A 56,678-nucleotide genomic window follows, 5' to 3' on the forward strand; every position below is an offset into this window, starting at 1 on the left:
TTCCTGCGCCCGGTCTCCTATCAGGACTTTCCAATAGATCTGCTTCCCGAGCCGCTCAAACTATTCTAAGCGCGTTTAGCCTCGGGCAACAGAATGTCGTGGATGCGATCGATGCATCCACGACGCAGGTCAGACTGCCGCTGTTCTAGCGGCCATCGTAGCTTTTTGCCCGCCACCCGCGATGATCTGCGCGGTGCCTGTGACTAGGCCCAGCGGCCGCCCAGTCGAAGGGGAAGGCTTATCCGCATCGTAGGCTGTTGCGAGACCGGTCGCCAGTTCATACGTTCTGTCATCCAACCTCACAGGAGCACAAGATGCAGATCGACCTCACAGGCAAGACCGCTCTGGTTACCGGATCCACTGAAGGCATTGGATACGCAATCGCCCGCCAGCTCGCGAGGGCGGGGGCGGACGTGGTGGTCAACGGCCGGTCCGAAGAAAAGACCGCAAAAGCCGCCGTCCGCCTGAAAGGCGAAGGCGCCAAGGGAAGCGTGACCGCGGCGGCAGCGGATCTCGCAACCGCTGGCGGATGTGACGCTCTTGTCGCCCAAGTTCCTCACGTGGACATCCTCATCAACAACGCGGGCATCTTCCAGCCGCTAGACTTCTTCGATGCGGGCGACGAGGTATGGGACCGCCACTGGCAGGTGAACGTCATGTCCGCCGTCAGGCTTTCGCGCGCATATCTTCCGGGGATGCAGAAGCTCGATTGGGGCCGCGTCATCTTCATCGCGTCTGAATCCGGCTTTAACATTCCGGTCGAGATGATCCACTATGGTGTCAGCAAGACCGCAGACATTGCGGTTGCCCGCGGCCTTGCCAAGCGCATGGCTGGCACGGGCGTCACCGTGAACTCCGTCCTTCCCGGCCCCACGCTTTCGGAAGGCGTCGAGGCGATGCTCGCCGAGGAACGTGTGAAGACGGGGAAACCGATCGAGGAGGTGGCGGCGGACTTCGTCAAGAAGCACCGCGCCGGTTCGATCATCCAACGGGCCGCGAGCGTCGAGGAAATTGCCAATCTCGTAACCTATCTGGCCTCCCCTTTGGCGTCCGCAACGACTGGAGCTTCGATGCGCGTGGACGGAGGCCTGATCGACACGCTCTGACTGACGCCACCGACCGGCCACTGCACCGTCTTCGTCGGAAGTTGTCTCCGCGATGCGCTGCGGTGGCGGGCTATTCGGTGGCCTTTCCAAAGCCCTCCAATTCTCACTCTTCGCAGACCAGTAGCTTATCGAAAAGACGGCACGTCAAGGAACCGCTGGCGACCGCCAAGGTTTAGCCTCGAGAACATCAGCGCAGATGAGTTCAATGGAAGACGCAGCGAGAGACTTGGGCGAACAACGTCGACGACTCGATCGCCGTCGCGTCGCGGCAATCGGCGACTAGCTTGGGAATTCAGCATGAACATCGAGACGATCATTTTCGGGCCGAGCGACTGGGTCCCGAACAACCCGCATCTTCCTGTATTGCTTTACAAAGGGCTGTTTGCCGACAGCGGACCGACCGATTTCGAAGGTCGCTTCGCGGCAAACGGTTGGACAGGCATCTGGAGAAACGGTGTCTTCGATTATCAGCACTACCATTCCGGTGCCCATGAAGTGCTGGGAATTGCAGTTGGTAGCGCCACGCTGCTGATTGGTGGTCCCGAGGGGCAGGCAATAGCGGTGGCGGCCGGAGACTGTCTAGTGCTTCCTGCCGGGACAGGGCATCAGAATCTCGGCTGCACGTCGAACTTCCAGGTCATCGGCGCTTATCCTAAGGGACAGCATGCCGACATTCAGACTTCGGCTGCTTCAAGCGAAACGCTGACGAAAATCTCGTCAGTACCCCTACCCCACACCGATCCCGTTCAAGGACCATCGGGATTTCTCGTCGAGAAATGGCGGTAGCAGGCTTGCCGCGTTCGCTGATCTGATCGACTCCACCTCCATCAGCACCACGCCGGCAGTAAAAAGCCAGGCCTGCACCTATGCCGTGGTATGGCTTGTCCTGTCCCTCGGCCCCACTCGTCCTTGCCCCTCGACCAATCGATCGCAAACACGCCTCCATGTAGCGTCGTCGATGCCGTGTTTGAGGCGGCGGTCAGAAGGAGACGAACATGAACCTTGAGACAAAGATGAGCCTGGAAAACACCGCACACACCGGCAGACCTCAGCTCGACGAATTGGTTCCGTCGCGCTACGCGGTGCGGGTCGGCGAGATTGAGGTGCTGGTGGTCAGCGATGGAGTGCTACCGCTGCCTACCGCGATGCTGGGACACAACATCGATCCCGCCGTCCGAGCGGCCTGGCTGAAAGACATGTTCCTGCCGGCGGATGCTTTCGACTGGGCGCTGAACGTGGTCGTGGTGCGCAGCGGCGACCAGACCATACTCCTCGACGCAGGGCTGGGGATCGACCCGGACCTGCATCTGCCGCGGGCCGGGCAGCTGATCAAACGGTTGGAAGCTGCCGGCATCGATCTTGCGTCGGTGACCGACGTGGTGCTGACCCACATGCACATGGACCATATTGGCGGGCTGCTCGTCGACGGGGTGAAGGACCAGTTGCGTCCGGACCTACGCATCCACGTGGCGGCGGCTGAGGTCAAATTCTGGGAGGCGCCCGATTTCTCCCGGGTCTCTATGCCACCGGGGTTCCCGGACGCGCTTCGGGCGACTGCCACGCGGTTCGCCGAAGAATATCGCAGCCATTTCAGGCTGTTCGATGACGAGTACGAGGTGGCGCCGGGCGTGGTCGTCCATCGCACCGGCGGCCACACCCCGGGGCACAGCGTGATCCGCCTGGCGTCCGGCGGCGACCGGCTGATGTTTGCCGGCGACGCCGTATTCGCGGTCGGCTTTGAGCACCCCGACTGGTTCAACGGCTTCGAGCACGACCCCGAGGAGGCGGCGCGCGTTCGGATCCGTCTTTTGCGGGAACTGGCGGAGACCGGCGAGCAGCTGGTGGCGACGCACCTGCCGTTCCCGTCCGTCGGCCGGGTGGCGGTCGACGGCGACGCCTTTCGTTGGGTGGCGGCCTTCTGGGACTACTGATCGCTTGTCGGGTTGGGATCTTAGAGCGTGTACTCATCGCGTGAATGAGTCCACGCTCTATCGATTTGTTTCTGCGCAATTCCGAACGCTAAACCACTACACACTTTTGCTGGAATTGCTTAAGTCAGATCCTGACCCGCCGATCATCCCCACATCCTGGAAGACCTCTTGGCCGATATCGTCAGCCTGCTATTGCCGTTCTTCGGCCTGATCCTCATCGGTTACATCGCCGCCAAGGCGACGAAGCAGCCTACCGAAGCGCTCGGCTGGCTGAACACCTTCATCATCTATGCCGCCCTGCCCGCTCTGTTCTTCAAGCTCGTCTCGCGCACGCCGATCGAAGAGCTGAGCCGCGTCGATTTCATCGCCACCGATATTGCGGCGACCTATGCAGTCTTCATCCTGCTTTTCGCCATCGGCCGCCTGCTGCGCGGCAATTCGCTTGCCGATTGCACCATCCAGTCCTTTGCCGGCGCCTACGGCAATATCGGCTATTTGGGACCGGGCCTGGCGCTCTTGGCGCTCGGCGAAGGCGCGGCGGTGCCGGTGGCGCTGATCATCTGCTTCGAAAACGCGCTGCATTTCGTCGTGGCGCCGGCACTGATGGCAGCGGCTGGCGACGACAAGCGTTCAGCCAGCCGGCTTATCGCCGACATCGTGCGGAAAGTCGGCCTGCATCCCTTCATCCTGTCGACGACGCTTGGCTTTGCCGTGGCTGCCTTGCATCTCGACCAGCCGCTGGCGTTTCAGCGCCTCGTCGATTATCTCGCCCAGGCGGCGGCTCCCTGCGCGCTGTTTGCCATGGGCGTGACGCTGGCGCTGCGGCCGCTGAAGCGGATCCCGGCCGAGATCTCCTATATCGTGCCGGCGAAGCTCATCCTGCATCCGATCGCGGTTTTTGTTGCACTGACGGCGATTGGTGGTTTCGAGCCGGTCTGGATTCAGGCCGCCGTGCTGCTGGCCTCACTGCCGACGGCGACCAACGTCTTCGTCATCGGCCAGCAATATGGCGTCTGGCAGGAGCGCGCCTCGGCGACGATCCTGGTCACGACGGTGTTTTCGGTGGTGACTGTTTCGCTCTGGCTGATCGTGATCCGATCAGGCCTTCTTCCGCTTCAGCTTTTCCCGTAGCGCATCGGGAATATCGCGAAAGCCGCGGCCGGGCTCGATGCCCTCGCGCATGACGATATTGCGCAGCGGCGGTATGGCCGAGAGGATATGCAGGCCGGCAGCCCGCAGCATCTGGACGGGCAGGAAATCCGAGAGCAGCGAGCGGTTGAGAAGATCGACACTGGCCGTGCGCGTCATGATATCGGCGCGGCGCCTGCGGTCGAAGCTTTCGCCGGCATCGGCCGGCACCGGTAATTCCGCCCTGTCGCAAAGGATATCTGCAAGCGCCATGATATCGCGAAGGCTAAGGTTCAGCCCCTGTGCCCCGATCGGCGGGAAGACATGGGCGGCCTCGCCGATCAGCGCGATGCGTCCCTTGCCGAAACGATGCGCCATCATGCCGGACAGCGGCCAGACCTGGACGCCCTCCTCGACGCTGACCTTGCCGAGCATGGACTGCATGTGCGCCTCGACAAGAGCGCCGAGCTCGGCAAGCGGCAATTCCAAGCGGCTCGCCGCCTCGGCGGGATCCTGCACCCAGACCAGGCTGGAGCGGCTTCCCGGCAGCGGCACCTGGGTGAAGGGGCCGTGTTTGGTGTGGAATTCGGTCGAGATATTCTGGTGCGGCAGCGAATGGGCGAAATTCAACACCATGGCCGATTGCGGATAGGACCAGTTGCGCACGGTAATGCCCGATGTTTCGCGCAGCTTCGAGCCGCGGCCATCGGCGCCGACGGCAAAATCGGCCGACAGCGTCTCGCTGCCGGCAAGCGTGATCGAGACCACTTCGGCTGAGATGTCGATCGATTCGGCCATATCGGTGAAGCGGTTGATATTGCCCTCGCCGGCAGCGGCCTCTTCGAGGATATCGATCAGCGCCCTGTTGGGGAAATTGTAGCCGAAGGCATCCAGGCCGACATCGGCCGCGCGGAAGGTGGTGGTCGGCGCGCGCAGCAGCCTGTCGGTGCCGTCGACGATGCGCATGCTGGTGAGAGGGGCGGCTGCGGGACGAAGCTTTTCCCAGAGCGCCAGGCGGTCGAGGAAGCGGATCGACTGATCCATCAGCGCTGTGGTGCGCCGGTCCTCCTTGGGAGCAACGGGGGCAACCAGCGCCACGCTGCGGCCGCCGCGCGCCAGCGCGATTGCGGCGATCATGCCGGCCAGACCGCCACCGACCACCGCCACTTCGAATGTCTTCATGCTATCGTTCCGCCATCGTAAAAAGGCGGATCGACCGCTTATGCGGCCGGCTTCGCCTGACGGCGCCAACTATAGCCCTTGCCGGCTTCGGCGTCACGCACCGCCGGCTGATAATGATGGGGAATGGCGGGAAGACGGTTTTCGGCCAGACGCTTCAGCGCCGTGGCGTTGGTGACCGAAAAGCTGTCGATGCCGACGCGCAGCATCAGCGGCACCTGATCGATCAGCACGTCGCCGACGGCGCGCAGCTCGTTGGTGTAGCCGAGGCGCTGGCGCAGCAACGAAGCATGGCTGAAGGCGCGGCCGTCGTTGAAAGCCGGAAAGGCGACGGCAATGATTTCGAGGCGATAGAGATAGGGCTCCAGCCGGCGCACGTCGTCGGCCGGCTTGATCAACACGCCGAGGCCGACATCGTTGCTTTCGTCGGCCTTGGCGATCAGTTCGTCGAGACTAAGCAGCGGCTTCTGCTCTTCGGACGCCTTCACCTCGTCGGTCTCGATCACCCAGGGATCGTTTTCGACAAAACCGGTTTCTCTCCAGATCTTCGTCATCATCCCCTCCTTATGCCGCTTCGGCCGTCGCGCCGTAGAGCGCGGTCTTGAAAGGCTGCGGTCCGACGCGGCGATAGGCGGCGAGGAAGTTCTCGGATGGATCGAGGCGCAGGCCGAGATAGGTGTCGACGATCGTCTCGATCGCGTCGGTCACCCGGTCCGGCTCGAAGCCGCGGCCGATGATTTCGCCGATCGAGGTATGTTCGTCGCCGGAGCCGCCGAGCGTGATCTGGTAGAGTTCGGCGCCCTTCTTTTCCACACCGAGCAGGCCGATATGGCCGACATGGTGATGGCCGCAGGCATTGATGCAGCCGGAGATCTTGATCTTCAGTTCGCCGATCTCTGCCTGACGTTCGGCATTGCCGAAACGCCGGGAGATTTCCTGCGCCAGCGGAATCGAGCGTGCATTGGCCAGCGCGCAGTAGTCCAGCCCGGGACAGGCAATGATATCGGTGATCAGGCCGGCATTGGCTTCGGCGAGATTGATGGCGACGAGGCCGCGATAGACGGCTTCGAGATCGGCAAGTGCCACATGCGGCAGGATCAGGTTCTGCTCATGGCTGACGCGGATTTCGTCGAAGGCATATTCCTCGGCGAGATCGGCAATCGCATCCATCTGCGCATCCGAGGCATCGCCCGGAATGCCGCCGATCGGCTTCAGCGAGATCGTCACCATGCCGTAGTCGGGGTTCTTGTGCGGCTGCACGTTCTGCTGGACCCAGCGGGAGAAACCGGAATCAGCCTTCTTCCAGCGGGCGAGGTTTTCCCAGCCTTCGGCGCGCTGGGGCAGATCAGGCGGCGCGAAATAGGCAGCGATCGACTGGACGTCCTTTTCCGGCAGCTTGAGCTCGGTATCCTTCAGCGCGACGAATTCGGCCTCCACCTGGCGCGTCAGCTCCTCGGTGCCGGTTTCGTGCACTAGGATCTTGATGCGGGCCTTGTACTTGTTGTCGCGGCGGCCGTGCAGATTGTACACGCGCACGATTGCCGTGGTGTAGGAGAGCAGGTCTTCCTCGGGCAGGAAGTCGCGGATCAGCTTGGCGATCATCGGCGTACGGCCCTGGCCGCCGCCGACATAGACGGCAAAACCGATTTCGCCCTTGTCGTTCTTCTTCACATGCAGGCCGATATCATGGACCTGGATTGCGGCGCGGTCACGCTCGGCGCCGGTAACGGCGATCTTGAACTTGCGCGGCAGGAAGGAAAATTCCGGGTGTACCGACGACCACTGGCGCAGGATTTCGGCGTAAGGACGCGGATCGGCGACCTCATCGGCGGCGGCACCGGCGAAGTGATCGGCGGTGACGTTTCTGATGCAGTTGCCGGAGGTCTGCAGCGCATGCATTTCAACGCTGGCGAGGTCGGCCAGCGCATCCGGAATATCGGACAGCTTCGGCCAGTTGAACTGCAGATTCTGGCGCGTGGTGAAGTGTCCGTAGCCGCGGTCATAGGTGCGGGCGATATGGGCGAGCATGCGCAGCTGGCGCGCGCTCAGCGTGCCATAGGGAATGGCGATGCGCAGCATGTAGGCGTGGAGCTGCAGGTAGACGCCGTTCATCAGGCGCAGCGGCTTGAACGCATCCTCGGCGAGTTCGCCGGAAAGGCGGCGCTGGACCTGATCGCGAAACTGCTCGACGCGCTCGGTAACAAAGGCATGGTCAAATTCGTCGTAACGGTACATCGTCTTCCTCAGACTGCAATGAATTCGGGATCGGCAGGAGCGTAGCCCGGGGCATATTCCATGGTCGGGCCCTGTGCGCGGATGCGCTCGCGAAGGCGAAGCGGCCAGAGAATGCCGTTGGTTTCCTGAACGTCGACGACGGCGACGTCGACGACCTCGTTGTCGGCATAGGATTTCTTGCCGATCGCCTCCAGCGCCGCGACGGCCTCGGCATGATGGGCAACGAGCGCCTCCTGCAGCGAGGTGGACCACTTCCCGTTCGCATCCAGCCAGACGGCAATGCCGTCCGTCAGCCGGTTGGCGGTCAGAACCTTGTCACCCATATTCAGCTCCTTGCAAGTTCCTCGAGCCGGGCATTTGCGCGCACTAGTGGCTCGGACAGTTCGAAATTGGCGCCGGCTACCGCATCGCCGATGATGACCATGACAGGCCCGGTCAACTCGTCGCGGCGCTGCAGATCGGGCAAATCGGCGAGCGTCCCATGCAGCAGGCGACGATCGGCGCGGCTGGCATTTTCGATTACGGCGACGGTGGTTTCGGCGGGAATGCCCGCCTGCATCAGCCGCTCGGCAACGGAGGCAGCAACCGTGCGGCCCATATAGACGGCGATCGTCGCGCCGGAAACGGCAAGGCTTGCCCAATCGGGCAGCACGTCGCCTGTGAGATCATGGCCTGTCGTAAAGACCAACGAGGAGGCGACGCCGCGCAACGTCAGCGGCAGCTCGAAATCGGCTGCGGCAGCGAAAGCCGAGGTGATACCGGGCACGACCTCATAGGTGACGCCCGCAGCACGCAATGCGGCCATCTCTTCCCCTGCCCGGCCATAGACCAGCGGATCGCCGGATTTCAGGCGCACGACCCGCTTGCCCTGGCGGCCGAGATCGACCAGCAGGTCGTTGATTTCTTCCTGGGACTTCGAGTGGCAGCCCTTGCGCTTGCCGACGGAAAGCCGCTCGGCATCACGGCGGCCCATATCGACGATCGCCTGCGGCACGAGCGCGTCATAGACGATGACGTCGGCTTCCATCATCACGCGCTGGGCCCGCAGCGTCAGCAGATCCTCGGCACCCGGACCGGCGCCGACCAGCCAGACGTGGCCTGCGACCTTGTCCATCGCGTGCAGCAGCCGGTCGGCGGCATGGTGGGCCTGCGGCAGGTTGCCGTTGGCGACCGCATCGGCAACGGCGCCGGAGAAGAAACGACGCCAGAAGACCCGGCGGGAGACGCCTCTCGGAACCAGTTGTTCGACGGCCTTGCGGTAGCTCGTTGCCAACCCGGCAAGGCGGCCGAGCGAGGGCGAAAGAAGCTGGTCGATCTGGGCGCGGATCATCTGCGCCAGAACCGGCCCTGCCCCTTCAGTGCCGATCGCAACGGCGACGGGCGCGCGGTTGACCAGCGCCGGCGTGAAGAAATCGCAGTAATCGGGCTGATCGACGGCATTGGCCGGAATTCTGGCGGCGCGGGCGGCATCGACGATGCTGCGGTCGTCGGCTTCATTGCCGGTTGCGGCGAAGACGAGCGCCGAACCCTCGACCTGTTCGGCTGAGAAGGCAACGCGCACGGTCTCGATACGGTTGCCGATCAGGAACGAGTGGTAATCGGCTTCCGGCCGATCGGCATAGGCGACAATCCGCGCCTTCGTGTTCAGCAGCAGCCGCACCTTAGCGAAAGCTTCGTCGCCATTGCCGAAGACAGCCGTCTTCTGGCCTTCCACGCGAAAGAAGGCGGGAAATACCGAAAGCTGTTCAGTCTTGGGAGGCATCATCAATCCACTTCAAGGTTGCCGGAATATGCCCTTGATCGACAAGGGATTGAAGGAACAGAAATTCGAAAGCCCAAGCAAGCGGGTATTCTTTTGCTCGTGCCGTCAATGATTTGAGAAAAGTCACCCGTGCGGCCAAAAAGCCGCATCTTCCCAGCCCGCTTGCTGCAATGCAGTATAAAGCTTGTGACAAAAGACGTCCACCGGTGCTTGACGCATTTCACTCGCGCCGCCAAGGCGATAGATTGAGGAAAACTGGAGCGCCCTCATGCCTGATAAGACCATTGCCTCCCGCCTGCTTTCGGTCATCGAAGGCGACATCCTGCCGCTGACGGAGCGTGGCGTTTCGCTTGGCAATAAGGTGTTCGGTGCGGCGATCTTAAGGAAATCCGATCTTTCGCTCGTCGTCGCCGAGACGAATAACGAGCTGGAAAATCCGCTCTGGCACGGCGAGGTCCATACGCTGAAGCGCTTCTACGAGCTTGGCGACAAGCCGCCGACCAAGGATCTGATCTTCCTTTCGACGCACGAGCCCTGCACGATGTGCATGTCGGCGATCACCTGGGCCGGCTTCGACAATTTCTACTATTTTTTCAGCCATGAGGATTCGCGCGACGCCTTCGCCATTCCGCACGACCTGAAGATACTCAAGGAGGTCTTCGGGCTTGAACCCGGCGGCTACCGCAGGCAAAACGCCTTCTGGAACAGCTTTGCCATCGCCGATCTCGTCGAGACCGAGGAGGGTCCGCTGAAGACCGCGCTGAAGACGCAGACCGCCCGCATCAAGGCGCGCTACGACGCGCTGTCGACCAGCTACCAATCGTCGAAGAGCGCCAACGATATTCCTCTGAATTGAGGCCCACCGAACTGAAGCCCGCTGAATCGAGGCAACATGGAACCTTCCAAAGAAATTTCGCGGCTGATCGAGATCATGGCGGCGCTGCGCCATCCCGAAACCGGCTGCCCCTGGGACATCGAACAGAACTTCGAGACGATCAAGCCCTATACGATCGAGGAGGCCTATGAGGTCTCCGACGCGATCGAGCGCGGCGATATGGACGATCTCTGCGACGAGTTGGGCGACCTGCTGCTGCAGGTGGTGTTTCACGCACGCATGGCCGAGGAGGCCGGCGAATTTTCCTTCGGCGACGTGGTCAACGCCATCACCGCCAAGATGATCCGCCGCCACCCGCACGTCTTTGCCCGCTCGGCGGCGGATACGCCGGACGCGGTGAAGAGACAATGGGACGAGATCAAGCAGGCGGAGAAACGCGAGCGCGCTGAGCGGCGGTCACGGCGTGGCATCACCGAGGATTTCAACAGCGGCTTCCTCGGTTCCGTGCAGCGTAGCTTCCCGGCTCTGACGGAAGCACTGAAGCTGCAGGAACGCGCCGCCAAGGTCGGCTTCGACTGGTCAGCACCGGAGCCGATCCTCGACAAGATCGAGGAAGAGATCGGTGAATTGCGGGTAGCCCTTCGCGAAGGCGATCAGGCAAAGGTCAGCGACGAACTCGGCGACCTGATCTTCGCGGTCGTCAATATCGGGCGGCATGTGAAGGCGGATCCGGAACAGGCAGTGCGCGGAACCAATACGAAATTCCGGCGGCGTTTCAGCCATATAGAACAAGTTCTTGAGGCAGAAGGCGAGACGCTGGAAGACGCGACGCTGGAGCGGATGGAGGAAATCTGGCAGGCGGCGAAGTCGATTGAAAGAGCTGTGACATCGGGGGCTGAGTGAGTTTTCCCTGAGCATTTCAAAGGGAACAGAGTTAGAGCGGAGGCTGGGCTTGCTCCCCTTCTCCCCAGCGTGGAGAAGGTGGCCCGAAGGGTCGGATGAGGGGGCCGCGCGGCACGCCTTCATTGTGCTCTTCGCTTGCGCTCAGCGCATTCGCTCCTGTCGTCGCTCACCCCCTCATCTGCCTGCCGGCATCTTCTCCCCGCTGGGGAGAAGGGGGATGTGGCAGCGCTCTTGCTTCCTCTCAGCCCAGTCAAACCATATGGTATTCGATCGGCTGCCCGTTACGCCGATTGAGCTGAGCTTATAAAGGGAGGCGAAAGCACATCCTTAAAGGGGCGATTACCGCTCCCAATCTTCCTTATCAGACTTCGGACCATTGCCGATGCGGCGTTCGAGTTCGGTTGCCTCGGTTTCGGAGAGGCGCAGATCGAGCGTGATCGTGCCGTCTTCATTATCCTCGCGGCTGTCGACGATCGCGTGATCGTAAAGCCAGGGCAGCAGCGCCAGCTTATCAACAGGAAGTCGGATCGTTGCCACGGTCATCACGCCTGACAGTCTGCGGCTGATCTCTTCCATCAGCGTGTCGACACCCTCGCCGCTGACGGCGGAAACCGCCACCACGTTGCTGGCGCCGGCCGATTTCTGCACCATGGTGTCGTGCACCTCGGGCTCCAGCCGATCGATCTTGTTCCAGACCTCGATCAGCCGTTTTTCGGCTTCGGCCTCGTCGATGCCGAGATCGTTCAGGATGCGCATCACGTCGGAGCTCTGCGCCTGGTTGTCGGCATCGGACATGTCGCGGACATGCAGGATGAGATCGGCTTCCAGCACCTCTTCCAGCGTCGCCCGGAAGGCGGCGACCAGATGGGTCGGCAGGTCGGAGATGAAACCGACGGTGTCGGAGAGGATGACGGTGCGGCCGTGCGGCAGCTTCATGCGCCGAAGGGTCGGGTCGAGCGTGGCAAAGAGCATGTCTTCGGCCAGCACGCCGGCGCCGGTGATGCGGTTGAACAGCGTCGACTTGCCGGCATTGGTATAGCCGACCAATGCCACGATCGGATGCGGCACCTTGCGGCGTTTGGCGCGGTGGAGCTGGCGGGTGCGGACGACCTGCTCCAGTTCACGCTCGAGCTTGATGATGCGGTCCTGCAGCATCCGTCGGTCGGCTTCGATCTGGGTTTCGCCGGGGCCGCCCATGAAGCCGCCGCCGCCGCGCTGGCGTTCAAGGTGGGTCCAACTGCGGACCAGGCGGCCCTTCTGATAATTCAGATGGGCGAGATCGACCTGCAGCGTGCCTTCCTTGGTGGAGGCGCGGCGGCCGAAGATTTCGAGGATAAGGCCCGTTCGGTCGATGACCTTGGCGTTCCATTCCTTTTCGAGGTTGCGTTGCTGCACCGGCGTCAATGGATGATCGACGATGACGAGACCGGAATCGCGCTCGTCGAGCAGCGCCTTGATCTCCTCGATCTTGCCGGTGCCAAGCAACGTAGCCGGTCTCGGATCATTGACCGGGACGATCGATCCATTGACGACATCGAGATCGATCGCCTGGGCAAGGCCCGTCGCCTCTTCGAGCCGGCTTTCCGGCGTGCGGGTCGAGGCTGATTCACCCTGCCCGCCGCGGCTGCGCGATTTCAGAACCGGCACGACGACAGTCGCGCGCATGTCGTCCCTGTGCTTGGCGGCCTCAGGGATGATCGAATCGTTCTTGGTATCGCGTGTCGAAATGACGGCTGATCCTGTTAGGACGCGGCTTCTTCGCTCTCAAACATCTGCATGGGCTGGCCCGGCATGATCGTCGAGATCGCATGCTTATACACCAGCTGCGAATGGCCGTCACGGCGAAGAAGAACACAGAAATTGTCAAAAGACGTAACAACGCCCGTGAGTTTCACGCCGTTGATCAGAAAGATTGTCAGGGAAATCTTTTGCTTGCGAACAGTATTGAGAAATAAGTCCTGAAGATTCTGAGAACGTTCCGCCATCGCGCCGCTTCTTTCTTTATTGCCGACCTGATCTGGCCGGTAGAATATCAATCAACCTCACCATGCGAAGACCGGTGGCATCCTCATTCCACCTGTCCAGCAAATCTTGGTATCAAATCGCAATCTTTTCCGCAACGTCGAAAAAGGCCTCGCGGACTTTCTGCGAAACGCTGCCTGGATGACCGTTGGCAATGGCCTGGCCATCGACGGAAACGACCGGAAAACAAATGCTTGTGGCTGCAGTGAGGAAGACCTCGCGGGCCGCGAGCATCTCGGAAACGGAGAAATTCCGCTCCGCTATCGTCAACCCCAGCTTGGCCCCGACATCCATCAGAGTGGTGCGGGTAATGCCGCGCAGAATGCCGTGTTCGGCCGGTCGCGTCACCAGCGTTCCGTCCGGATCGACGATCCAGACATTGGTCGCCGCCCCTTCCTTCACCATGCCGTCGCCGTCGACATAGATCGCTTCCTGGGCGCCGGCCTCCTTGGCCTGCTGGCGGGCCATGGCATTCGGCAGCAGGCCGATGGACTTGATGTCGACGCGGTCCCAGCGGTTGTCGACAAGGGTGATCGCCCGGATGCCGTTGGCATTCTTGGCGGCGATAACCCTGGCGTCGGTGCTTTTGGCGGTAATGACAAGCGAGGGCGGCGTTCCCTCGACCGGAAAGACATGATCGCGGCGGGCGACACCGCGCGTCACCTGCATGTAGAAAAGCCCGTTGCGGACATGGTTGCGGCGCAGCGTCTCGCGAATGACCTGCGTCAGTGCCGCCCGGCCCATCGGCCAGGCGATGCGCAACTCACCAAGCGAACGGTCGAGACGGTTCAGATGGCGCGTGAGGTCGACGATATAGCCGTGGCGCACCTCGCAGACTTCATAGACGCCATCGGCGAACTGGTAGCCGCGATCCTCGATATGCACGCTGGCATCGGAATGCTTGACGTAACGGCCATTCACATAGGCAATTCTCGGCATGGGAAACCTGGTCTTCCGGGAAGCAATATGGGACGCGGCGCGGCGTCGGCCGCGCCGGAAACGATCAGACGCCGAGCGACTTCAGCTTGCGGTGCAGCGCCGAACGCTCCATGCCGACGAACTCCGCGGTGCGCGAGATATTGCCGCCGAAGCGGTTGATCTGGGCGATCAGATAATCCTTCTCGAACATCTCGCGGGCTTCGCGCAGCGGCAGCGTCATGATGTGATAGTCGTTCTTGGCGGACACCTTCGGCAGCATGTCGCCGAGATCGGTCGGCAGCATGTCGGCGGTGATCGGCGCATCGGGGCCGTCGGTGCGGGCAAGGATCATCAGCCGCTCGATATTGTTGCGCAGCTGGCGGATGTTGCCGGGCCAATCATGCGCCTGCAGCACCGCCATGGCGTCATCGCCGATGCGGCGCGGACGGATGCCGGCCTGCTCGGATATCTGGCGCATCAGCTGGTCGACGAGGAAGGGAATGTCCTCGCGCCGTTCGGCAAGTGCGGGCACACGCACCGGCACGACGGCAAGGCGATGATAGAGATCCTCGCGGAACCACCCCTCGGCGATGCGGCTCTCGAGATTATAGGCGGTCGAAGAGATGATGCGGACATCGACCTTGACGCGCTTGGAACCGCCGACGCGCTCGAACTGCTGATCGACCAGCACGCGCAGGATCTTGTTCTGCGTCTCGCGTGGCATCTCGCCGACCTCGTCGAGATAGAGGATGCCGCGATGGGCTTCCTCGAGCGCGCCGATCTTGCGCGCCTGGCCGGGCGTGCCCTCGGTGCCGAACAGCGCCACTTCCATGCGTTCGGGCGTGATGTTGGCGGCGTTGATCGCAACGAAGGGGCCGTTGGCGCGAGCCGACTTCTTGTGGATCATCCGCGCCACCAGCTCCTTGCCGGAACCCGACGCGCCGAGGATCATGATGCGGCTGTTGGTCGGTGCAACCTTCTCGATCGTCTGGCGCAGCTGCGAAACGGCAACCGAGGTGCCGATCAGCTCCAGCGCATCGCCGGTGCGGCGCTTCAGATCGGAGACCTCGCGCTTCAGCTTGGAATTCTCCAGCGCGCGTTCGGCGATCAGGATCAGCCGGTCGGCCTTGAAGGGCTTTTCGATGAAATCGAAGGCGCCACGCTTGATCGCCGAGACGGCGGTCTCGATGTTGCCATGGCCTGATATCATCACCACGGGCAGTTCGGGATGGCGGGTCTTGATCTCGTCGAGCAGCGACAGACCATCGAGCTTGCTGCCCTGCATCCAGATATCGAGGAAGATCAGCCGCGGCACGCGATCGGAAATCGCCGCCAGCGCGCTGTCGCTGTCATGGGCCGTGCGCGTCTCGTGCCCTTCGTCGGAGAGAATGCCGGAAACGATCTCGCGAATATCGTGCTCATCGTCGACGACGAGAATATCAGAGGCCATAAACGCTTTCCTTGTCATTGGCTGCGGGAGCAGCAGGCGTCGGATCCAGGCGTGGCAGATGCACGCGGATCATGGCCCCTCTTCCCCGGTCAAAATCGGCGGGCGCATCATGCAGCTCGAGCTGCCCGCCATGTTCCTCGATGATCTTCTTGACGATGGCGAGGCCGAGGCCGGTGCCCTTCTCGCGCATCGTCATATAGGGTTCCAGAATGCTGTGGCGGTTCTCCACCGGCAAGCCACGGCCGTTGTCGATCACGTCGACGGTGAAGCGGTCGCGGCCGGTATCGAGTGCGGCGCGGACGAGAACCTTGCGTTCGTCCCGCTCGTCACTCGGAACGGCCTCGATCGATTCGACGGCATTCTTGATAAGATTTCCGAAAGCCTGGCCGAGCATGCGGCTGTCGAACAGACCCTCCAGCGGCTGATCGCCGAAATCCTGCTCGAAGGTGACGTGATGGTTGCCCATCTCGCGCAGGAAGATCGCGTCGCGCAGAATATTGCGCAGGTCGCTAGGCTCCTTGGTCGGCTTCGGCATGCGGGCGAAAGCAGAGAATTCGTCGACCATGCGGCCGATGTCGCCGACCTGGCGGATGATCGTATCCGTGCACTGGTCGAAGACCGTCCGGTCATCCGGGTCGATCTGCTTGCCGTAGCGGCGCTGGATGCGCTCGGCGGACAGCTGGATCGGCGTCAGCGGATTCTTGATCTCATGAGCGATGCGCCTTGCCACGTCGCCCCAGGCGGTCGAGCGCTGGGCGATGACGAGATCGGTGATGTCGTCGAGCGTGATCACGTAGGATTCGCTCATGTCGCGCACTTCCTCGCGGGTGACCTGCACGCTCAGCGTCCTGACAGTGCCGCCGCGCACCAGAGCAATCTGCTTGCGGAAATCGCCGCGATGACGCACCGCCGCCTCGGTCAGCACGTGATCGACCTCCGGCGCGATGTCGACCAGCTGCTTTCCGAGCATCTCGTCGGCCGACAGCGACATCAGCGTCTCGGCCGAGCTGTTGACGATGGCGATGCGGCGGTCCTGCTCGACGCCGATGACGGCAGCGGTGACGCCCGACAACACCGCCTCGATGAAGCGGCGGCGGTCGTCGACCTCGTCCTTGGCCTCGAGGATCTCGTCGCGCTGGGTGCGGATTTCCGAGATCATCTTGTTGAAGGTGCGAGAAAGATTGGCGACGTCGCCGTCAACGGCATGCACCGGCACGACAATATCCATATTGCCCGATGCAACGCTGTCGGCCGCCGTAATCAGCAGGCGGATCGGCCGGACGATGCGGTCGGCGACGGCGATCGCGGTCCAGATCGCTGCCAGCAGCACGATCAGCGCGAAGCCGATATAGAGCACGGCAAAGGCGACCTGCAGAGAGAAGCGGTTGGCTTCCATCGAGCGGTATTCGGTGGCGTTCTCCTCCATCATGCGCATCGCGCCCATGACCTTGGGATCGACGGCGCGCACCGTATAGAGAAAGGTGCCCTGAATGGCATCGAGTTTGATTATGGCGCCGACGAGATTGGTGACGCCGGGCGGGATCAGCGTCGGCTGGCCGGCGGCCGCCTTTTCCAGCGCATCCTGCGGAATGGCCGGCAGCGGCTTTTCGGTGGCGATATCGGCCTGGACGATCACCGAGCCGTCGCGCTCGACGAGGAAGGCTCCGAGCAGGCCGCGGCCCCTCGCCTGGCGGGTCATCAGGTCGGCAAAGCCGGTCCTGTCGAGGCTGTAGAGCGCGCGGTTGCGCTCCAGGTCATTGGCCATGGAGACCGTCTGCCCCTGCAGGTAGCTGGCATTCTCCATCATATAGGCCTGGCCGATATTGCGCGACGAGCTGACGATCGACTGGGTGCGCAGGGCAAACCAGCGGTCGAGACCGGCATTCAGCGTGATACTGGCGAAGATGGCGACGAGGATCGCCGGTGTGATCGCGACGATCGAAAAGAGCACGACGATGCGGATATGCAGGCGGGCTGCCGCACGGCCGCGGGTGCGGGCCTTCAGCAGCCTTGCCACTTCGCGGCCGATCAAGGCGAGCAGCGTCAGGACAAAGAAGGAATTGACGATCACCGAGGTGATGACGACATGCGACGTCGGGGCGATCGGCGTCAGGCCGAGCAGCACGAACAGCGTCGCCGTGGCGCAGAGAAGCGCGCCGCCGGCAAGCACGAGGCCGGGCACGGCAAAAAGGGCGCGGCGATCGGTCACCGTCGTCACCGTCTCGCCCGCCGCCGCCGGCGATACCCCATCCTGCGTCATTCGGCCTCTCTTCAGACGGCACCCGCCGCCCTCGCCATCCGATCGAAAACCAAGCAACGCCGGCTTAAAAAGCCAGCGCTGCAACGACTCGATCGGGAGCGAATGTCCAAAACCCGTGCGTGACCTTTAAGCAACGCATTGTGGCGAAAATGCAACGCGCCTCGGCACATTGTCAAGCCGTGCTTCCCTCGACGAGCCTTAATCTGACCCCGAGGAAGGTTTTGTTTTCTCTAGAAGCGCCGAGGCCCTTCGGGTTTGTTTCCGACGATCGTGTCGATCCGCTCCAGCACGTCAGACGTCATCTTCTGTCGGTGTGAGAGGGCCGCGAGATTGTCCTGCAGCTGGCTGGCGCGCGAGGCTCCAAGGATGACGGTCGAGACGTTGCGGTTGGCGAGGCACCACAAAAGGGCGAGATGGGTGATCGATAGGCCGATCTCGTCCGCAAGCTTTGCAAGCTCGCCAACTTGTTTGAGCTGGGCGCGGCCGGCATCGCTGGACCACTTATCCTTCAGCCATTCATAGCCCGGCAGGTTCATACGGCTATCGGCCGGCACACCGTCATTGTATTTCCCGGTCAGGACGCCCGAGGCGAGCGGTGACCAGATCGTGGTGCCAAGGCCGATCAGGTCGTAGAGCGGCAGATAGTCGGATTCGACCTTCTGGCGTTCAAAGATGTTGTACTGCGGCTGTTCCATGGTCGGCGGCGTGATGCGCAAATCCCGGGCGACGGCATAGGCTTCCGTCAATTGCTGCGCGGACCATTCCGACGTGCCCCAGTAGAGCACCTTGCCCTGGGCGACGAGATCGTGCATCGCCCGGACCGTTTCCTCGATCGGCGTGTCGATATCCGGGCGGTGGCAGAAATAAAGGTCGAGGTAGTCGACCTGAAGCCGCTTGAGCGCTGCGTGGCAGGCATCGGTCACATGCTTGCGCGACAGGCCGCGCTGCGTCGGCCTCTCACCTCCCCAGAAGACCTTGCTGGAGACGACAAAGCTGTCACGGCTCCAGCCGAGCCTGCTGAGCGCCTCGCCCATCACGATTTCGGACTTGCCGCTCTCGTATCCTTCGGCATTGTCGAAGAAGTTCACCCCATTGTCGTAGGCAAGCTTCATGAGGTCGACGGCGTCGCCTCCATCGACCTGCTTGCCGAACGTCACCCATGAACCGAAGGAGAACTCGCTCACCTGCAGGCCCGACTTTCCCAAACGTCGATATTCCATCATGTAACTCCCGCAAATTATGAATATGTGCCGGCCTGTCATCGGGGTCGGCGTCGCCCGATCGATCGACGACCGATTGGCGTAATCTATGGCATGCGCAACGATATGCGAGGCTCAGCCCGCCAAGTTGACCAAAACACGATGTCGCAGGTCCCGTCAGCCCCCGACCGTAAAGAAAAAGGGCGCTCCACGACATCAGCCGGAGCGCCCGTGGCATGCGATCGACGACGTTTGCGGCGGAGGTCGACGGCAGCAACGGCAGCATGATGAGATTCGGAACGGATAGGCAACATGCGATTGGAGTCTGCGACGTTATCGCGCGCTGATTGATCCCGTCATCCACCGGATATCCACAGCCTATCCACAGGCACCGCGACAATGATCGCAGCAACTTCAATGACATTCGCCTCTCGGCAAAACACTCCTCACAAATGCTTATGTGACTGTCGAATGACACCGCATCTTTGTTTGTCTGCTTGGATACAAACCGTGGCCTGGCTCAGATAGGCTCACCTCTCCTCCCGACCGTGGCGGCGGACGCCGGGAGGGGTGGGCGGTGGGCAACATGAGGGCCCGCCGCCTTCTTTTCAGCGCACCCCCCGAACGACCTCAGGCGGTGCGGGAACTCCTGTAGACCGAGACACCAAGTTCCCTGATCTTCTTGCGCAAGGTGTTGCGGTTGAGACCGAGAAGATCGGCCGCCTTGATCTGGTTGCCGCGCGTCGCCGTCAGTGCGGCGAGGATCAGCGGATATTCCATTTCGGTCAGCACGCGATCATAGAGGCCGGGCGGCGGCAGATTGTCCCCGAAGCCTGCGAAATAGCTGCGCATGTTCTCTTCGACGGCTTGCGCAATCGTCATCGAGCCGCTGCGCATCGGCCCCTTGTCGATCGGGCTGTCGGGCACGTCGGAGCGAAGTTCGGCGTCGATGATCTCGCGGGTGATCACATCCTGCGGGTAAAGCGCCATCAGACGGCGGATGAGATTTTCCAGTTCGCGGACGTTGCCCGGCCAGGCATATGCCTTCATCAATTCGAGCGCTTCCTGATCGAAACGCTTGGAGCCAAGACCTTCCTTTTCCGCCTGCTGGATGAAATGGCGTACCAGATCGGGAATGTCCTCGGCGCGGTCGCGCAGCGGCGGCAGGCGCAGCGGCACGACGTTGAGGCGGTAATAGAGATCCTCGCGGAAGAGGCCCTGGTTGATCGCCTGCTTCAGGTCCTTGTTGGTGGCGGCGACGATGCGCACATCGGTGCGGATCGGCGTGCGGCCGCCGACGGTGGTGTATTCGCCCTGCTGCAGGACGCGTAAGAGCCGTGTCTGGGCGTCCATCGGCATGTCGCCGATCTCGTCGAGGAAGAGCGTGCCGCCTTCGGCCTGCTCGAAGCGGCCGGTCGAGCGGGTCTGCGCGCCGGTGAAGGCGCCCTTCTCGTGGCCGAACAGTTCGGATTCGATCAGGTCGCGCGGGATCGCCGCCATGTTGATCGCAACAAACGGGCCGTTGCGGCGCTTGCCGTAATCATGCAGCGCGCGGGCGACGAGCTCCTTGCCGGTGCCGGATTCGCCGGTGATCATCAGCGTCAAGTCCGTCAGCATCAGGCGGGCGAGCACGCGGTAGATTTCCTGCATCGCCGCCGACCGGCCGACGAGCGGCATGCCGTCCTGCATGTCGTCTTCGAGTTTGGCGGGCTTGCGCTTCGGCTCGGCGAGCGCCCGGCCGATGATGCCGATCAGCTCGGTGAGATCGAAGGGCTTCGGCAGATAATCGTAAGCGCCCTTTTCCGAGGCCTTGATGGCGGTCATGAAGGTGTTCTGGGCGCTCATGACGAGGACCGGCAGGTCGGGCCGCGCCTTCTTGATGCGCGGCAGCAGATCGAAGGCGTTCTCGTCGGGCATCACCACATCGGTGACGACCAGATCGCCCTCGCCTGCCGAAATCCAGCGCCAGAGGGTAGCGGCGTTGGAGGTGATGCGGACGTCATAACCGGCGCGGCTCAAAGCCTGGTTGAGCACGGTCCGGATGGCCGCATCATCATCTGCAACGAGGATCGTAGCTGTCATCGAGAAGGTCCTGTCGAGCTTGCTATAGAGGCGTCCTCGAGCGAGGCGTCCTTCGACGCCGGCATGAGAACGCGGAATGTCGTGCGGCTGTTCTGGCTGTCGCATTCGATGATGCCGCCGTGATCGCCGATGATCTTGGCGACCAGCGCCAGACCGAGGCCGCTGCCGTTCGGCTTGGTGGTGATGAAAGGATCGAAGAGATGCGGCAACAGATCGAGGGGAACGCCGGGGCCGTTGTCGTGGACGCAGAATTCCAGCGGCAGCGAGATCTTTTCACGCGTGCCGGCGACCGAAAGACGGATGCCGGGACGATAGGCCGTCGTCAACATGATCTCGCCGTCCGACCGATCGCCGACCGCTTCGGCGGCGTTCTTCACCAGATTGAGGAAGACCTGGACGAGCTGGTCGCGATTGGCATAGACGGCCGGCAGCGACGGGTCGTAACTCTCGGTGACCCGGATGTTGCGGGCAAAACCCGCCTTGGCGACCGCCTTCACATGATCGAGCACGGAATGGATGTTGACCGGCATGCGGTCAACAGGGCGTTCGTCGGAAAAGACTTCCATGCGATCGACCAGCGAGACGATGCGATCGGTCTCGTCGCAGATCAGCCGGGTCAGCGCCCGATCGTCGTCGACCGCAGACTGTTCGAGCAACTGGGCGGCGCCGCGTATGCCGGAGAGCGGGTTCTTGATCTCATGCGCCAGCATCGAGGCAAGGCCGGTCACCGAGCGGGCGGCGGCGCGATGGGTCAGCTGCCGGTCGATCTTGTCGGCCATCGACCGTTCCTGGAAGACGATGACGACGGCGCCGGGCTCGCTGAGCACCGGGGCGACATAGAGATCGACGAGCTTGTCCTGGCCGAGGCGGGGCGAACTCAGGTCGACGCGATATTCGTTGACCGGCGCCTTGCGCTCGCGCACCTGGTCGATCAGGGCAAGCAGCGGGCTGCCGAAAGGAATGAAGGTCGAGATGCGGTAACGCGCCAGATGCGAAGCGCTGGCGCCGAAGAAGGCCTCCGCCTCCCAATTGGCGAAAACGACGAAGCCGGATTCGTCGACCATGACGACGGGGTTCTGGATGGCGTTCAGCACGGCCATGGCGACGGTCCCGCCGGCATGATCGGACGGAGATGTCATATCCTTCATCATGCCGCCTCCCGGCTGTCGACAATATTCACAGCCAGCGCATCGTAAAGGCGCGCGGCCACCTCGCGCGGATCGCGCGAGGTCATGATCTCCGCCTTTTCAGCGCCTGACAGGTCAGGCGCGAAACGCTGGAGATACCAGCCAAGGTGCTTGCGGGCGTGGCGGATCGCCACCGCTTCGCCGTAGAAATCCAGCATCATCCGGTAATGTTCGACGGCGATATCGGCGATCTCCTGGGATTGCGGTGCGGGCGCACCTGATATGACGCCGGCATGCCACGGCCTGCCCTGGCAGCCCCTGCCGATCATCACGGCATCGGCGCCGGAGCGGCGCAATATTTCCTGCGCGTCAGCTGCGGTTTCGACATCGCCGTTGGCGACCAACGGAATGGCGACCGCTTCGCGGACGGCGCGGATCGCATCCCAATCGGCGCGGCCTTCATAGAATTGCATGCGGGTGCGCCCATGAATGGTCACAAGCTGGATGCCGGCCGCCTCGGCGCGGCGGGCGATATCAGGCGCGTTGATCGAGTTCTCATCCCAGCCAAGGCGCATCTTCAGCGTCACCGGAATGTCGACGGCTTTGACCGTCGCCTCGATGAGGCCGAGCGCGTGATCGGGATCACGCATCAGCGCCGAACCCGAATAACCGCCGATCACCTTCTTTGCCGGACAGCCCATGTTGATGTCGATGATATCGGCGCCGTGATCGGCGGCGATCTTGGCCGCCTCCGCCATCCAGTGCGCCTCTCGCCCGGCAAGCTGCACCATATGCGGCCGGAAGCCCGCAGCACTGAGCCGCGACCAGGATTCAGCCGTGTCGTTGACCAGTTCGCGGCTCGCCACCATCTCGGTGACGACGAGGCCGGCGCCGAAGCGCCATGCAAGCTCGCGGAAGGGCATATCCGTGACGCCGGACATCGGCGCCAGCACAACGCGGTTCCGCACGGACACGGGTCCGATTTGGAAAGGCGCTGCGAGGTCCTGGGAAATCAAATGATTATCTTTCGGGCACACAATAGAACTGCATTATTTTTAGCCACTATTCCCTGTCTTGCCAAGGGGGCTGAGACAGGAATTGATATTTTTCGGGCAGATGCTGGAAAAGGCCAAAGCAAGACGTTAGAGCACTGGGGTCAATTCCGCATATTTTAGGGGATTTATGCTGCAAATGCCTTCTAAGCAACCGATATCGGCTGGAATTGTCATCGTTGCCGCCGGCCGCGGCGAGCGCGCAGGATCATCCAAGGAAGGCCCCAAGCAATATCGCATGATCGGCGGCAAGCCGGTTATCGTGCATACGCTTGAAAACTTCATGACATGGGAAGCCGCAACCGAGATCGTCGTCGTCATCCATCCCGATGACGAGGCGCTGTTTGCGAGAGCCTTCCGCCACATCATCTCGGCAACGCCGATCAAAACGGTGCATGGGGGTGCGACCCGGCAACAATCCGTGCTTGCCGGCCTCAGACACCTCAAGGACAAGCACATCAGTCATGTCCTGATCCACGATGCCGTGCGGCCGTTCTTCGATCATGTGCTTCTAGACCGCATCGCCGAGAGCCTTGACGCCGGCGCACAGGCGGTCCTGCCGGCGATCCCGGTCACCGATACGCTGAAACGCGCCGACAGCGCCGGCACCGTGCTGACGACGATTTCACGCGAGCATCTTTACGCGGCGCAGACGCCGCAATCCTTCGCCTTCGATAAGATCCTCGAGGCGCATGAGAAGGCAGCCGCGAACGGACGAAGCGATTTCACCGACGACGCCTCGATCGCCGAATGGATGGGCATTCCGGTGACGATCGTCGAGGGCACGAACGACAACGTCAAGCTGACGGTCAAGAACGATATCGCCATGGCCGACGACAAGCTCTCGTCTTCGCTGCTTCCGGACGTGCGCACAGGCAACGGCTACGACGTGCACCAGCTCGTAGCGGGCGATGGCGTGACGCTCTGCGGCGTGTTCATTCCGCATGACCAGAAGCTGAAAGGTCACTCGGATGCCGACGTTGCGCTGCATGCGCTGACGGACGCGCTGCTCGCCACCTGCGGCGCCGGCGATATCGGCGATCATTTCCCGCCGTCCGACCCGCAATGGAAGGGGGCGGCCTCGCGGATCTTCATCGAGCATGCCGCCCGGATCGTGCGCGAGCGCGGCGGTACGATCATGAATGCGGACGTCTCTCTGATCGCCGAGGCGCCGAAGGTCGGCCCGCATCGAGACGCCATGCGGGCGAAACTGTCGGATTATCTCGGCATCGATATCGAGCGCTGCTCGGTCAAGGCGACGACCAATGAGACGATCGGCTTCGTCGGCCGACGCGAAGGCATCGCGGCGATCGCCACGGCGACCGTCGTCTATCGCGGAAGGAAATGATGAGCCTTTTTCCTCAGGATATTATTTCGACGGCGGAGGCGATCGTCCGCGACTTCACGGCTGCAGGGCTGATGATCTCGACCGCCGAATCCTGCACCGGCGGGCTGATCGCCGGAGCGTTGACGGAGATTTCGGGTTCGTCCGCCGTCGTCGACCGTGGCTTCGTCACCTATACGAATACCGCAAAGATCGAGATGCTCGGCGTGCAGGCGGAAACGCTGCTGCGCTTCGGGGCGGTCTCCGAGGAAACGGCGCGGCAGATGGTGCATGGCTCCCTCTTCCGCTCACGCGCCGAGATCGCCGTCGCCGTCACAGGCATTGCCGGCCCCGGCGGCGGATCGGCGGAAAAACCGGTCGGCCTCGTGCATCTCGCCGCCAAATCGCGCGCCGGCATGCTCATCCACCGAAAGATGCTCTATGGCGATATCGGCCGTAGCGAGATTCGGCTGGCGACGATCAGGACGGCGCTGGAGATGGTGCGCTCACTGCTTGCTGCCTGACGCGGGTTCGCGCATCAAACCGGCGTGTAGATTCGGTTTGCCCTGGTCTCGAAGGCTTCGGTGAACATGCGGAAGGCGCGGTCGAACATCGAGCCCATCAGCGCGCCCAAGATGCGGCTCTTGAACTCGTAGTCGATGAAGAAATCGACGGTGCAGCCGCCGGACGGGATCTCGGCGAAGTGCCAGCGATTGTCGAGATATTTGAACGGACCATCGATATATTTGACCTCGATGACGTGTTCGGCCCGGTTCAGCAGCACCTGCGTCGTGAAGGTCTCGCGGATCGCCTTGTAGCCGACCGTCATGTCGGCGACGAGCAGGATCTTGCCGTCGCGCTCCTTGCGGCTCCTGATGGCGAGCGCTTCGCAGAGCGGCAGGAATTCCGGATAACGCTCGACATCGGCGACGAGATCGAACATCTGCTCGGGCGTGTGCGGGACGGGACGGTGCGTTTCGAATTGCGGCATAAGCGGCAATTAATCGGGCCGGCCGAGAAGATCAAGAAGCTCGCGCATCTGGCGGCGGGATTTTAGCTGAAGAACCGGCACGTCGGGGCCATGCGCGGCGATGCCGGCGACGAGGCGCGGCGCGAATTTCTCCTCGAAGGTCCAGATGAATCGGAGGAATTCCAAATCGACCTTCTCGATACAGCCCGGCGCCATTTCGGGGCGAGTGCGGCCGATCCATTTCGCCCACCGGCTGATTGCGCCCCAGATGCAGACAAGCCGCGGCATGCGGACCCAGACGACGAAATCGGTGCGCGGCAACCGAATGTCCAAGGAAGACGGGTTCGTGCCGTCCATGATCCAACGTTCTTCGAGGATCCGGCTGGTGATGATCATTCTCTGCTCGACCCTGTCGCGCGTGACCCAGCCGGGAAGCCAGTATACGTCGCGGTCGAGCGAAATGTAGGAAAGCCCGAAGCGCCTGGCGATCTTCAGCGACAGCGTCGATTTGCCGCCGCCCGAGCAACCGATGACGAGGATGCGGCGGGCTGTCCGGATATGCTTTGCCGCCTGTTCGAGATCGGTGATTTGCTGACGCGGCGGCAGGTCTACTTTCTGATCCATCATGCAACTCCCTCGAGCCAGACGTGCGCTTCGCCGGCATGCTCTCAAGCGCCAAGAGCGGCGAACCGGCTAGCCGCTTTGCGCGATCTTAAAATGACGGTGGATTCGACAAGCCCGTGATCGCGAAGTGCTGCCTCGATCAGAGGCGCGGCATCCCGCTCGAAATTCCAGATATAGGCAAGCGCGTCCAGCGAGAAGCGTTCGGGGCAGCCGGCAGGCAGTTCGGGACGGTTGCGCCCAAAATAACGGAATGTTCTTGAGACCGCGCCGTACAGGCATGCATAACTGGACAGCCGAAGCCAAATGACGGCGTCGGCGCGCGGCAAACGAAGATGGAAGGAGCTCAGCCCGGTTCCATCCATGATCCAGCGTTCTTCCGCCACCGCCCTGGCGATCAGGCGGTCGATCTCGTCGCGCGGTCTCTTTCTCCAGCCCGGTTGCCAGTAGAAGTCGCGGTCCATGGAGATGTAGTCAAGGTCGAGCGCTCGCGAAAGCCGCTTTGCGAGCGTGCTCTTGCCGCTGCCGGGGCAGCCGATAACCAGGATACGGTCGGCTTCGATCAGCGGCGATTTCAATCCGGAGGTGATGTTCATCGTCGGCCTCCCAAAGAAAAACCGCGGCGAAAATCGCCGCGGTTCAATCAAAAAGCAAGTACCAGATGTTACTCGGCGGCGATCAACAGCTTCTTCTCGCGCGCCGCCCGCAGCCGAGCAAAGTCGTCGCCGGCATGGTGGGACGAGCGCGTCAACGGGCTGGAGGCGACCATCAGGAAGCCCTTGCTGTAGGCGACGGTCTCATAAGACTTGAACTCGTCGGGGGTGACGAAACTTTCGACCTTATGGTGCTTGCGCGTCGGCTGCAGGTATTGGCCGATCGTCAGGAAGTCGACATCGGCTGTGCGCAGATCGTCCATCAGCTGCAGCACTTCGTTTCGCTCTTCGCCAAGACCGACCATGATGCCCGATTTCGTGAACATCGTCGGATCGAGTTCCTTCACCCGCTGCAGCAGGCGAACGGAATGGAAGTAGCGGGCGCCGGGGCGAACCGTCAGATAGTTGCCGGGCACCGTTTCCATATTGTGGTTGAAGACGTCCGGCTTGGCGGCGACGACGCGTTCCAGCGCACCCGGCTTCTTCAGGAAGTCGGGCGTCAGGATCTCGATCGTCGTCATCGGCGAGGCGGCACGGATTGCCCAGATCACCTTTTCGAAGTGCGCGGCGCCGCCGTCCTCCAGGTCGTCACGGTCGACCGAGGTAATGACGACGTGGCTGAGGCCCATCTCCTTGACCGCCTTGGCGACATTCTCCGGCTCGGCCATGTCGAGCGCATTGGGCTTGCCGGTGGCGACATTGCAGAAGGCGCAGGCGCGGGTACAGATCTCGCCCATGATCATGAAGGTCGCGTGCTTCTTGTCCCAGCACTCGCCGATATTCGGGCAGCCGGCCTCCTCGCAGACGGTGACGAGCTTGTGCTCCTTCACGATCGCACGGGTCTCGGCATAACCCTTGGAGGTCGGCGCCTTGACGCGAATCCAGTCCGGCTTGCGCATGACTTCCGTGTCCGGCCGATGCGCCTTCTCCGGATGCCGCACGCGCTTGGCGTCGGGATTGATCGTATCGAGGATGGTCACCATTGCAGTTTCAGCTTTCTACCGCCCCTATGCGGCAAATCTCATTCGGATCTAGCGCCGCACCAGCCGCGCAAGGAATATCAACAAGCAGGCGCCGAGGAAACCCGTCACGAAATAGCCGAGCCGCCCGCCGACCACCTCGAGATGAAACTGCGCGAGGATGGCGCTTGCGACGACCGAGCCGACGATGCCGAGCACGATGTTCAGGAAAATCCCGTATCGCGCTTCCATCAGCTTGCCGGCGAGCCAGCCTGCAAGCCCGCCGATGGTGATTGCCGAAATCCAGCCGACGCTTTCCATGCCTACCCCTACCCTCAAGTTGGCCCTCAGTTGCTCTTCAAGCGACCGCTCTCGCGATTAGAACCACGATGATGGCGCCGACGGTGGCGTGGATGATCTGCACGACCAGCGCATTTTCGATGCCCAGCGAAATGCCGAGCGCGCTGAACAGATAACCGCCGACGAAGGCGCCGATGATTCCGCTCAGCAGGCATCTTATCAACCCGCCGCCACCGACGACCAGGCTTGCCAGGAAGCCTGCAACCAGGCCGATCAGCAAAAACACCAGCAACGCCTGCGTCTCCATAGACATGATGATTTCCTTTCGTTTTTTCCACCCTGGTGAGGATGGCTTTGCCACCCCGACATAAAGGGCGGCATTGGAAAGTATCAAGCGTTCAGGACGCGGCCGTAAGCATCGAGCACCGCTTCCTTCATCGATTCCGACACGGTCGGATGCGGGAAGATCGTGTGCATCAGTTCTTCCTCGGTCGTCTCGAGGTTCATCGCGACCACGAAGCCCTGAATGAGTTCGGTGACTTCGGCGCCGACCATGTGGGCGCCGAGCAGTTCGCCGGTCTTCTTGTCGAAGATCACCTTCACCATGCCCTGGTCTTCGCCGAGTGCGATCGCCTTGCCGTTTGCCGCGAAGGAGAAGCGGCCGACGCGGATGTCGCGGCCCAGTTCCTTGGCCTTCGCTTCGGTGATGCCGACGGAGGCGACCTGCGGATTGCAATAGGTGCAGCCCGGCACCTTGCCCTTGTCGGTCGGATGGACATTGGGAAGGCCGGCGATCTTTTCGACGCAGACGACGCCCTCATGCTCCGCCTTGTGCGCCAGCATCGGCGGGCCGGCGACATCGCCGATCGCATAGATGCCGGCGATATTGGTCTTGCCGTAGCCGTCGATGACGACGCAGCCGCGGTCGGTCTTGACACTGAGCGCCTCGAGACCGAGATTTTCGATATTGCCCTGAACGCCGACGGCCGAAATCAGCCGGTCGGCAGTGATCTGCTCAACCTTGCCATCGGCCGTCTCGACACGGGCGGTAACGCTGTTCGTGGCCTTGTCGACCTTGGTGACCTTGGCGCTGGTGAAGATCTTGAGGCCGCGCTTTTCAAGCTGCTTGCGGGCGATCGCCGTGATCTCGGCATCCTCGACCGGCATGATGGTCGGCATGACTTCGACGACCGTGACGTCGACACCCATCGAGCGATAGAAGCTGGCGAATTCGATGCCGATCGCGCCCGAGCCCATGACGATCAGCGATTTCGGCAAAACATCCGGCTTCAGCGCCTCGAAATAGGTCCAGATCAGCTTGCCATCCGGCTCGATACCGGGCAACGCGCGCGGACGGGCGCCGGTGGCGATGATGATATGCTTGGCGGAATAGGTGCCCTCGCCGCTCTTGACGTTCTTCGGCAGCGGATGCTGCGGCTCGACGACCGGCTTCGACGGCTTGCCGACGACGATCTCGCCGGGCTGAGCTCCAGTCGAAGCCTTGGTGATCTTCGCTTCTCCCCAGATGATGTCGATCTTGTTCTTCTTCATCAGGAAGCCGACGCCGGCATTCAGACGGGCGGAGACGGCACGCGAGCGGCCGACGACGGCCTTGGCATCCGGCTTGACCGTGCCTTCGAGAACGAGGCCGTAATCTTTGAAGTGGTTGGCGTGATCGAGCACCTCGGCCGAGCGCAGCAGCGCCTTAGTCGGGATGCAGCCCCAGTTCAGGCAGATGCCGCCCATATGCTCGCGCTCGACGATCGCGGTCTTGAGGCCGAGCTGGCTGGCGCGGATGGCGGCGACATAGCCGCCGGGGCCTGAGCCGATAATGATGACGTCGTAGGATTCAGCCATGTGTTTCCTGCCTTTGTTGCGCTGCGCTGCGGGTCATGAGCACCCACGCATGTCTCTTGCTGTTTTCGAAGAGCGGCACGGCATCGGCGCGCGCAGCCTCCAGGAATCCGTTTCTTCCATAAAGCGACAAAGCCGCTTCGTTATCACTTGCGGTAATGAGACTGACCGGTCGGCGATCGGCCCTTTCGATCTGATCGTCCAGCAGCCTGCGTCCGATGCCGATGCCACGCAGATGGCGATAGACGCCGAGACTGCCGATGAACCAGCTTCCGACCACCGTCTTCTGCAAGGCAAGCATCGGTGCGGTCGCCGGAATGGTGGCCTCGATATCACCTATCCCCTCATTCAGCGCATGGCCGATCGCCACACCAGCGACCTCGCCATAGGCCTCGGCAATGACGGCATCCCGCCAGCCGCCGACAGCTTCCTCCTCGCCCATCTTCAGCCGGCCCAGCTCCAGCGGCGTGTCGCTCACGCCGTTTTGCACACCGGCAAACCAAAGCCAGGAGGCAAAACCGCGCGATGCGATATCCGCCAGAATCGCCAGCTCCGAGGCATCCCGCCGTGAGGCCTGCCGGAGGGCGATGAAGGAGGTCATACTCAGATCCCCAGCATCATCCGCACGATCGATTCCAGCCCGCGTCCAAGCGCACGCGTATTCTCCGCATCGAGGTGAATGCCGTCGATCGGTGTGGTCTTGGCGACGGAATTGCCGTCGAAGAAGCCACAACCGAGTTCGTCGGCAAGATCACGATAAAGCGTCGCAAGTTTTGCCGATTCCTCGATGCCGCCGGGAAACGATGCGGCGAAGGGCACATTGCCCGTTGCGCGGATCGCCGGCGGCGCCACGATCAGGATCTCCGGCCCATCGAATTCGAAGGGCCAGGCATGATTGCGGATCAGCCGCACGAGCCGGCTGATGCCCTGGCATGCGGCAAAGGCCGAGCCTGCCACGACCGGCTTCATGTCATTGGTGCCGAGCAGAAGGATGACGAGGTCGAGCGGTGCATGCGTCTGCAGGATCGTCGGCAGGATGCGCGCACCATTGCGGTCGCAATCGGCGAGATGGTCGTCGAAAGCGGTGGTGCGCCCGTTCAAGCCTTCGGCGATGATACGCGCGTCACCGCCGAGCGCTGCCTGAAGCACGCTCGGCCAGCGATTCTGGTAATCATGACGGCCGATCGTCTCGGCGTCATAACCCCAGGTCAGCGAGTCACCATAGCAAAGAACGGTCTTGGTCATTTCCGCCTCGTACCGCTATCAGACAAGCATGCCCATCGGGTTTTCGATGTAGCCCTTGAAGGCCTGGAGCAGTTCGGCGCCGAGCGCGCCATCGACGCAGCGATGGTCGGTCGAGAGGGTGACTGACATTACGGTGGCAATCGCCATTTCGCCCTTCTTGACGACAACCCGCTGTTCGCCGGCGCCAACCGCGAGGATCGTCGCATGCGGCGGATTGATAACGGCTGAAAACACCTTGACGCCCATCATGCCCATGTTCGAGACCGAGCTGGTGCCGCCCTGATATTCCTCGGGCTTCAGCTTGCGGTCCTTGGCCCGCTTGCCGAGATCGCGCATCTCGTTGGAGATCACCGACAGCGTCTTTTGCTCTGCCTTGCGAATGATCGGCGTGATCAGGCCGCCGGGGATCGAGACGGCGACGCCGACATCGGCATGCTTGTGCTTGACCATGTTGTTGTCGGTCCAGGAGACGTTGGCATCCGGAACGTCGCGCAGCGACAGCGCCATGGCCTTGATGACCATGTCGTTGACCGAGAGCTTGTAGGCCGGAGCGCCGCCATCCTTTCGCGGGGCCGCATCGTTCAACTGGGCGCGCAGCGCCAGCAGCGCATCGAGCTCGCAATCGACACTGACGTAGAAATGCGGGATCGTCTGCTTGGATTCGACCAGGCGCTTGGCAATCGTCTTGCGCATGCCGTCATGCGGCACGAGCTCGTAGGAGCCAGGTTCGAAGAGCTTGAGCACGGCCTCCTCGGAAGCGCCCTTCGGTGCAGCAGCAGCGGCCGGCGCCGGCGCGGCAGCCTGCGGGGTTGCAGCGGGTGCAGGCGCAGCGGCCGCCTTGGCGCCACCGCCGGCAACGGCGGCCTCGATGTCGCTCTTGACGACGCGACCGTGCGGGCCGGAGCCTGCGACAGCCGAAAGGTCGATACCGGCTTCCTTGGCCAGACGGCGGGCAAGCGGCGAAGAGAAGGTGCGGTTGCCATCAGCCGAAACCGATGCGGGTACAGCGGCGGGTGCTGGTGCTGCAGCCGGAGCGGACTGGGCCGGAGCCGGCGCGGCCTCGGCCTTCGGCGCGGCCGCGCCGTCTGCCTTCGGCGCAGGTGCGGCGGAACCCGCACCAGTTGCGGCAGCAGCGACATCCTCGCCATCGGCGGCGAGAACCGCGATCAGCGCATTGACCTTGACGCCTTCGGTGCCGGCGGCAACGACCAGCTTGGCGACCGTGCCTTCATCGACGGCTTCGACTTCCATCGTCGCCTTGTCGGTCTCGATCTCGGCGATCACATCGCCAGACTTGACCTTGTCGCCTTCCTTGACCAGCCATTTGGAAAGATTGCCTTCCTCCATGGTCGGAGAGAGGGCGGGCATCGTGATATTGATCGGCATCGAAACACCCTCCCCTTATTTGTAGCAAACAGCCTTCACGGCATCGACGACTTCGCCGACGTTCGGAAGCGCCAGCTTTTCGAGATTGGCGGCGTAGGGCATCGGAACGTCCTTGCCCGCAATCGTCAGGATCGGCGCATCGAGATAGTCGAAGGCCTGCTGCATGACGCGGGTGGCGATTTCGGTGCCGACGGAGGACTGCGGATAACCTTCCTCGACGGTGACCAGACGGCCGGTCTTCTTCACCGATTCGATCACGGTCGGCAGGTCCATCGGACGGATGGTGCGAAGGTCGATCAGTTCGACGTCGATGCCGAGCTTCTCGAGTTCGGCGACAGCCTTGGTGGCATAGCTCATGCCGATGCCGAAGGAGACGACGGTCACGTCGTTGCCCGGACGATGGATGCGCGCCTTGCCGATCGGCAGGACGAAATTGTCGAGCTTAGGCACATCGAAGTGCTGGCCGTAGAGAATTTCGTTTTCCAGGAAGATGACCGGGTTCGGATCACGGATCGCAGCCTTCAGCAGACCCTTGGCGTCAGATGCCGTGTAGGGCATGACAACCTTCAGGCCGGGAATGGCGCTGTACCAGGCTGCATAATCCTGGCTGTGCTGGGCGCCGACGCGGGCTGCTGCACCATTCGGGCCGCGGAAGACGATCGGAGCGCCCATCTGGCCGCCGGACATATAGAGCGTCTTGGCAGCGGAGTTGATGATCTGGTCGATCGCCTGCATGGCGAAGTTGAAGGTCATGAATTCGACGATGGGGCGAAGGCCGGCCATTGCCGCACCGACGCCGACGCCGGCAAAGCCATGCTCGGTGATCGGCGTATCGACGACGCGGCGCGGGCCGAATTCCTGCAGCAGCCCCTGCGTGACCTTGTAGGCGCCCTGATATTCGGCGACTTCCTCGCCCATGACGAAGACGTTTTCGTCGGCGCGCATTTCCTCGGCCATGGCGTCACGCAGCGCTTCGCGCACGGTCGTCGACACCATTTCGGTGCCGGCCGGGATTTCGGGGTCGTTCTGCACCTGGGCTTTCGGCTCGGCCGGAACGGGTGCGGATGCCGGAGTTGCGGCAGCCGGCTTTTCCTCCAGCGCTGCCTGCGGTACAGCAGCCGGCGCTGCCGCCGGAGCGGACGCAGACATGTCGGATGCGGATTCGCCGTCCTGCAGGAGAACAGCGATCTTGGCGTTCACCTTGACTCCTTCGGTTCCGGCAGGAACCAGAAGCTTGCCGATGACGCCTTCGTCGACGGCTTCGACTTCCATCGTCGCCTTGTCGGTTTCGATTTCGGCGATCACGTCGCCAGAAGTGACCTTGTCACCTTCCTGCTTCAGCCATTTGGACAGCGTGCCTTCTTCCATCGTCGGAGAGAGGGCGGGCATGAGGATATCGATAGGCATGGGTTCCCTCCCCGATTACAGCAGAATGTCGGTATAGAGCTCGGATACATCCGGCTCCGGATCGGCCTGGGCGAAGTCGGCACTATCGGCGACAATGTCGCGAACATCCTTGTCGATCGCCTTCAGATCGTCTTCGGAAGCCCAGCCCTTTTCGATAAGGCGTGCCTTCACCTGTTCGATCGGATCATGCTCGGAGCGCATCTTCTGCACTTCGTCCTTGGAGCGATACTTCGCCGGGTCGGACATCGAATGACCACGATAACGATAGGTCAGCATTTCGAGAATGATCGGGCCCTTGCCGGAACGGCAATGTTCGAGCGCCTCGTCGGCCGCCGCCTTGACGGCGCGGACGTCCATGCCATCGACCTGAATGCCGGGGATGCCGAAGCCGGATCCGCGCAGCGAGTAATTCGACTGAGCGGTGGCGCGGGCGGTCGAGGTGCCCATGGCGTAACGGTTATTTTCGACGATATAGACGATCGGCAGCTTCCAGAGAGCCGCCATGTTGAAGCTCTCGTAGACCTGGCCCTGGTTGGCAGCGCCGTCGCCGAAATAGGCGATGGAGACATTGCCATTGCCGCGGTAGCGGTTTGCAAAGGCAAGACCCGTTCCGAGCGAGACCTGGGCGCCGACGATGCCATGACCGCCGTAGAAATGCTTCTCTTTCGAGAACATGTGCATCGAGCCGCCCTTGCCGTGGGAATAGCCGCTGCGACGCCCGGTCAATTCCGCCATGACACCGCGCGCTTCCATACCGGTTGCCAGCATATGGCCGTGGTCGCGATAGGCGGTGATGACCTGGTCGCCTTCCTTTTGCGCCATCTGCATGCCGACGACGACAGCTTCCTGACCGATGTAGAGGTGACAAAAGCCGCCGATGAAGCCCATGCCGTAAAGCTGACCGGCCTTCTCCTCGAAGCGGCGGATCAGCAGCATCTCGCGATAGGCCTTGAGCTCCTCATTGCGATCGAAGTCGGCTACCGGGCCTCCATTCGATGCTTTGGCTGCCGGTTTTGCTGCAGTTTTGCGGCTGGAAACGGTCGCGGTCTTTCGCGGCGCCATTCAACCCTCCCTATGGGTTTGTCGGTTCTTGGTCGCGCGTACCATAGGGAAGAAATATGACCACAGCAATGCCATAAATGCATGGCTCGTATTCGACGCTAAAACGTTGGAAAAACTACGAAAATTCTAATTAACCTATTTCCAGTTAATTGGAATAGTGGTTGAAAACGACGATCTCGTCGGCGCGCGACATGTTGAGCTGATAACGCGCTTTTTCGTCCAGCATATCCTTGTCGAGCGAGCCATCACTCAAGAGCGCGACCTGATTTTCCAGATGTTCGCGCTTTGCTTTCAAGACGGCAAGCTCTTTTTCACGCGCGACACGCTGACGCTCGAATGTCTCCGTCGCGCGCAGGCCGTAATCGCCATGGATGCAATGATAACCGAAGTAGGAAAGGAAGGCGACCGTCATGGCCGGAATGACGAAGCGACCGATTCTTCTCTTTTTATGATGCTTTGTCCACATACACGCATGCTCTTGAACGCATTACCAATTCGTTCAATCTAGCGCGCAGAGATTAACCGTTCGTTGACTCTAAAAAACGGGCAAGAAAAAACCCGCGCCGGGAAGGCGCGGGTTAAACAATCAAAGGTCAGATCCGATCAGCCGCGGATGATCGAGCGGCCGGCATACTGGGCCTGGGGCCCGAGGCCTTCTTCGATGCGGATCAGCTGGTTGTACTTGGCGAGACGGTCGGAACGCGATAGCGAACCGGTCTTGATCTGGCCGCAGTTGGTGGCGACCGCGAGATCGGCAATGGTCGAATCTTCCGTCTCGCCGGAGCGGTGCGACATGACGGCGGTATAGGCCGCCTTGTGCGCCGTGTTGACGGCGTCGAGCGTTTCCGTCAGCGAGCCGATCTGGTTGACCTTGACGAGGATCGAGTTGGCGACGCCCATGCGGATGCCGTCGCGAAGACGGGCGGAGTTGGTGACGAAGAGGTCGTCGCCGACGAGCTGGGTCTTCTTGCCGGCCAGGTCGGTCAGCGTCTTCCAGCCGTCCCAGTCGTCTTCGGCCATGCCATCCTCGATCGAGATGATCGGATAGTTGGCGGCGAGCTCGGCCAAATACTCCGCCATGGCGCCCGATTCCAGCGTGCGACCTTCCCCTTCGAGAACGTATTTGCCGTCCTTGAAGAATTCGGTCGAGGCGCAGTCGAGGCCGAGGCACATGTCGTCGCCCGGCTTGTAGCCGGCTTTCTCGATCGACTTCATGATGAAGTCGAGGGCCTCAGGCGCGCTCTTCAGGCCCGGTGCGAAACCGCCTTCGTCGCCGACATTGGTGTTGTGGCCCTGGCTCGCAAGTTCCTTGCGTAGCGTATGGAAGACTTCCGAACCCATGCGCACGGCTTCGGCGATCGAATCGGCGCCGACCGGCAGGATCATGAATTCCTGGAAATCGATCGGGTTGTCGGCGTGGGCGCCGCCATTGATGATGTTCATCATCGGCACCGGCAGCAGGCTGGCGGAAGCGCCGCCGACATAACGGTAGAGCGGCAGGCCGGACGCCTGGGCGGCAGCCTTGGCGACGGCGAGCGATACGCCGAGGATGGCGTTGGCGCCGAGGCGCGACTTGTTCGGCGTGCCGTCCAGCTCGATCATGATGTTGTCGATCTGGATCTGGTTTTCGGCGTCGATGCCACCGATCGCGTCGAAGATCTCGGTGTTGGCGGCTTCGACCGCCTTTTCGACGCCCTTGCCGAGGTAGCGCTTGCCGCCGTCACGCAGTTCGACCGCCTCATGCGCGCCCGTCGAGGCGCCCGAGGGGACGGCCGCGCGGCCCATGCTGCCATCTTCGAGATAGACATCGACTTCGACGGTGGGGTTACCACGGCTATCGAGAATCTCGCGGGCGATGATATCGGTGATTGCAGTCATGGGTTCTTCCTGCTCGGTGGATGATAAGTCGGTTCGAAACCTGTCTTAGTCGAAGGCGTGCAAATTACAATGCTGCAATTTCCAGCCTTCGAACCGCGTTAGATCTCGCCTATAGCACGATCATGTCATGCTGTTGAACGTCAAGCCTTGGCGACCGCATCGAAGGCAAGCAGCTTTTCGAGAAGCCGCGGCATGTCTTTGAGATAGACCATGTTCGGGCCGTCCGAAGGGGCATTGTCGGGGTCCTGATGGGTTTCGACGAAGACACCGGCAATACCGGCAGCCACTGCGGCGCGCGCCAGGGTTTCCACGAATTCCCGCTGACCGCCGGAGGATTCGCCCTGCCCGCCCGGCTGTGCCACGGAATGGGTGGCATCGAAGATAACCGGCGCGCCCATCGCCGCCATGATCGGTAGCGAACGCATGTCGGAGACCAGCGTATTGTAGCCGAACGAGGCGCCGCGCTCGCACAGCAGCACGTTCGGATTGCCGCTGGCATTGAGCTTCTTCAGAACGTTCTTCATATCCCAGGGGGCGAGGAACTGGCCTTTCTTGACATTGACGACGCGGCCGGTCTTGGCGGCGGCGATGAGAAGGTCGGTCTGGCGGCAGAGGAAGGCCGGGATCTGCAGGACGTCGACGATCCTTGCCACCTCCACGCATTGCTCGGCGGTATGAACGTCTGTCAGGACGGGAAAGCCGAATTCCTTCTTGAGGTCGGCAAAGACCTCCATGCCCTTTTCGATCCCGATACCGCGTTCGGCCGAGAGCGAGGTCCGGTTCGCCTTGTCGAAGGAGCTCTTGTAGACGAGGCCGATGCCGAGCTTTGCGCAAAGCTCCTTCAGCGTCCCGGCCACCATGAAGGCGTGGTCGCGGCTCTCCATCTGGCAGGGACCGGCAATCAGCGACAGGCGGCCGGTATTGGAAAAGGTGACCTGGCCTTGGCCTTCGCCGATCCTGACCTCGGAATTCGTATCAGTGCTCATCGTGTTTCCTCGAAGGCGAAGAGCGTGCCCTGCCCGGGCGCGGGCTTCACCAGAATGCGATTGTTCTTGCGCGTGTATGTCACCCCGTTAGCAGCCAAATGCGCTTCTGTCACGGCAAGATCGGCGACAGCAAAGAGGATTGCCCGGCCGCGCAGGCCGCGATCTGCGGATGAGACGGCGATGTCGAAATATGCCTCCAGCCCTTCCGGCGTCATCAGGCTGATTTTCGCATTCGATGCCGCAATATCGACGCCGAAACCGGTTTTCTCGACTGCCGATTGCGCCACGGCAAGGCCGACGAAGGCAGCGAAGGCGGCCGGCTCTGGCGTGCAAAGCGCGATCTCAACTATGCCGGTGACGCCATTGGCATGCGTCTCCAGCGCCGCGCGGTCGGCCGGTAGCGGATTGACGCGCTCGACGGTGAAAAACAGGAGATCAGGCGCGCGCAGGTCGCCGGCGAAAGCCAGCTTAAAGCCGGCAATCGTCTCGGAACCGTCCGGCATCGTCATCGGCCGGGTGAATTGCAGCATCTCGCCAGCGCTCGATCCGTTGCCGACGAAATCCTGATGGTCGATGCCGGCATTCTTGCTGCCGAAAGCCAGCCCCGAGAGCCCCTCCTCGCCACAGCGGAAACGGAAGGCCTGGTTGCGGGCAGTGAAGACATTACCCTGCCGCGCCGATGCCTCGCTCTCCTCGACGTTCGCAATCCCGAGCGGCTCCAGATAGGTCTTGTCGGCAAAAAAGACGCAGGCATTCTCCGTTCCGAAGGGATGGCGCGCATCGGCGGCAACGGTGAAGCCGAGCTTGCCGAGCCTCTCGCGCGCCAGATCGATATTGACGACCGGCAGCACGACATGATCCAGCGGGTGCGGTTTGGCGGAATGCTCGTTCATGATATCCCTCCTGGAAACGGCAAGAGATCTGCGACGGCGCGCCCCTCATTGCAAGAGATCTGTGCCAATCCGGCGAATGAAAATAAAAATCTCAACGAGTTGGCACCAAGCTTTACAGAAATTTAGCTACTTGCGGAACACATATGGAACATATAGTGTCTGTTCTGGATTTGTTTCAATCACGAGGTCACAACGTCGATGCTCACGCGCAAACAACAGGAGCTTCTCCTTTTCATTCACGAGCGCATGAAAGAATCCGGCGTTCCGCCGTCTTTCGACGAAATGAAAGATGCCCTGGACCTCGCCTCCAAGTCCGGGATTCATCGCTTGATTACAGCGCTCGAGGAGCGTGGCTTCATTCGCCGCCTACCGAACCGCGCCCGTGCGCTCGAGGTCATCAAGCTTCCGGAGGCCTACAGCCCCAGCATTCAGCCCCGGCGCGGCTTTTCGCCGAGCGTCATCGAGGGCAGCCTCGGCAAACCTCAGCCGGTCGCCACTCCTGCTCCCGCAAAACCCGTCGCCGACAACGGCAACTCGGTCTCCGTGCCGGTCATGGGCCGAATCGCTGCCGGTGTGCCGATCTCGGCGATCCAGAACAATACCCACGACATCGTCGTTCCGGCCGACATGCTCGGTTCCGGGGAACATTATGCGCTGGAGGTCAAGGGCGATTCGATGATCGATGCCGGCATCTTCGACGGCGACACCGTGATCATCCGCAACGGCAGCACCGCAAGTCCTGGCGACATCGTCGTTGCTCTGGTCGACGACGAAGAAGCGACACTCAAGCGCTTCCGCCGCAAGGGCGCCTCGATCGCGCTAGAAGCGGCCAACCCGGCTTACGAGACCCGGATTTTCGGGCCGGACCGTGTCAAGGTTCAGGGTAAACTCGTCGGTCTCATTCGCCGCTATCACTGACATTGGCCAAGCCGGATTCGGTAAAACTGTTGCTGCGCCAGTCATAGGCGCGATGGCGCATCCATGGCCGCGACAATGCATCGAATGCGGTTGCGACCTCGAGGCCGGTGTCCGTGAAGCGCAACTCGATGGAACCGGTCCTGCGCAGCGTCTCACCGGTGAAGAGCGTCGCACCTGAGCGGCAATTGTTGAAGCGAAGGCGCACCGACGTCACGACGATATCGGCCGCGTCGCATGCCGGGCCGAGATAGCCGGCGTTGTCGATGACGGTTACCACCTGACCATTGCCAAGCCTTGATGTGCACCAGGCCTTCTTGACGCAGGAAAAGCGGTCTGCGTCACCGGCCGCTGCGGCCGCCCGCATCGCGGTCCTTGCTTCGTTCTGCTGATCGCGGGAAAGCCTGACGCGGCGGTCTTGTCCCTCAGGCGGGATAGCAGGACCATCCAGCATCTTCGGCGGATCATGCCTCGGCCGGACCAGCGCTCTCTGCCACTGGTCGAAGATGAAATCCGGCGGTCTTTCACGGTTGGAAGCCATTGCCGCCGCCTCAACGACTGCGACGAGACTGCCATCCTCCGAAATCACCAGATCGGGCGGCCGGGGACCCGGTAGAAGCAACAGGATGAGTGTTGCGACCGTGATGATCGATGTGCCGACATGGCGCAACCGGGTGCGGAACAGCGTCAGCAGCAGAAAGCCTGCCACGGCGACGGCGAAATACCAGGCGGGCAAGCGGCCGACGTCGATATTGCCACCCCAGCCGGACACCGTCTTTGCGACCGCGATCACCAAATCGAGGCCGAATCCGACGATCTTCCAAGCCCAAACATCCAGACCGAAAGGCATGAGCAGCATCGCCAGCAGACCTGCCGGCATGATGATGAAGGAGATGATCGGCATCGTCGCGAGGTTAGCCGGCAGGCCGTAGGCGGTCAGGCGATGAAAATGCTCGATCGAAAACAGCGCGGTTGAAAAACCGCCGATCAGCGAGGTCAGGAAGACGCCGCCGAAGAAACCGGCAACCGTAACGAACGGCCGGATGATCGGCAGCTTCAGAAAGGCGTTTTCGCGGACGCGCCGGTCCTTCCACAGCTGATAGCCCGAGACCAGCGCCAATGTCGCGGCAAAGGACATTTGGAAGCTCGGTCCCAAGACCTCGGACGGCGAAATGGCGATGATGACGAGAGCGGAGAGCGCGACGTTGCGCAGGCTGATCGACGGCCGGTCGAAGAAGACCGCAATCAACATGATGGCCATCATGATGAAGGCGCGCTCTGCAGAGACCGCAAAGCCGGAGATCAGGAAATAGGCGGTGACGGCGATGAGCGCGCCGGCGGCAGCGATCTTCTTCGTCGGGTAGGCCTCAGCGATGCCGGGAAAGAGGCTGAGCAGCATCCGGAAGCCGACGAAGAAGATGCCGGCCGACAGCGCCATGTTGAGACCGGAGATGGCGATGATATGAGCCAGACCGGACTGGCGCAGCGCCTCCGTCGTCGCATCCGAAATGGCGCGCCGCTCATCCGTCACCAGAGCAGCGGCAAAAGCACCGGTGTCGCCGGGCAGGATCGACCGTATGCGGTCGCCGATGCCGCTGCGCAGCCGGTAGAGCCCTTCGAGCAAAGCTTCCGGCGTCGATCTCGCAGCCTGCGGACCTGCCTGCAGATCGGCCTTCGTCGGTGCGCCGTAGAAGAAGCCATTCGCGCCGATGCCGTCGAAATAAGCACTGAAGGAGAAGTCGTTGAGCTCGGGAAGCGCTGGACCTGCCGGCGGCGTCAGCCGCGCCCTGCCGGTGATGATATCGCCGATCTCGAAGGCCGCGTCCGCGCCGCGGGCGATCGCGGTGATACGTTCTGGCGGCCGCTTCACCTGTGGCGCCTCAGTGCCGGTGACGGCAAGAATGTAGCGCCACCGCCCGCGACCGTCGCCTTCACGCCGCTCGACACGGCCGGTCACCGTCGTCGTCACGGCGGAATCGAGGATCACCGTGGAAATCCGCCAGCTCTCGAGCTGCGCAGAGACCATGCCGCAGGCCACGAGCGCAAGCGCCAGCAGCGTTGCCCGCACCGCCGTCCGGCTGCGGCTGGCGATGACAACCGCCACGGTCAGCGCCAACAGGCAGAGCAGCGATGCAATGAGAGGAAAATCCGATGCCGCGAGAAACCAGACGGCTGACCCGGTACCGAGGAAAACTGGCGAGAACAGCAGCAGGCGGCCGTGGTCCGCCTCCTCGCCCAGCATGCGCATGCCGGCCCGCAGCAATTGCGAGGCTGCGGCCGGCAGCCGATGGCGCAATGGTGTCGCCGACTGCGTCCGTGTCGGTCGCGTTCCCACCAGAGGTGGTGAAAAATTGGAAGTGTTAGCAGCGCCTTCGCCTGCTTCCGGCCGCAATTCGACTGTCGTCAACTCCTGCATGAACCGCCCAAGCCCGGATGCGAAGGCGGCCAGAATGCAACCTCCAATCAAATCCGGCAAGAATAATCGATTGAAATATGAGGGAAAATCGCGAGCGCCAAAAGACCAGTCGAATCATCGGCTTCCGATATGCGTGCGGCTCATCGCTGCAGTGCCTAAAAGGTGATACCGCAATGCACAAAATGCCGTCACGGTAACTTGGCATTAGCTTCGCGATCATATAGCTATCGGTGAGGACGCTTAACCCCTATGGCGCTTTTGTGGCGCCACCGCCATTTCGGAGGATCAGCATGACGGATCAAAGCGCTACAATAAAAATCGGTGACAAGTCTGTCGACCTTGCTGTCAAAAGCGGCACGATCGGCCCGAGCGTCATCGATATCGGTGCCCTCTACAAGAACACCGCTTCCTTCACCTACGATCCGGGTTTTACCTCGACCGCATCCTGTGAATCGAAAATCACCTACATCGACGGCGACGAAGGTGTCCTGCTGCATCGCGGCTATCCGATCGAGCAGCTCGCCGAGCATGGCGACTTCCTCGAAGTCTGCTATCTCCTGCTTTACGGCGAACTGCCGACCACCGTGCAGAAGAAGGATTTCGATTACCGCGTCACGCACCACACCATGGTGCACGAGCAGATGAGCCGCTTCTTCACCGGCTTCCGCCGCGATGCGCATCCGATGGCCGTCATGTGCGGCTGCGTCGGCGCACTGTCGGCCTTCTATCACGACTCCACCGACATCACGGATCCGCACCAGCGCATGGTTGCCAGCCTGCGCATGATCGCCAAGATGCCGACGCTTGCCGCCATGGCCTACAAATACCATATCGGCCAGCCCTTCGTTTATCCGAAGAACGACCTCGACTATGCCTCGAACTTCCTGCGCATGTGCTTTGCCGTGCCTTGCGAGGAATATGTGGTCAATCCGGTGCTTGCCCGCGCCATGGACCGCATCTTCATCCTGCATGCCGATCACGAGCAGAACGCCTCGACCTCGACCGTCCGTCTCGCCGGTTCGTCGGGTGCCAACCCGTTCGCCTGCATTGCCGCCGGCATTGCCTGCCTCTGGGGCCCCGCGCATGGCGGTGCCAACGAAGCAGCGCTCAACATGCTGACGGAGATCGGCACGGTCGATCACATTCCGGAATATGTCGCCCGCGCCAAGGACAAGAACGATCCGTTCCGCCTGATGGGCTTCGGTCACCGCGTCTACAAGAACTACGATCCGCGCGCCAAGATCATGCAGAAGACGACGCATGAGGTGCTCGGCGAACTCGGCATCAAGGACGATCCGTTGCTCGAAGTGGCGATGGAGCTGGAGCGCATCGCGCTTACCGACGAATATTTCATCGAGAAGAAGCTCTATCCGAACATCGACTTCTATTCCGGCATCACGCTGAAGGCGCTGGGCTTCCCCACGACCATGTTCACCGTGCTCTTCGCGCTCGCCCGCACCGTCGGCTGGATCGCGCAGTGGAACGAGATGATCGAGGATCCGGAACAGCGCATCGGCCGTCCGCGCCAGCTCTATGTCGGCGAACCGAAGCGCGATTACATCCCAGTTTCGAAGCGCTGATCGCTTTAAAAGAACCCAAAAGAAAACCCGGTCAGAAACGACCGGGTTTTTTCTTTTTCAAGACGTCGAGAAGGGTCTCGGCGGCGTGCTCGCCGGGCGGCGTTTCGGTCTGCATGCGTTGCCAGACGAGATCGTAACCCTCGTTCATCGCCTTCAGTTCGAACGTGTCGGCCGACAGCCGCTCCATCCAGCGCGCCAGGCTGGCGCCGCGGACGATCTCGTTCAGGTATTCCGGCACAATGGCATAATCGGCGATGATATTGGGCAATGCGCCCGTCCACACCTTAATGCGCGGGGCGAGCAGGCGGATGATCCAATCCGTCTTGTAGACGGACACCGTCGGCACGCCGGCAAGGGCGAGTTCGAGGATTACTGTGCCGGAGGCTGCCATCGCCGCGTCCGCTTCGGCAAAGGCCTTCCATTTCTGCGCCGGCCCGACCGCCACCTCCGGCGGCGTGACCCAGCCGGCAACCAGACCCTTCACCAGCGCTTCGTTGTGCGGCACGGTCGGCAGCAGGAATCGCATCGGGCCGTTGCGGGCGACGAGTTCCTTGGCCGCGTCCTCGAAGAACGGCAGGAGCTTGACGATTTCGGAGGATCTTGACCCCGGAAGCATCAGGATCGCCTTGCCCGCTTGCCCGACGGGTGCGCGCCCGGCGCGCAGCCGCCGCGCTTCGAGCAGCGCCGGATCGGCGATCAGGCGATGGCCGACATAGGTGGTCTCGGGCCCGCCGAGTTCGCGCATTGTTGCGGGCTCGAAGGGCAGGACGGCGAGCACATGATCGACATAGGCGAGCATGCGCGTGGCGCGATATTCCTTCCAGGCCCAGACGCTCGGACAGACATAATTGACAACAGGCAGATCGGGCAGCGTGGTGCGGACACGCTTGGCGACGCGATGGGTGAAATCCGGGCTGTCGATGATGAGAAGAATATCAGGCCTTGCGGCGATGATCGCAGCCGTCGTCTGGCGGATCAGGGTATAGAGCTTCGGCAGCCGGCTCAGCACCTGGGTGATGCCCATGATCGACAGCTCGGAAAAATCGAACAGGGATTTCAAGCCTTCGGCCTGGAGCCCCTCGCCGCCGACGCCGACGAGTTCCACCGGTCCGCTGTGAATCCGCTTCAGGGCGGCGACAAGATCGGCACCAAGCAGATCACCTGACACCTCGCCGGCAATGACGGCGATCTTCAGCGGCGCCCCGTTCATTCGAGCCCCCATGCCGGCAGGCCGCGATCGATGCCGCAGACGAAAAGCCCGGCCTCATCGGCGGCTTTGATGACGGCGGCGCGATCGAGCACCAGCGAGCGGCCGGCCTCGACGGCGACGCCGGCAAGGCCGGCTTTCCTCGCGTTCAGGACCGTGGAAACGCCGATCGCCGGCAAGTCGGCGCGAACATCCTGCTGCGGCTTGCAGAGCTTGACCAGCGCGCCGCGGCGGCGTGGCGAGATGCGTCCGGCGGCTCGGAGACCCGCGACACGCTCCAGCATCTCGTCCGTGCCCTCAAGACCCTCCAGCGCGACGATACGCCCGCCGATGGCGACGGCGCCCTGCCCGACATCGAGCCGGCCGAGCATTTCGGCGGCTTCCGCTGCGCGCCTGATATCGCGCCGGTCTTCCTCGCCAGGCGCTGCAGCGCCAAGCGGGCCGACGTAGGCAAGAAGGTCGGGAGCGATCTCATGAGCGCCGACGACGCGGCGGCCGTTTCCCTCGATCAGCCGGATCACCATCTGCAGCACCGTATCGTCGCCGCCGGACAGCAACGTGCGGATCGTGGCCGGCATCTTCATCAGCGTGCGCAGCGTCGGGCGCACCTCGCGCCATTCCGGCCGGCGCCGCACGCTGCCGGACATGACGACACGGCCGATGCCGTAGCGGTTCAAGAGGCCCTCGAGAGCTGCAAAATCGCCGACGCCGATGACGGCATGGTCATAGCCTTCCCAGCGCCGGTCGCTTTCGTCCTTCAGTGCGACGATGACGGGATTTTCGCCCGCCGCGCGCGCAGCTTCGGCGACATAGGAAGGCAGAAGGCCGCCGCCGGCGATGATCGCCAGCCGGCCCGCAGCGGTATCGCCGGAAAGAGTCACGGATTAGCCCTTCTGCCCCCGGGTCGGCGAGGACAAGGCGCGGTCGCTGTCGGCGGCGATGAAATCGAGGATGTGGACCGCCTGCTCGCAATCGGCATATTCTTCGCGGATGGCGGCGGCGTTTTCGCGGACGGAGCCTGTTCCTTCGAAGATCGACTTGTAGGCGCGGCGCACCCTGTGAATGACGGCGCGGTCGACGCCGGCGCGCGTCATGCCGACGACGTTGAGGCCGCTCAGCAGCCCGGGATTGCCGTTCAGCATGCCGTAGGGAATGACGTCGTAGCTCACTGCCGAGAGCCCGCCGACGAAGGCCTGGCGGCCGACGCGGGTGAACTGGTGAACGGCCGAGCCGCCGCCCAGGATGACGCGATCTTCGATGACGACATGGCCGGCAAGCATGACGTTGTTCGACATGATCACGTGATTGCCGACCCGGCAGTCATGCGCGACATGGGAATTGGCAAGGAAGAGATTGTTGTCGCCCACGATCGTCTGGCCGCCGAAATCGGCCGTGCCGGTGTTCATCGTCACGCCTTCGCGGATCGTGCAGTTGGCGCCGACCGTCAGTGACGTCTCCTCGCCGCCGTGATGCACGCTCTGCGGATCGCCGCCGACGACCGCCATCGGGAAGATGCGCGTGCCCTTGCCGATCGCGGTGCGGCCGGTGACGACCACATGCGACAAAAGCTCGACATTCGCATTGAGGACGACGTGCGACCCGACATGGCAGAAGGGACCGATCCTGACGCCCTCACCGATACTCGCGCCGTCTTCGACGACAGCCATCGGATGAATGCGGGCGCTTTCGGCGATAGTGCTCATGCCTGATCCTTACGAACGATCATCGCGCCGATATCGGCTTCGGCGACAAGCGCGCCGTCGACCTTGGCGTCGCAATGGAATTTCCAGATATTGCCGCGCTGCTTGTGCTTCCTGACATGGAATTCAACACGATCGCCGGGTACGACGGGCTTGCGGAAGCGCGCATTCTCGATGGTCATGAAATAGACGAGGTTGCCTGGCTGGCCATCCTTCTTGGCACAGATCGCACCCGCGGTCTGGGCCATGCCCTCGATCAAGAGAACGCCGGGCATGATCGGAGATTCCGGAAAATGACCGGTAAAATGCGGTTCGTTCACCGTGACGTTCTTGATGCCGATCGCCGTGTTGTCGCCGTCAATCTCGATGATCTTGTCGACCATGAGAAACGGGTAGCGATGCGGCAGCAGTTTCATGATCTCGATGATGTCAGCCGAAGAAAGCGTTGTCGTGGCTTCCTCAGTCATTTTGCTCGCCTCCAGGTTTCTTCCCGCGCAGCTTCGTCTTTGACATCTGTTGCGCGACATCTCTCAGATAGTCATTCAGCGGACGCCCAGGTGTACCACCATATTGTCCGCCGGCGGCAAGATCGGTCATGATACCGCTTTGGGCGGCGATCTGCACGCCGTCGCCGATCGTCACATGCCCCTTGATACCGACCTGGCCGCCGATCTGAACGCCATTGCCGATCTTCGCGCTGCCGGCGATGCCGACCTGCGCAACGACGGCGCAATGGCGGCCGATCTGAACGTTGTGGCCGATCTGTACCTGGTTGTCGATCTTGGTGCCTTCGCCGATGACCGTATCGTCCATGGTGCCACGGTCGATCGAGGTGTTGGCGCCGATCTCGACATTATCCTGGATGATCACCCGGCCGATCTGGACGATCTTGATCATGCCGCGCGGGCCCGGCGCATAACCGAAACCATCCTGGCCGATGCGGGCGCCATTGTGGATGATGACACCATTGCCGAGCAGCGCGCAGAGAATACTCGCGCCGGCCGCAATCGAACAATCCCGCCCAATCTTGACATTCGGACCGATGATGCTGTGGGCGCCGATGCGCGTCCCTTCGCCGATCTCGGCATGCGCTCCGATGACGGCCATCGGCTCGACGATCACGCCCTTTTCAAGCTTGGCGCTCGGATCGATCACCGCGCTTGGCGCGATCTCGCTTTCACCGGAAAAGATGACCGGGCGCAATGCCGCGGGATAAAACAGGCCGCCCGCCATCGCGAAAGCCGCATGCGGATTGGACGACAGGATGACCGGGATATGGGGGGGTACGAGATCGGCGAGCGCCTTGTCGCATATCACTGCCGAGGCTTCGCATGTCACCAGTTCATCGCGGTTACGACGCGACAGGATATAACAGACATCGCCTGCCCGGGCCCGGCTGATGGGAGCAACGGACCTGACGATAACATCGGCATAGTCGGAATTGGCGAGTTCCGCCCCAAGAAACTCCGCCAGCTCAGCGAGCTTCAGACCTTCATGGGGCAGAAAAAAAACGTTTTGCTCCATCGGCAATGCTCCAGAACGGAATTGAGTCTTACAGTTCCGGACTGCCGATATCAGAATTGGTTGTTGATGCCAAACTTGAAGTTCTGCGTCTTGTCGAAGTCTTCCTTGAGGACCGGGATTGCGTAATCCAGACGCAATGCACCGAAGGGAGACTGCCAGACGACGCCGACACCGACGGAAGCGCGCAGCGAAGCGCTGGTGCCCTCGGCCTGGTCGGACCCGAGAAGCTCGACATCATTGCCAAACAGCGTGCCGGCATCGGCAAAGACTGCGCCGCGCAGATTGAAGTCACGCGGGAAGCCCGGCATTGGGAAGGTCGCTTCAGCAGACGCCGTGAAATAGGTCGTGCCACCGAGCGGGTCATCGTGGTCCCCGGTGATGCGCGGGCCGATACCCTTGTTCTCGAAACCGCGAATATCGCCGTTGGTCAGCGTGAACTGGTCGAAGACGTTCAGATCGTCGCCCAAGGGAACGACATAGCCAGCCGAAGCGGAGAGCGAGCCGATGATATCGGCATCGTCGGCGAGCAAGTGGTAATAACGGGCCTTACCGTAGATCTTGTAGAACTGCGAGTCGCCGCCGAGGCCGGCAATTTCATGCGTCGCCGTCGCATAAATGCCTTCGCGCGGCAGGACCGTATCGTCGAGCGTGTTGTAGGTCAGCGTCTGCGAGACGGAAGACTTCGTCCACGGGCTCTCATCGACCAGATTGGCGTAGGTCGCCGAAAGATCAGAGGTATCGCCGTCATACTTCATCTGCTTGTAGTTATAACGAAAGGTCGTCGCCAGATCTTCAGTGATCGGCGCCGTCACACGCAGGACGACGCTGGTTTCTTCGTAATCGTAATCGTCGTTGCTCGACGTTTCGCTGCGGTTGACGTCGAAGCCTGCCGCCAGACGGTAGCCGAGGAAATAGGGTTCGGTGAAGCTGACGCCGTAGGCGCGCGAGCCTTCCTGGCCGCCACCGGCCGAGATGCGGATGTACTGGCCACGGCCGAGGAAGTTCTTTTCCTCGATCGAGGCTTCGAGCAGCAGACCATCGCCGCCGGCGGCATAACCCGCGCCGACACCGAACGAACCGGTCGACTGATCCTGAACGTCGACGATCACCACGACGCGGTCCGGCGAACTGCCTGGCTGGGTGGAGATATTGACCGAGGAGAAGTAACCGAGCGCTTCGAGGCGACGCTTGGCCTTGGTGATCATCTGCTGATTGAAGGCATCGCCTTCGCTCATGTCGAATTCGCGGCGAATGACGTAGTCGCGCGTGCGGCTGTTGCCGCGGATCTCGATGCGCTCAACATAGGCGCGCTCGCCCTGGTCGACCAGATATTCGACGCCGATCGTGTTGTTGTTGAGGTCGCGGTTACCGCGCGGCGTGACGCGCGCAAAGGGATAACCGGCAGACGCCACCTGATCAGAGATCGCCTCGATCGACTTCTGCACTTCCTTGGCGTTGTAGACCTGGCCTTCGCGGGTGCGCACCAGCGGCTGCAGCTGCTCTGAGCCAACACCTTCGACGGTCGACTGGACGGTCACCGGTCCGAAGTCGTAGCGCTGGCCTTCCTCGATGTTGAAGGTGAGCGTGTATTTGTTGGTCGCGTCGTCGAAGGTGGCATCGGAAGAGACGATGCGCATGTCGGCGTAGCCGCGATTGTAATAGAACTGGCGCAGCGCTTCTTCGTCGGCGTGGAGCTTGTCTTCGTTGTAGACGTCCTTGCGGGTCAGGAACGACAGGAAGTTCGAACGCTTGGTGGCGATCACGGCAGCCAGACGGCCAGCGCTGTAGGCATTGTTGCCGACGAAGTTGATCGAATCGATCTTGGTGCGGTCACCCTCGTTGATGACGAAGGCAAGGTTGACGCGGCCTTCGCCGAGCGGCACCACCTGGGTCGTGACTTCGACCTCGCTGCGGCCGGTGGCAGCATAAGCTTCCTTGATCGACTGAATGTCGGCCTGGATCTGGGTGTCGCTATAGGGGCCTGCGGCGTGGGTCTGGACGATCGTCGCCAGCTTGTCGTCCTTGATCTTGCGGTTGCCGTTGAAGACGACCTGATTGACCAGCTGGGCTTCCTGAACATTGACGACCAGCGTGCTGCCGGAGACCGAGATCTTCACGTCGGAGAAGTAACCCGTCCCGTAGAGCTGCTTGACCGAGGCATCGATATCGCTGTTCGAAAAACTCTTTCCGGGAGCGATGGTGAGGTTTGACCGGACGGCTTCCGCGCCGACACGGCTTGCGCCGCGCACATCGATGCGCTGGATGACCGCGGCCTCAGCGGCCGTAGCGGAAACGAACGTCACAGCACCTGCGCCCGAAGCAACAACACCAGCAGACAGCGCAACCGCCGATACTGCGTTCAAAAACTTTGAACCAGCCTTCATTTCACCTATTACCTTTGTTTCCCTCGTCCCCGGCCCCAGGAAAACCCGATTCCGGTCACGTGTGTCGTTTTACCCGCTTTTGACATACAAGCAAGGCAGGTCGTTAATTTCTGTTTACTTCATTTACAAGCGTGACCCATTCGCCACTACAGCCTTGAAACATCGTAAATAAATAGTAATTAGCCTCGCCTTGCTCGTTTACCCTCTCAACGAGCCAATGTCGTTCCAGGTCGTGAAAACCATCAATGTCAGTATCATCGCCAGGCCGATGCGAAATGCAATTTCCTGGGCCGAAGAGCCGAGCGGTTTCCCCCTCACCGCTTCCACCGCATAGAACATCAGGTGGCCGCCATCAAGTACCGGAACCGGCATCAGGTTAAGCAATCCTATCGAAACAGAAAGCACCGCCGCCAACTGCAACACTGCGCCTATTCCAAGCGACGCCATCTGGCCCGAAGCTTGCGCCACGCGGATCGGCCCGCCCAATTGATCGGCGCGCATCGTTCCGCTGAAGATGTTACCGATATATTTGAAGGTGCCGGTGACAATGTCGCGGGTCTCGATCACAGCCTCGCGCAGCGACTGCAGCGGCGTATAGGTCTTCAGGCGGAAGTTCCCGGCCTCCCGGCTGGTGACGATGCCGATCTGGCCGAGCTCGACCTTGTTGCCGAACTGGTCGGTCTGGTCTACGCGCTGCGGCACCATCGGCACATCGAGTTTCTGGCCGGCGCGCTCGATCGTCACGATGATCTTCTGGCTCGGGCGGATGCCAACATAGCGGCGCACATCGTCGAAGGTCTCGACCTTGCCGCCGTCGATGGCGACCAGCAGATCGCCTGGAAGGATGCCGGCGGCAGCGGCTGCGCCGTCGGGCTTGACCTCGGCAACGACAGGATCGGCGATCGTGCGGCCATAGACCGAGAAAAGAATGGTGAAGATGGCGATTGCCAGCAGAAAATTGGCGATCGGGCCAGCCGCGACTGTTGCAGCACGTTTCCACAGCTTCGCGCCGGCAAAGGAGCGCGCTCTGTCCTCCTCGGACATGGCGGCGATCTTGTCGGTGTCGGGCTTGCTCGAGGCATCTTCGTCGCCGAAGAACCGGACGTAGCCGCCAAGCGGGATCACCGAGATCTTCCAGCGCGTTCCGTGGCGGTCGGTGAAGCCGAAGATCTCCGGGCCGAAACCGACGGAAAAGGCCAGGATGCGAATGCCGCTCCAGCGTCCGACGAGGTAATGGCCCATCTCATGCACGAAGACGAGCAGTGACAGCACGAGGATGAAGGTAACGATGTTCCCCATCAGAAATGCGTATATGCCGCTCATCGTCTCCATGAGTCCTTTCCGTCAGACTGCCGTGTTGTCAGAGCCCGAACAATGCCGCGCCAAGCGACGTCATTCCGGTCCCCTTTATCAGGGAAAAAACCCCAGCAAGCAAGAACGCCGAAAAACAGGCGAAAATCAGTCCGTCGACACGGTCCATGACGCCGCCATGGCCCGGAATGAGACGGCTCGAATCCTTTACGCCGAATTTTCGCTTGATGAACGATTCGAAAAGATCGCCCGACTGGCTGCAAACCGAGAGAACGAACGCCACGCCGGCGGCGATGATTTCAGCGCCCGGAAGCAGAAAATGGATGAGAACGACGCCGGCTACGACCGCCGAAATGGCGCCGCCGATTGCACCCGACCAGGTCTTTCCGGGCGAGATCGAAGGGGCAAGCTTAGGCCCGCCGAGCGCCCGGCCGACGAAATAGGCAAGGATATCGGTTGCCCAGACGACCGCAAAGACGAAGAGCATGGCGTAAAGGCCAAGCCGGTCATCGCTTCTGATCGCGGCAAGCGCCAGGCCGGTGGCGCCGGCATAAAACAGGCCCACTGGCAACCAGCGGCTCGTGCCCTGCAGGATGATCAGGGCTATGCCGACGGCGGTGACGCCGGCCAGCATGCCGGCGGCGAATTCGAAAGTGCCGACAAGCACCAGGAAGGCAATCGCCGCCTCACCGATCCAGCTGACGGCATTGGCGACCCAATCCCGCGCGATGCCTGTCATTTTCGACCATTCATAGTAGATCAGCAGGCCGATCACGATCGCCAGGACACGAAAGGCAAGGCCGCCATACCAGGTGGCGGCAAGAACGATGGCCGCAAGAATCAGTCCTGAAACGATGCGGAGCTTCAATTCCTGCTGCATCAGGTGCCGACCGCGGCCGCCTGCGACGACAAGCCCCCGAAGCGCCGGTCGCGAGAGGCGAATGTCTCGAGCGCCGAACGGAAGATCTCGGGGCTGAAATCCGGCCAATATTCCGGAAGGAAGATGAATTCCGAATAGGCGGCCTGCCAGAGAAGGAAATTGGAAAGCCGCTCTTCGCCACTGGTGCGGATAATGAGATCCGGATCGGGAATGCCGGCCGTGTCAAGACGGGCGTTGATCAGCGCCGGTGTTATATCCTGCGCTCTCAGCCGGCCGGCCTCGACGTCGCGGGCGAGACTGACGACGGCGCGGGCGATCTCGTCGCGCGAACCATAGTTGAAGGCGATGACGAGCGTCAGTGACGTGTTGTCCTTGGTCGTCTCCTCCGCCTCCAGCAAAAGGCCCAGAATGTCACTGCGCAGGCTGTGGCGGTCGCCGATCACCTTGATCCGCACGTTCTGGCGATGGAGCTCGGCGAGGTCGCGCCGGATGAACGCCTTGAGCAGACCGAGCAGATCGGAAACCTCGGCTTCGGGCCGGCGCCAGTTCTCCGAGGAGAAGGCAAAGAGGGTCAGATATTTTATGCCGGCCGCACCGGCGGCGCGGACTGTCTCGCGCACCGCCTCGACGCCCTTGCGATGGCCCATCGTGCGCGGCAGGCCGCGCTGCTTGGCCCAACGGCCATTGCCGTCCATGATGATGGCAACATGCTCTGGCACAGTCACAAATACAGATTCCGACATTTCCCGTCCGGTCTTTCCAGGCAAAGGCACAGATCCTCTAGACCTGCATGATTTCCTTTTCCTTCTCGCCAAGCAAGCGGTCGACTTCGGAAATCGTCTCGTCCGTCATCTTCTGGACACGTTCCGACTGCGCCCGGCTCTCGTCCTGGCCGATTACCCCATCCTTTTCGGCTTTCTTGAGGCCGTCCATGCCGTCGCGGCGGACATGGCGAATCGCCACCTTGCTCTTTTCGGCATAGTCGTGCGCCACCTTGACGAGCGACTTGCGGCGCTCCTCGTTCAGCTCCGGCAGCGGAATGCGCAGGTTCTGGCCATCGACGATCGGGTTGAGGCCGAGATTGGATTCGCGAATGCCACGCTCGACGGCGCTGACCATCGACTTGTCCCAGACGGAAACCGACAGCATGCGCGGCTCGGGCACGGTGATGTTGGCGACCTGGTTCAGCGGCATGCGCGAACCATAGGCCTCGATCGTCACCGGGTCGAGGATGTTGGCCGAAGCACGGCCGGTGCGCAGCGATGCGATGTCGCTCTTGAATGCGGAAATCGCGCCGTCCATGCGGCGCTTCAGTTCCTTGATGTCGATACCTTCACTCATATGGATGCTCCCGTCTAGAGCATGATGCCGAAAAGTGTCAGCGGTTTTCGGGCGACATCATGCTCTAACTATTTAATGTCGAACATGATTCAGATTTTAGGCCCCACCGGGCCTAAAATCATCATGTTCTAGCGAGGGCTGCGCCGAAACCGCGGCGCAGCTTATATCAGTTGTCGGAGACGATGGTCTTGAGACCACCGCCCGTCAAGATTTCAGCAAAACCACCCTTCTCGTGGATCGAGAAGACGATGATCGGAATGGAATTCTCCCTGGCGAGCGCTACGGCGGCAACGTCCATCACCGCAAGCCCCCTGTCCAGCACTTCCTGGTGCGTCAGCCGGTCGAGGCGGGTCGCATCGGGATATTTCTTCGGGTCGGCGGTATAGATGCCGTCCACCTGGGTGCCCTTGAAGATCGCTTCCGCACCCATTTCGGCGGCGCGGAGTGCTGCGGCGGAATCGGTGGTGAAGAAGGGATTGCCGGTGCCGCCGGCAAAAATCACCACGCGTCCCATCGACAGATGATAAAGGGTTGCGCGCTGCGAAAAGCTCTCGCAGATCTCGGGCATGGAGATGGCCGAAAGCACCACCGTATCGATGTTCAGCTTGCGCAGCGAGGTCGCCAGCGCCAGCGCGTTGATGATGGTGCCGAGCATGCCCATATGGTCGCCGGTCACCCGGTCGCCGCCCTTGGACGCGACCGCGACACCGCGGAAGATATTGCCGCCGCCGACGACGACGCCGACTTCCACGCCCATATGCCGTGCCTCGGCGATGTCGGATGCAATGCGGTCCGCCACCGTCACATCGATCCCGAAACCCTGGCCACCCATGAGCGCTTCGCCGGAAGCCTTGAGTAGAACACGTTTATAGACAGGCTCTAAAGACATCTTGGCTCCTCGTAAATTGCCGTGAATGCCCGATACACGAAGGGCACCGCGTTGTCACGCGATGCCCTTCGTGTTTTCCCAATTATGGCTGGAAGATCAACCCTTGACGGCAGCCGCGACTTCGGCCGCGAAGTCGGTTTCTTCCTTCTCGACGCCTTCGCCGAGCAGCAGACGGGCCATGCCGGCGACTTCGATCGGCGCGCCGACGGCCTTTTCAGCTTCCTTGATGGCGGCTGCGACCGTCAGATCCGGATTGATGACGAAAGCCTGCGAGAGAAGAGCGACTTCCTCGAAGAACTTGCGCATGCGGCCGTCGACCATCTTTTCGATGATGTTGTCCGGCTTGCCGGAGGCGCGCGACTGTTCGATAAAGACGTTGCGCTCGCGCTCGGCGACGGCGGCATCGACTTCTTCCGGGCGGATCGCCAGCGGCGCGGTCGCGGCGATGTGCATGGCGACCTGGCGGCCGATGGCGTTCAAGGATTCCTTGTCGCCGGTCGACTTCAGCGCAACGAGAACGCCGAGCTTGCCGAGGCCGTCGGAAACAGCATTGTGGATATAGGTGGCGACGACGCCGTCCTCGACCGAGAGAGCGACCGAACGGCGCAGGTTCATGTTCTCGCCGATCGTTGCGATCGCATCCTTGATCGTGTCGGACACGGACTTGCCGGATGCCGGGTAGGTCGCAGCGGCAACGGCATCGACGGTGCCGTCGGTCGAGACGGCGACCTTGGCGATGCCGCGAACGAGTTCCTGGAAGGCATCGTTACGGGCGACGAAGTCGGTTTCGGAATTGACTTCGACGACGACGGCCTTGGTGCCCTGGCTCGAAACGCCGATGAGGCCTTCGGCAGCGGTGCGGCCGGACTTCTTGTCGGCCTTGGCGATGCCCTTGGCACGCAGCCAGTCGATCGCCGCTTCCATATCGCCAGCGGTTTCAGCAAGAGCCTTCTTGCAGTCCATCATGCCTGCGCCGGTCTTTTCGCGCAGTTCCTTCACCATTGCAGCCGTAATCTCGCTCATTAGCTTCCTCTTGTCGGTTCATACGGTGGGCCGTAAAGCGCGGCTCGGCACCGGATTGAGGCACGAAATGTACCTGTATGTATGACAGCGTGATGAAGACGCGTCATAACGAAACTTATCGGACGGAGAGCCTGACGCCCTCCCCTTGAAACAGGCAAGGCCGCCGAACTTCGATGAGTCGCGAGCGGCCTTTCCCAGTCTCTGCAAGCATTGGCGAACCTTCTCGATCCGCCCGCCTTCATCAGCCTTCGGCTGCTTCCTCGAGAGCCGGCTCGACCGGAACTTCGGAGGATGCGCCGAGATCGCGGCCGGAAGAGCCCTGCTGACGCGCGATGCCGTCGATGGCGGCGCGGGAGATCAGCTCGCAGTAAAGAGCGATCGCGCGCGATGCGTCGTCGTTACCCGGGATCGGATAGTCGATCAGGTCCGGATCGCAGTTCGAGTCGATGATGGCGACAACCGGGATGCCGAGGCGCTTGGCTTCGTCGATCGCGATCTTTTCCTTGTTGGTGTCGATGATGAACATCAGGTCGGGCGTGCCGCCCATATCGCGGATACCGCCAAGAGCCTTGTCCAGCTTTTCACGTTCGCGCTCGAGGTTCAGGCGTTCCTTCTTGGTGAAGCCCTGGGCTTCGCCGTTCAGGATCTCGTCGAGCTTGCGCAGGCGCTGGATCGAGTTGGAGATCGTCTTCCAGTTCGTCATCATGCCGCCGAGCCAGCGCGAGTTGACGTAGTACTGGGCCGAGCGCTTGGCGCTGTCGGCAATGATCTCAGAGGCCTG

The 56,678-nt window shown here is 61.8% G+C and carries 55 protein-coding genes (2 of these 55 running past the window's edge); 11 read left to right on the forward strand and 44 right to left on the reverse strand.

Annotated features, from left to right (window positions below; genetic code table 11):
- The 5 genes from HFO71_RS17260 to HFO71_RS17280 form a co-directional block, all read left to right on the forward strand.
- Nucleotides 1-69, forward strand: partial view of an aldehyde dehydrogenase (NADP(+)) gene (locus HFO71_RS17260; protein WP_168258344.1) — the final stretch only. The gene continues 1,461 nt to the left of window position 1, outside the view; the window shows 69 of its 1,530 coding nt (coding positions 1,462-1,530); its start codon lies beyond the left edge, outside the window; it ends in the stop codon at nt 67-69.
- A gap of 245 nt (nt 70-314) precedes the next feature.
- Complete coding sequence (locus HFO71_RS17265; RefSeq protein WP_077981076.1) at nt 315-1,106, forward strand: SDR family NAD(P)-dependent oxidoreductase; 792 nt, start codon at nt 315-317, stop codon at nt 1,104-1,106.
- A gap of 297 nt (nt 1,107-1,403) precedes the next feature.
- Nucleotides 1,404-1,892 (forward strand): cupin, encoded by a 489-nt coding sequence (locus HFO71_RS17270; protein WP_077981077.1) that lies wholly within the window; start codon nt 1,404-1,406, stop codon nt 1,890-1,892.
- 209 nt (nt 1,893-2,101) lie between these two features.
- Nucleotides 2,102-3,037 (forward strand): MBL fold metallo-hydrolase, encoded by a 936-nt coding sequence (locus tag HFO71_RS17275; protein WP_077981078.1) that lies wholly within the window; start codon nt 2,102-2,104, stop codon nt 3,035-3,037.
- 168 nt (nt 3,038-3,205) lie between these two features.
- Nucleotides 3,206-4,168 (forward strand): AEC family transporter, encoded by a 963-nt coding sequence (locus HFO71_RS17280; protein WP_131642307.1) that lies wholly within the window; start codon nt 3,206-3,208, stop codon nt 4,166-4,168.
- Here HFO71_RS17280 and HFO71_RS17285 read toward each other — a convergent pair.
- From HFO71_RS17285 to cysG, 5 genes are read right to left on the reverse strand one after another with little or no spacing between them, the layout of a single operon-like run.
- A complete protein-coding gene (locus HFO71_RS17285; RefSeq protein ID WP_221988238.1) occupies nt 4,136-5,347 on the reverse strand; it encodes a UbiH/UbiF family hydroxylase in 1,212 nt (403 codons plus the stop codon). The genes HFO71_RS17280 and HFO71_RS17285 overlap by 33 nt on opposite strands.
- A gap of 38 nt (nt 5,348-5,385) precedes the next feature.
- The gene (locus HFO71_RS17290; RefSeq protein WP_131642305.1) at nt 5,386-5,898 is read right to left on the reverse strand and encodes a DUF934 domain-containing protein; all 513 of its coding nucleotides are present in this window, start codon (nt 5,896-5,898) and stop codon (nt 5,386-5,388) included.
- Nucleotides 5,899-5,908: 10 nt separating this feature from the next.
- Nucleotides 5,909-7,579, reverse strand: a complete 1,671-nt coding sequence (locus HFO71_RS17295) for a nitrite/sulfite reductase (RefSeq protein WP_131642304.1) — start codon at nt 7,577-7,579, stop codon at nt 5,909-5,911.
- A gap of 8 nt (nt 7,580-7,587) precedes the next feature.
- Nucleotides 7,588-7,902, reverse strand: coding sequence for a DUF2849 domain-containing protein (locus HFO71_RS17300; RefSeq protein WP_131642303.1), 315 nt, complete (start codon nt 7,900-7,902; stop codon nt 7,588-7,590).
- Nucleotides 7,903-7,904: 2 nt separating this feature from the next.
- On the reverse strand, nt 7,905-9,341 hold the full coding sequence (cysG, locus tag HFO71_RS17305; protein ID WP_131642302.1) for a siroheme synthase CysG: 1,437 nt from the start codon (nt 9,339-9,341) through the stop codon (nt 7,905-7,907).
- A 268-nt stretch (nt 9,342-9,609) separates the two neighbouring features.
- Here cysG and HFO71_RS17310 point away from each other — a divergent pair, with 268 nt between their 5' ends.
- Together HFO71_RS17310 and mazG are read left to right on the forward strand one after the other, a co-directional pair.
- Nucleotides 9,610-10,197 (forward strand): deaminase, encoded by a 588-nt coding sequence (locus HFO71_RS17310; RefSeq protein ID WP_131642301.1) that lies wholly within the window; start codon nt 9,610-9,612, stop codon nt 10,195-10,197.
- Nucleotides 10,198-10,233: 36 nt separating this feature from the next.
- On the forward strand, nt 10,234-11,079 hold the full coding sequence (mazG, locus tag HFO71_RS17315) for a nucleoside triphosphate pyrophosphohydrolase (RefSeq protein ID WP_168258342.1): 846 nt from the start codon (nt 10,234-10,236) through the stop codon (nt 11,077-11,079).
- A 339-nt stretch (nt 11,080-11,418) separates the two neighbouring features.
- Here mazG and hflX read toward each other — a convergent pair whose 3' ends face one another.
- From hflX to dusB, 9 genes are all read right to left on the reverse strand, one after another.
- Complete coding sequence (hflX, locus tag HFO71_RS17320) at nt 11,419-12,744, reverse strand: GTPase HflX (RefSeq protein WP_131642299.1); 1,326 nt, start codon at nt 12,742-12,744, stop codon at nt 11,419-11,421.
- A gap of 77 nt (nt 12,745-12,821) precedes the next feature.
- Nucleotides 12,822-13,064: an RNA chaperone Hfq gene (gene hfq, locus HFO71_RS17325; protein WP_003539403.1), complete on the reverse strand. Its 243-nt coding sequence runs from the start codon at nt 13,062-13,064 to the stop codon at nt 12,822-12,824.
- A gap of 112 nt (nt 13,065-13,176) precedes the next feature.
- Nucleotides 13,177-14,040, reverse strand: a complete 864-nt coding sequence (locus HFO71_RS17330) for a D-amino-acid transaminase (protein WP_131642298.1) — start codon at nt 14,038-14,040, stop codon at nt 13,177-13,179.
- Nucleotides 14,041-14,104: 64 nt separating this feature from the next.
- Nucleotides 14,105-15,469 carry a nitrogen assimilation response regulator NtrX gene (ntrX, locus tag HFO71_RS17335; RefSeq protein WP_011651865.1) on the reverse strand — a complete coding sequence of 455 codons (1,365 nt, stop codon included), beginning with the start codon at nt 15,467-15,469 and terminating at the stop codon, nt 14,105-14,107.
- Nucleotides 15,459-17,729, reverse strand: coding sequence for a sensor histidine kinase NtrY-like (locus HFO71_RS17340; RefSeq protein WP_017960313.1), 2,271 nt, complete (start codon nt 17,727-17,729; stop codon nt 15,459-15,461). Before HFO71_RS17340 ends, ntrX begins: the two co-directional genes overlap by 11 nt.
- Nucleotides 17,730-17,959: 230 nt before the next feature.
- Nucleotides 17,960-18,949 (reverse strand): potassium channel beta subunit family protein, encoded by a 990-nt coding sequence (locus HFO71_RS17345; RefSeq protein WP_168258341.1) that lies wholly within the window; start codon nt 18,947-18,949, stop codon nt 17,960-17,962.
- A gap of 609 nt (nt 18,950-19,558) precedes the next feature.
- Nucleotides 19,559-21,010: a nitrogen regulation protein NR(I) gene (gene ntrC / locus HFO71_RS17350; RefSeq protein WP_077981088.1), complete on the reverse strand. Its 1,452-nt coding sequence runs from the start codon at nt 21,008-21,010 to the stop codon at nt 19,559-19,561.
- Nucleotides 21,007-22,161, reverse strand: a complete 1,155-nt coding sequence (locus HFO71_RS17355; RefSeq protein WP_077981089.1) for a two-component system sensor histidine kinase NtrB — start codon at nt 22,159-22,161, stop codon at nt 21,007-21,009. The genes ntrC and HFO71_RS17355 overlap by 4 nt, the downstream gene beginning before the upstream one ends.
- The gene (gene dusB / locus HFO71_RS17360; RefSeq protein WP_170269152.1) at nt 22,158-23,174 is read right to left on the reverse strand and encodes a tRNA dihydrouridine synthase DusB; all 1,017 of its coding nucleotides are present in this window, start codon (nt 23,172-23,174) and stop codon (nt 22,158-22,160) included. The genes HFO71_RS17355 and dusB overlap by 4 nt, the downstream gene beginning before the upstream one ends.
- 145 nt (nt 23,175-23,319) lie before the next feature.
- Between dusB and HFO71_RS17365 the strand changes: the two genes are divergently transcribed.
- Together HFO71_RS17365 and HFO71_RS17370 are read left to right on the forward strand one after the other, a co-directional pair.
- Nucleotides 23,320-24,537: a bifunctional 2-C-methyl-D-erythritol 4-phosphate cytidylyltransferase/2-C-methyl-D-erythritol 2,4-cyclodiphosphate synthase gene (locus tag HFO71_RS17365; RefSeq protein ID WP_131642294.1), complete on the forward strand. Its 1,218-nt coding sequence runs from the start codon at nt 23,320-23,322 to the stop codon at nt 24,535-24,537.
- The gene (locus HFO71_RS17370; protein ID WP_131642293.1) at nt 24,534-25,037 is read left to right on the forward strand and encodes a CinA family protein; all 504 of its coding nucleotides are present in this window, start codon (nt 24,534-24,536) and stop codon (nt 25,035-25,037) included. The genes HFO71_RS17365 and HFO71_RS17370 overlap by 4 nt, the downstream gene beginning before the upstream one ends.
- Nucleotides 25,038-25,051: 14 nt before the next feature.
- Here the strand turns inward: HFO71_RS17370 and HFO71_RS17375 are convergent, their stop codons facing one another.
- The 16 genes from HFO71_RS17375 to HFO71_RS17450 form a co-directional block, all read right to left on the reverse strand.
- A complete protein-coding gene (locus tag HFO71_RS17375) occupies nt 25,052-25,504 on the reverse strand; it encodes a type II toxin-antitoxin system RatA family toxin (RefSeq protein WP_129420805.1) in 453 nt (150 codons plus the stop codon).
- A 9-nt stretch (nt 25,505-25,513) separates the two neighbouring features.
- Nucleotides 25,514-26,110 carry a P-loop NTPase family protein gene (locus HFO71_RS17380; RefSeq protein WP_131642292.1) on the reverse strand — a complete coding sequence of 199 codons (597 nt, stop codon included), beginning with the start codon at nt 26,108-26,110 and terminating at the stop codon, nt 25,514-25,516.
- A gap of 41 nt (nt 26,111-26,151) precedes the next feature.
- Nucleotides 26,152-26,700 (reverse strand): AAA family ATPase, encoded by a 549-nt coding sequence (locus HFO71_RS17385; protein ID WP_221988239.1) that lies wholly within the window; start codon nt 26,698-26,700, stop codon nt 26,152-26,154.
- A gap of 68 nt (nt 26,701-26,768) precedes the next feature.
- Complete coding sequence (gene lipA / locus HFO71_RS17390; RefSeq protein WP_131642290.1) at nt 26,769-27,740, reverse strand: lipoyl synthase; 972 nt, start codon at nt 27,738-27,740, stop codon at nt 26,769-26,771.
- A gap of 48 nt (nt 27,741-27,788) precedes the next feature.
- The gene (locus HFO71_RS17395) at nt 27,789-28,037 is read right to left on the reverse strand and encodes a GlsB/YeaQ/YmgE family stress response membrane protein (protein WP_131642289.1); all 249 of its coding nucleotides are present in this window, start codon (nt 28,035-28,037) and stop codon (nt 27,789-27,791) included.
- Between the two features lie 37 nt (nt 28,038-28,074).
- A complete protein-coding gene (locus tag HFO71_RS17400; protein ID WP_003539329.1) occupies nt 28,075-28,329 on the reverse strand; it encodes a GlsB/YeaQ/YmgE family stress response membrane protein in 255 nt (84 codons plus the stop codon).
- Between the two features lie 77 nt (nt 28,330-28,406).
- Nucleotides 28,407-29,873 carry a dihydrolipoyl dehydrogenase gene (lpdA, locus tag HFO71_RS17405; RefSeq protein ID WP_168258340.1) on the reverse strand — a complete coding sequence of 489 codons (1,467 nt, stop codon included), beginning with the start codon at nt 29,871-29,873 and terminating at the stop codon, nt 28,407-28,409.
- Nucleotides 29,866-30,471 carry a GNAT family N-acetyltransferase gene (locus tag HFO71_RS17410; protein WP_131642287.1) on the reverse strand — a complete coding sequence of 202 codons (606 nt, stop codon included), beginning with the start codon at nt 30,469-30,471 and terminating at the stop codon, nt 29,866-29,868. Before HFO71_RS17410 ends, lpdA begins: the two co-directional genes overlap by 8 nt.
- Nucleotides 30,472-30,473: 2 nt before the next feature.
- Nucleotides 30,474-31,115, reverse strand: coding sequence for an SGNH/GDSL hydrolase family protein (locus tag HFO71_RS17415; protein WP_077981098.1), 642 nt, complete (start codon nt 31,113-31,115; stop codon nt 30,474-30,476).
- Between the two features lie 18 nt (nt 31,116-31,133).
- Nucleotides 31,134-32,501, reverse strand: a complete 1,368-nt coding sequence (locus HFO71_RS17420) for a pyruvate dehydrogenase complex dihydrolipoamide acetyltransferase (protein WP_077981099.1) — start codon at nt 32,499-32,501, stop codon at nt 31,134-31,136.
- 15 nt (nt 32,502-32,516) lie between these two features.
- Nucleotides 32,517-33,908, reverse strand: coding sequence for a pyruvate dehydrogenase complex E1 component subunit beta (locus HFO71_RS17425; protein ID WP_077981100.1), 1,392 nt, complete (start codon nt 33,906-33,908; stop codon nt 32,517-32,519).
- A gap of 15 nt (nt 33,909-33,923) precedes the next feature.
- A complete protein-coding gene (gene pdhA, locus HFO71_RS17430) occupies nt 33,924-34,970 on the reverse strand; it encodes a pyruvate dehydrogenase (acetyl-transferring) E1 component subunit alpha (RefSeq protein ID WP_131642286.1) in 1,047 nt (348 codons plus the stop codon).
- Nucleotides 34,971-35,115: 145 nt separating this feature from the next.
- On the reverse strand, nt 35,116-35,436 hold the full coding sequence (locus tag HFO71_RS17435; RefSeq protein ID WP_017960293.1) for an FtsB family cell division protein: 321 nt from the start codon (nt 35,434-35,436) through the stop codon (nt 35,116-35,118).
- A 137-nt stretch (nt 35,437-35,573) separates the two neighbouring features.
- Nucleotides 35,574-36,848, reverse strand: a complete 1,275-nt coding sequence (gene eno, locus HFO71_RS17440; RefSeq protein WP_077981102.1) for a phosphopyruvate hydratase — start codon at nt 36,846-36,848, stop codon at nt 35,574-35,576.
- A gap of 140 nt (nt 36,849-36,988) precedes the next feature.
- Complete coding sequence (kdsA, locus tag HFO71_RS17445; protein ID WP_077981103.1) at nt 36,989-37,834, reverse strand: 3-deoxy-8-phosphooctulonate synthase; 846 nt, start codon at nt 37,832-37,834, stop codon at nt 36,989-36,991.
- A complete protein-coding gene (locus tag HFO71_RS17450) occupies nt 37,831-38,727 on the reverse strand; it encodes a VOC family protein (protein WP_077981104.1) in 897 nt (298 codons plus the stop codon). Before HFO71_RS17450 ends, kdsA begins: the two co-directional genes overlap by 4 nt.
- 198 nt (nt 38,728-38,925) lie before the next feature.
- Here HFO71_RS17450 and lexA point away from each other — a divergent pair, with 198 nt between their 5' ends.
- Nucleotides 38,926-39,645, forward strand: a complete 720-nt coding sequence (gene lexA / locus HFO71_RS17455; protein WP_003539306.1) for a transcriptional repressor LexA — start codon at nt 38,926-38,928, stop codon at nt 39,643-39,645.
- Here the strand turns inward: lexA and HFO71_RS17460 are convergent.
- The gene (locus HFO71_RS17460; RefSeq protein WP_170269150.1) at nt 39,626-42,058 is read right to left on the reverse strand and encodes a ComEC/Rec2 family competence protein; all 2,433 of its coding nucleotides are present in this window, start codon (nt 42,056-42,058) and stop codon (nt 39,626-39,628) included. The two genes, lexA and HFO71_RS17460, sit on opposite strands and share 20 nt — an antisense overlap.
- Before the next feature lie 290 nt (nt 42,059-42,348).
- On the opposite strand from HFO71_RS17460, the gene gltA reads away from it, so the two are divergent.
- The gene (gene gltA / locus HFO71_RS17465) at nt 42,349-43,638 is read left to right on the forward strand and encodes a citrate synthase (RefSeq protein ID WP_017964153.1); all 1,290 of its coding nucleotides are present in this window, start codon (nt 42,349-42,351) and stop codon (nt 43,636-43,638) included.
- Nucleotides 43,639-43,669: 31 nt separating this feature from the next.
- On the opposite strand, the gene lpxB is transcribed toward gltA, so the two are convergent.
- From lpxB to rpsB, 13 genes are all read right to left on the reverse strand, one after another.
- Nucleotides 43,670-44,848 carry a lipid-A-disaccharide synthase gene (lpxB, locus tag HFO71_RS17470; RefSeq protein WP_077981106.1) on the reverse strand — a complete coding sequence of 393 codons (1,179 nt, stop codon included), beginning with the start codon at nt 44,846-44,848 and terminating at the stop codon, nt 43,670-43,672.
- Nucleotides 44,845-45,726, reverse strand: coding sequence for an LpxI family protein (locus HFO71_RS17475; protein ID WP_077981107.1), 882 nt, complete (start codon nt 45,724-45,726; stop codon nt 44,845-44,847). Before HFO71_RS17475 ends, lpxB begins: the two co-directional genes overlap by 4 nt.
- A gap of 3 nt (nt 45,727-45,729) precedes the next feature.
- A complete protein-coding gene (gene lpxA, locus HFO71_RS17480) occupies nt 45,730-46,548 on the reverse strand; it encodes an acyl-ACP--UDP-N-acetylglucosamine O-acyltransferase (RefSeq protein ID WP_131642284.1) in 819 nt (272 codons plus the stop codon).
- The gene (gene fabZ / locus HFO71_RS17485; protein ID WP_003539296.1) at nt 46,545-47,012 is read right to left on the reverse strand and encodes a 3-hydroxyacyl-ACP dehydratase FabZ; all 468 of its coding nucleotides are present in this window, start codon (nt 47,010-47,012) and stop codon (nt 46,545-46,547) included. Before fabZ ends, lpxA begins: the two co-directional genes overlap by 4 nt.
- Nucleotides 47,005-48,069, reverse strand: a complete 1,065-nt coding sequence (gene lpxD, locus HFO71_RS17490) for a UDP-3-O-(3-hydroxymyristoyl)glucosamine N-acyltransferase (protein WP_131663943.1) — start codon at nt 48,067-48,069, stop codon at nt 47,005-47,007. Before lpxD ends, fabZ begins: the two co-directional genes overlap by 8 nt.
- Before the next feature lie 50 nt (nt 48,070-48,119).
- Nucleotides 48,120-50,453 (reverse strand): outer membrane protein assembly factor BamA, encoded by a 2,334-nt coding sequence (gene bamA, locus HFO71_RS17495; protein ID WP_131642282.1) that lies wholly within the window; start codon nt 50,451-50,453, stop codon nt 48,120-48,122.
- 198 nt (nt 50,454-50,651) lie between these two features.
- Nucleotides 50,652-51,785, reverse strand: a complete 1,134-nt coding sequence (gene rseP, locus HFO71_RS17500) for an RIP metalloprotease RseP (RefSeq protein WP_077981110.1) — start codon at nt 51,783-51,785, stop codon at nt 50,652-50,654.
- Nucleotides 51,786-51,813: 28 nt separating this feature from the next.
- Nucleotides 51,814-52,644: a phosphatidate cytidylyltransferase gene (locus HFO71_RS17505; protein WP_131642281.1), complete on the reverse strand. Its 831-nt coding sequence runs from the start codon at nt 52,642-52,644 to the stop codon at nt 51,814-51,816.
- The gene (locus tag HFO71_RS17510; protein ID WP_003539291.1) at nt 52,644-53,387 is read right to left on the reverse strand and encodes an isoprenyl transferase; all 744 of its coding nucleotides are present in this window, start codon (nt 53,385-53,387) and stop codon (nt 52,644-52,646) included. The genes HFO71_RS17505 and HFO71_RS17510 overlap by 1 nt, the downstream gene beginning before the upstream one ends.
- A gap of 37 nt (nt 53,388-53,424) precedes the next feature.
- Nucleotides 53,425-53,985: a ribosome recycling factor gene (gene frr, locus HFO71_RS17515; RefSeq protein ID WP_077981112.1), complete on the reverse strand. Its 561-nt coding sequence runs from the start codon at nt 53,983-53,985 to the stop codon at nt 53,425-53,427.
- Between the two features lie 166 nt (nt 53,986-54,151).
- Nucleotides 54,152-54,874, reverse strand: a complete 723-nt coding sequence (pyrH, locus tag HFO71_RS17520; RefSeq protein WP_003539289.1) for a UMP kinase — start codon at nt 54,872-54,874, stop codon at nt 54,152-54,154.
- A 96-nt stretch (nt 54,875-54,970) separates the two neighbouring features.
- Nucleotides 54,971-55,897 carry a translation elongation factor Ts gene (tsf, locus tag HFO71_RS17525; RefSeq protein ID WP_131642280.1) on the reverse strand — a complete coding sequence of 309 codons (927 nt, stop codon included), beginning with the start codon at nt 55,895-55,897 and terminating at the stop codon, nt 54,971-54,973.
- Between the two features lie 241 nt (nt 55,898-56,138).
- Nucleotides 56,139-56,678 carry the 3' portion of a 30S ribosomal protein S2 gene (gene rpsB, locus HFO71_RS17530; protein WP_003539287.1) on the reverse strand. 228 nt of this gene lie beyond the right edge of the window, so the window shows 540 of its 768 coding nt (coding positions 229-768); its start codon lies beyond the right edge, outside the window; its stop codon occupies nt 56,139-56,141.

Origin of the sequence: Rhizobium laguerreae (genome assembly GCF_019778565.1) — a bacterium.
Classification (GTDB): Bacteria; Pseudomonadota; Alphaproteobacteria; order Rhizobiales; family Rhizobiaceae; genus Rhizobium; species Rhizobium laguerreae.

Coding starts and splice junctions, on each gene's coding strand:
- HFO71_RS17265 (WP_077981076.1), top strand. CDS start 315: ATGCAGATCGACCTCACAGGCAAGACCGCTCTGGTTACCGGATCCACT.
- HFO71_RS17270 (WP_077981077.1), top strand. CDS start 1,404: ATGAACATCGAGACGATCATTTTCGGGCCGAGCGACTGGGTCCCGAAC.
- HFO71_RS17275 (WP_077981078.1), top strand. CDS start 2,102: ATGAACCTTGAGACAAAGATGAGCCTGGAAAACACCGCACACACCGGC.
- HFO71_RS17285 (WP_221988238.1), bottom strand. CDS start 5,347: ATGAAGACATTCGAAGTGGCGGTGGTCGGTGGCGGTCTGGCCGGCATG.
- HFO71_RS17290 (WP_131642305.1), bottom strand. CDS start 5,898: ATGACGAAGATCTGGAGAGAAACCGGTTTTGTCGAAAACGATCCCTGG.
- HFO71_RS17295 (WP_131642304.1), bottom strand. CDS start 7,579: ATGTACCGTTACGACGAATTTGACCATGCCTTTGTTACCGAGCGCGTC.
- HFO71_RS17300 (WP_131642303.1), bottom strand. CDS start 7,902: ATGGGTGACAAGGTTCTGACCGCCAACCGGCTGACGGACGGCATTGCC.
- cysG (WP_131642302.1), bottom strand. CDS start 9,341: ATGCCTCCCAAGACTGAACAGCTTTCGGTATTTCCCGCCTTCTTTCGC.
- HFO71_RS17310 (WP_131642301.1), top strand. CDS start 9,610: ATGCCTGATAAGACCATTGCCTCCCGCCTGCTTTCGGTCATCGAAGGC.
- mazG (WP_168258342.1), top strand. CDS start 10,234: ATGGAACCTTCCAAAGAAATTTCGCGGCTGATCGAGATCATGGCGGCG.
- hflX (WP_131642299.1), bottom strand. CDS start 12,744: ATGCGCGCGACTGTCGTCGTGCCGGTTCTGAAATCGCGCAGCCGCGGC.
- hfq (WP_003539403.1), bottom strand. CDS start 13,064: ATGGCGGAACGTTCTCAGAATCTTCAGGACTTATTTCTCAATACTGTT.
- HFO71_RS17330 (WP_131642298.1), bottom strand. CDS start 14,040: ATGCCGAGAATTGCCTATGTGAATGGCCGTTACGTCAAGCATTCCGAT.
- ntrX (WP_011651865.1), bottom strand. CDS start 15,469: ATGGCCTCTGATATTCTCGTCGTCGACGATGAGCACGATATTCGCGAG.
- HFO71_RS17340 (WP_017960313.1), bottom strand. CDS start 17,729: ATGACGCAGGATGGGGTATCGCCGGCGGCGGCGGGCGAGACGGTGACG.
- HFO71_RS17345 (WP_168258341.1), bottom strand. CDS start 18,949: ATGGAATATCGACGTTTGGGAAAGTCGGGCCTGCAGGTGAGCGAGTTC.
- ntrC (WP_077981088.1), bottom strand. CDS start 21,010: ATGACAGCTACGATCCTCGTTGCAGATGATGATGCGGCCATCCGGACC.
- HFO71_RS17355 (WP_077981089.1), bottom strand. CDS start 22,161: ATGATGAAGGATATGACATCTCCGTCCGATCATGCCGGCGGGACCGTC.
- HFO71_RS17365 (WP_131642294.1), top strand. CDS start 23,320: ATGCTGCAAATGCCTTCTAAGCAACCGATATCGGCTGGAATTGTCATC.
- HFO71_RS17370 (WP_131642293.1), top strand. CDS start 24,534: ATGATGAGCCTTTTTCCTCAGGATATTATTTCGACGGCGGAGGCGATC.
- HFO71_RS17375 (WP_129420805.1), bottom strand. CDS start 25,504: ATGCCGCAATTCGAAACGCACCGTCCCGTCCCGCACACGCCCGAGCAG.
- HFO71_RS17380 (WP_131642292.1), bottom strand. CDS start 26,110: ATGATGGATCAGAAAGTAGACCTGCCGCCGCGTCAGCAAATCACCGAT.
- HFO71_RS17385 (WP_221988239.1), bottom strand. CDS start 26,700: ATGAACATCACCTCCGGATTGAAATCGCCGCTGATCGAAGCCGACCGT.
- lipA (WP_131642290.1), bottom strand. CDS start 27,740: ATGGTGACCATCCTCGATACGATCAATCCCGACGCCAAGCGCGTGCGG.
- HFO71_RS17395 (WP_131642289.1), bottom strand. CDS start 28,037: ATGGAAAGCGTCGGCTGGATTTCGGCAATCACCATCGGCGGGCTTGCA.
- HFO71_RS17400 (WP_003539329.1), bottom strand. CDS start 28,329: ATGTCTATGGAGACGCAGGCGTTGCTGGTGTTTTTGCTGATCGGCCTG.
- lpdA (WP_168258340.1), bottom strand. CDS start 29,873: ATGGCTGAATCCTACGACGTCATCATTATCGGCTCAGGCCCCGGCGGC.
- HFO71_RS17410 (WP_131642287.1), bottom strand. CDS start 30,471: ATGACCTCCTTCATCGCCCTCCGGCAGGCCTCACGGCGGGATGCCTCG.
- HFO71_RS17415 (WP_077981098.1), bottom strand. CDS start 31,115: ATGACCAAGACCGTTCTTTGCTATGGTGACTCGCTGACCTGGGGTTAT.
- HFO71_RS17420 (WP_077981099.1), bottom strand. CDS start 32,501: ATGCCGATCAATATCACGATGCCCGCCCTCTCTCCGACCATGGAGGAA.
- HFO71_RS17425 (WP_077981100.1), bottom strand. CDS start 33,908: ATGCCTATCGATATCCTCATGCCCGCCCTCTCTCCGACGATGGAAGAA.
- pdhA (WP_131642286.1), bottom strand. CDS start 34,970: ATGGCGCCGCGAAAGACCGCGACCGTTTCCAGCCGCAAAACTGCAGCA.
- HFO71_RS17435 (WP_017960293.1), bottom strand. CDS start 35,436: ATGTGGACAAAGCATCATAAAAAGAGAAGAATCGGTCGCTTCGTCATT.
- eno (WP_077981102.1), bottom strand. CDS start 36,848: ATGACTGCAATCACCGATATCATCGCCCGCGAGATTCTCGATAGCCGT.
- kdsA (WP_077981103.1), bottom strand. CDS start 37,834: ATGAGCACTGATACGAATTCCGAGGTCAGGATCGGCGAAGGCCAAGGC.
- HFO71_RS17450 (WP_077981104.1), bottom strand. CDS start 38,727: ATGAACGAGCATTCCGCCAAACCGCACCCGCTGGATCATGTCGTGCTG.
- lexA (WP_003539306.1), top strand. CDS start 38,926: ATGCTCACGCGCAAACAACAGGAGCTTCTCCTTTTCATTCACGAGCGC.
- HFO71_RS17460 (WP_170269150.1), bottom strand. CDS start 42,058: ATGCAGGAGTTGACGACAGTCGAATTGCGGCCGGAAGCAGGCGAAGGC.
- gltA (WP_017964153.1), top strand. CDS start 42,349: ATGACGGATCAAAGCGCTACAATAAAAATCGGTGACAAGTCTGTCGAC.
- lpxB (WP_077981106.1), bottom strand. CDS start 44,848: ATGAACGGGGCGCCGCTGAAGATCGCCGTCATTGCCGGCGAGGTGTCA.
- lpxA (WP_131642284.1), bottom strand. CDS start 46,548: ATGAGCACTATCGCCGAAAGCGCCCGCATTCATCCGATGGCTGTCGTC.
- fabZ (WP_003539296.1), bottom strand. CDS start 47,012: ATGACTGAGGAAGCCACGACAACGCTTTCTTCGGCTGACATCATCGAG.
- lpxD (WP_131663943.1), bottom strand. CDS start 48,069: ATGGAGCAAAACGTTTTTTTTCTGCCCCATGAAGGTCTGAAGCTCGCT.
- bamA (WP_131642282.1), bottom strand. CDS start 50,453: ATGAAGGCTGGTTCAAAGTTTTTGAACGCAGTATCGGCGGTTGCGCTG.
- rseP (WP_077981110.1), bottom strand. CDS start 51,785: ATGGAGACGATGAGCGGCATATACGCATTTCTGATGGGGAACATCGTT.
- HFO71_RS17505 (WP_131642281.1), bottom strand. CDS start 52,644: ATGCAGCAGGAATTGAAGCTCCGCATCGTTTCAGGACTGATTCTTGCG.
- HFO71_RS17510 (WP_003539291.1), bottom strand. CDS start 53,387: ATGTCGGAATCTGTATTTGTGACTGTGCCAGAGCATGTTGCCATCATC.
- frr (WP_077981112.1), bottom strand. CDS start 53,985: ATGAGTGAAGGTATCGACATCAAGGAACTGAAGCGCCGCATGGACGGC.
- pyrH (WP_003539289.1), bottom strand. CDS start 54,874: ATGTCTTTAGAGCCTGTCTATAAACGTGTTCTACTCAAGGCTTCCGGC.
- tsf (WP_131642280.1), bottom strand. CDS start 55,897: ATGAGCGAGATTACGGCTGCAATGGTGAAGGAACTGCGCGAAAAGACC.